This window comes from Gammaproteobacteria bacterium CG11_big_fil_rev_8_21_14_0_20_46_22 (assembly GCA_002796245.1).
In the GTDB taxonomy this organism is placed as follows: Bacteria; Pseudomonadota; Gammaproteobacteria; order UBA12402; family UBA12402; genus 1-14-0-20-46-22.
Window position 1 is genome coordinate 8,723 of record PCWT01000016.1, and the last position, 56,253, is coordinate 64,975.

General features: G+C 40.7%; 63 protein-coding genes and 1 pseudogene (1 of these 64 running past the window's edge). 45 read left to right on the forward strand and 19 right to left on the reverse strand.

Annotation, left to right across the window (positions count from 1 at the left end; all coding sequences use genetic code 11):
• Positions 1-31 precede the first annotated feature (31 nt).
• On the forward strand, positions 32-1,435 hold the full coding sequence (locus COV52_01585; GenBank protein PIR11806.1) for a hypothetical protein: 1,404 nt from the start codon (positions 32-34) through the stop codon (positions 1,433-1,435).
• 7 nt (positions 1,436-1,442) lie between these two features.
• Here the strand turns inward: COV52_01585 and COV52_01590 are convergent, their stop codons facing one another.
• The 4 genes from COV52_01590 to COV52_01605 all read right to left on the reverse strand — a co-directional run bounded on the left by COV52_01590 (position 1,443) and on the right by COV52_01605 (position 3,929).
• A complete protein-coding gene (locus COV52_01590; GenBank protein PIR11807.1) occupies positions 1,443-2,225 on the reverse strand; it encodes a hypothetical protein in 783 nt (260 codons plus the stop codon).
• Positions 2,218-3,057, reverse strand: a complete 840-nt coding sequence (locus tag COV52_01595) for a hypothetical protein (protein PIR11808.1) — start codon at positions 3,055-3,057, stop codon at positions 2,218-2,220. Before COV52_01595 ends, COV52_01590 begins: the two co-directional genes overlap by 8 nt.
• The gene (locus COV52_01600; protein ID PIR11809.1) at positions 3,057-3,329 is read right to left on the reverse strand and encodes a hypothetical protein; all 273 of its coding nucleotides are present in this window, start codon (positions 3,327-3,329) and stop codon (positions 3,057-3,059) included. Before COV52_01600 ends, COV52_01595 begins: the two co-directional genes overlap by 1 nt.
• A 117-nt stretch (positions 3,330-3,446) precedes the next feature.
• Entirely contained in the window at positions 3,447-3,929 is a 483-nt protein-coding gene (locus COV52_01605; protein ID PIR11810.1) for a hypothetical protein, read from the reverse strand.
• A gap of 90 nt (positions 3,930-4,019) precedes the next feature.
• On the opposite strand from COV52_01605, the gene COV52_01610 reads away from it, so the two are divergent.
• From COV52_01610 to COV52_01670, 13 genes and pseudogenes are all read left to right on the forward strand, one after another.
• Complete coding sequence (locus tag COV52_01610; protein PIR11811.1) at positions 4,020-4,619, forward strand: TetR family transcriptional regulator; 600 nt, start codon at positions 4,020-4,022, stop codon at positions 4,617-4,619.
• A gap of 13 nt (positions 4,620-4,632) precedes the next feature.
• Complete coding sequence (locus tag COV52_01615) at positions 4,633-5,199, forward strand: alkylhydroperoxidase (GenBank protein ID PIR11812.1); 567 nt, start codon at positions 4,633-4,635, stop codon at positions 5,197-5,199.
• 30 nt (positions 5,200-5,229) lie between these two features.
• Complete coding sequence (locus COV52_01620) at positions 5,230-6,141, forward strand: hypothetical protein (protein ID PIR11813.1); 912 nt, start codon at positions 5,230-5,232, stop codon at positions 6,139-6,141.
• A pseudogene (locus tag COV52_01625) lies at positions 6,141-8,308 on the forward strand (mercuric reductase). The gene COV52_01620 and the pseudogene COV52_01625 overlap by 1 nt, the downstream one beginning before the upstream one ends.
• Positions 8,309-8,312: 4 nt before the next feature.
• Positions 8,313-8,966, forward strand: coding sequence for a hypothetical protein (locus COV52_01630; GenBank protein PIR11814.1), 654 nt, complete (start codon positions 8,313-8,315; stop codon positions 8,964-8,966).
• Between the two features lie 16 nt (positions 8,967-8,982).
• A complete protein-coding gene (locus COV52_01635; protein PIR11815.1) occupies positions 8,983-9,801 on the forward strand; it encodes a Ser/Thr protein kinase in 819 nt (272 codons plus the stop codon).
• Positions 9,802-10,002: 201 nt separating this feature from the next.
• The gene (locus COV52_01640; protein ID PIR11816.1) at positions 10,003-10,377 is read left to right on the forward strand and encodes a hypothetical protein; all 375 of its coding nucleotides are present in this window, start codon (positions 10,003-10,005) and stop codon (positions 10,375-10,377) included.
• 21 nt (positions 10,378-10,398) lie between these two features.
• Positions 10,399-10,848, forward strand: a complete 450-nt coding sequence (locus COV52_01645; protein PIR11817.1) for a heavy metal-responsive transcriptional regulator — start codon at positions 10,399-10,401, stop codon at positions 10,846-10,848.
• Positions 10,811-11,176 carry a mercury transporter MerT gene (locus COV52_01650; GenBank protein ID PIR11818.1) on the forward strand — a complete coding sequence of 122 codons (366 nt, stop codon included), beginning with the start codon at positions 10,811-10,813 and terminating at the stop codon, positions 11,174-11,176. The genes COV52_01645 and COV52_01650 overlap by 38 nt, the downstream gene beginning before the upstream one ends.
• A 209-nt stretch (positions 11,177-11,385) precedes the next feature.
• Entirely contained in the window at positions 11,386-12,633 is a 1,248-nt protein-coding gene (locus COV52_01655) for a transporter (GenBank protein PIR11819.1), read from the forward strand.
• 1 nt (position 12,634) lies between these two features.
• Positions 12,635-13,924: an efflux transporter periplasmic adaptor subunit gene (locus COV52_01660; protein ID PIR11820.1), complete on the forward strand. Its 1,290-nt coding sequence runs from the start codon at positions 12,635-12,637 to the stop codon at positions 13,922-13,924.
• Between the two features lie 41 nt (positions 13,925-13,965).
• Positions 13,966-17,106 carry a CusA/CzcA family heavy metal efflux RND transporter gene (locus COV52_01665; protein PIR11821.1) on the forward strand — a complete coding sequence of 1,047 codons (3,141 nt, stop codon included), beginning with the start codon at positions 13,966-13,968 and terminating at the stop codon, positions 17,104-17,106.
• Between the two features lie 321 nt (positions 17,107-17,427).
• Complete coding sequence (locus COV52_01670; GenBank protein ID PIR11822.1) at positions 17,428-18,045, forward strand: SAM-dependent methyltransferase; 618 nt, start codon at positions 17,428-17,430, stop codon at positions 18,043-18,045.
• 24 nt (positions 18,046-18,069) lie between these two features.
• Here COV52_01670 and COV52_01675 read toward each other — a convergent pair whose 3' ends face one another.
• The 4 genes from COV52_01675 to COV52_01690 are packed head-to-tail and all read right to left on the reverse strand — an operon-like array spanning position 18,070 to position 23,723.
• Positions 18,070-18,582, reverse strand: coding sequence for a hypothetical protein (locus tag COV52_01675; protein ID PIR11823.1), 513 nt, complete (start codon positions 18,580-18,582; stop codon positions 18,070-18,072).
• Positions 18,579-20,861 (reverse strand): hypothetical protein, encoded by a 2,283-nt coding sequence (locus tag COV52_01680; protein PIR11824.1) that lies wholly within the window; start codon positions 20,859-20,861, stop codon positions 18,579-18,581. Before COV52_01680 ends, COV52_01675 begins: the two co-directional genes overlap by 4 nt.
• Before the next feature lie 8 nt (positions 20,862-20,869).
• Positions 20,870-22,039 (reverse strand): hypothetical protein, encoded by a 1,170-nt coding sequence (locus COV52_01685; protein PIR11825.1) that lies wholly within the window; start codon positions 22,037-22,039, stop codon positions 20,870-20,872.
• Positions 22,023-23,723 (reverse strand): hypothetical protein, encoded by a 1,701-nt coding sequence (locus tag COV52_01690; GenBank protein PIR11826.1) that lies wholly within the window; start codon positions 23,721-23,723, stop codon positions 22,023-22,025. Before COV52_01690 ends, COV52_01685 begins: the two co-directional genes overlap by 17 nt.
• A gap of 239 nt (positions 23,724-23,962) precedes the next feature.
• Here COV52_01690 and COV52_01695 point away from each other — a divergent pair, with 239 nt between their 5' ends.
• Together COV52_01695 and COV52_01700 are read left to right on the forward strand one after the other, a co-directional pair.
• On the forward strand, positions 23,963-24,220 hold the full coding sequence (locus COV52_01695) for a hypothetical protein (protein ID PIR11827.1): 258 nt from the start codon (positions 23,963-23,965) through the stop codon (positions 24,218-24,220).
• Complete coding sequence (locus COV52_01700; protein PIR11828.1) at positions 24,210-25,196, forward strand: hypothetical protein; 987 nt, start codon at positions 24,210-24,212, stop codon at positions 25,194-25,196. The genes COV52_01695 and COV52_01700 overlap by 11 nt, the downstream gene beginning before the upstream one ends.
• 1 nt (position 25,197) lies before the next feature.
• Here the strand turns inward: COV52_01700 and COV52_01705 are convergent, their stop codons facing one another.
• On the reverse strand, positions 25,198-25,878 hold the full coding sequence (locus tag COV52_01705) for a hypothetical protein (GenBank protein ID PIR11829.1): 681 nt from the start codon (positions 25,876-25,878) through the stop codon (positions 25,198-25,200).
• Positions 25,879-26,107: 229 nt separating this feature from the next.
• On the opposite strand from COV52_01705, the gene COV52_01710 reads away from it, so the two are divergent.
• Complete coding sequence (locus tag COV52_01710; protein ID PIR11830.1) at positions 26,108-26,359, forward strand: hypothetical protein; 252 nt, start codon at positions 26,108-26,110, stop codon at positions 26,357-26,359.
• A gap of 207 nt (positions 26,360-26,566) precedes the next feature.
• Here COV52_01710 and COV52_01715 read toward each other — a convergent pair whose 3' ends face one another.
• Genes COV52_01715 through COV52_01730 form a run of 4 tightly spaced genes read right to left on the reverse strand, consistent with a single transcriptional unit; the run spans position 26,567 to position 29,459 of the window.
• Positions 26,567-27,442, reverse strand: a complete 876-nt coding sequence (locus COV52_01715) for a hypothetical protein (GenBank protein ID PIR11831.1) — start codon at positions 27,440-27,442, stop codon at positions 26,567-26,569.
• On the reverse strand, positions 27,439-28,197 hold the full coding sequence (locus tag COV52_01720; GenBank protein PIR11832.1) for a hypothetical protein: 759 nt from the start codon (positions 28,195-28,197) through the stop codon (positions 27,439-27,441). Before COV52_01720 ends, COV52_01715 begins: the two co-directional genes overlap by 4 nt.
• Complete coding sequence (locus COV52_01725; protein PIR11833.1) at positions 28,178-28,765, reverse strand: hypothetical protein; 588 nt, start codon at positions 28,763-28,765, stop codon at positions 28,178-28,180. The genes COV52_01720 and COV52_01725 overlap by 20 nt, the downstream gene beginning before the upstream one ends.
• 46 nt (positions 28,766-28,811) lie before the next feature.
• On the reverse strand, positions 28,812-29,459 hold the full coding sequence (locus tag COV52_01730; GenBank protein ID PIR11834.1) for a hypothetical protein: 648 nt from the start codon (positions 29,457-29,459) through the stop codon (positions 28,812-28,814).
• Between the two features lie 192 nt (positions 29,460-29,651).
• On the opposite strand from COV52_01730, the gene COV52_01735 reads away from it, so the two are divergent.
• Entirely contained in the window at positions 29,652-30,854 is a 1,203-nt protein-coding gene (locus COV52_01735) for a hypothetical protein (GenBank protein ID PIR11835.1), read from the forward strand.
• Here the strand turns inward: COV52_01735 and COV52_01740 are convergent.
• Positions 30,844-32,124 carry a hypothetical protein gene (locus COV52_01740; protein ID PIR11836.1) on the reverse strand — a complete coding sequence of 427 codons (1,281 nt, stop codon included), beginning with the start codon at positions 32,122-32,124 and terminating at the stop codon, positions 30,844-30,846. The two genes, COV52_01735 and COV52_01740, sit on opposite strands and share 11 nt — an antisense overlap.
• On the reverse strand, positions 32,111-32,761 hold the full coding sequence (locus COV52_01745; GenBank protein ID PIR11837.1) for a hypothetical protein: 651 nt from the start codon (positions 32,759-32,761) through the stop codon (positions 32,111-32,113). Before COV52_01745 ends, COV52_01740 begins: the two co-directional genes overlap by 14 nt.
• 1,054 nt (positions 32,762-33,815) lie before the next feature.
• Between COV52_01745 and COV52_01750 the strand changes: the two genes are divergently transcribed.
• The 3 genes from COV52_01750 to COV52_01760 are packed head-to-tail and all read left to right on the forward strand — an operon-like array spanning position 33,816 to position 36,536.
• The gene (locus COV52_01750) at positions 33,816-34,925 is read left to right on the forward strand and encodes a hypothetical protein (protein ID PIR11838.1); all 1,110 of its coding nucleotides are present in this window, start codon (positions 33,816-33,818) and stop codon (positions 34,923-34,925) included.
• Positions 34,891-35,565 (forward strand): hypothetical protein, encoded by a 675-nt coding sequence (locus tag COV52_01755; GenBank protein PIR11839.1) that lies wholly within the window; start codon positions 34,891-34,893, stop codon positions 35,563-35,565. The genes COV52_01750 and COV52_01755 overlap by 35 nt, the downstream gene beginning before the upstream one ends.
• Positions 35,553-36,536, forward strand: a complete 984-nt coding sequence (locus COV52_01760; protein ID PIR11840.1) for a hypothetical protein — start codon at positions 35,553-35,555, stop codon at positions 36,534-36,536. Before COV52_01755 ends, COV52_01760 begins: the two co-directional genes overlap by 13 nt.
• Here COV52_01760 and COV52_01765 read toward each other — a convergent pair.
• Entirely contained in the window at positions 36,526-37,701 is a 1,176-nt protein-coding gene (locus COV52_01765; protein PIR11841.1) for a DNA-binding protein, read from the reverse strand. The two genes, COV52_01760 and COV52_01765, sit on opposite strands and share 11 nt — an antisense overlap.
• A 556-nt stretch (positions 37,702-38,257) precedes the next feature.
• Between COV52_01765 and csrA the strand changes: the two genes are divergently transcribed.
• The 7 genes from csrA (at position 38,258) to COV52_01800 (ending at position 42,469) form a co-directional block, all read left to right on the forward strand.
• Positions 38,258-38,440: a carbon storage regulator gene (csrA, locus tag COV52_01770; GenBank protein PIR11842.1), complete on the forward strand. Its 183-nt coding sequence runs from the start codon at positions 38,258-38,260 to the stop codon at positions 38,438-38,440.
• 93 nt (positions 38,441-38,533) lie between these two features.
• On the forward strand, positions 38,534-39,193 hold the full coding sequence (locus tag COV52_01775) for a hypothetical protein (protein ID PIR11843.1): 660 nt from the start codon (positions 38,534-38,536) through the stop codon (positions 39,191-39,193).
• 166 nt (positions 39,194-39,359) lie between these two features.
• Positions 39,360-39,803 carry a hypothetical protein gene (locus tag COV52_01780; protein ID PIR11844.1) on the forward strand — a complete coding sequence of 148 codons (444 nt, stop codon included), beginning with the start codon at positions 39,360-39,362 and terminating at the stop codon, positions 39,801-39,803.
• A gap of 96 nt (positions 39,804-39,899) precedes the next feature.
• The gene (locus tag COV52_01785; protein ID PIR11845.1) at positions 39,900-40,142 is read left to right on the forward strand and encodes a hypothetical protein; all 243 of its coding nucleotides are present in this window, start codon (positions 39,900-39,902) and stop codon (positions 40,140-40,142) included.
• Between the two features lie 10 nt (positions 40,143-40,152).
• Positions 40,153-40,527 carry a hypothetical protein gene (locus tag COV52_01790; GenBank protein ID PIR11846.1) on the forward strand — a complete coding sequence of 125 codons (375 nt, stop codon included), beginning with the start codon at positions 40,153-40,155 and terminating at the stop codon, positions 40,525-40,527.
• An 11-nt stretch (positions 40,528-40,538) separates the two neighbouring features.
• The gene (locus tag COV52_01795) at positions 40,539-42,011 is read left to right on the forward strand and encodes an MFS transporter (protein PIR11847.1); all 1,473 of its coding nucleotides are present in this window, start codon (positions 40,539-40,541) and stop codon (positions 42,009-42,011) included.
• Positions 42,012-42,250: 239 nt separating this feature from the next.
• Positions 42,251-42,469, forward strand: a complete 219-nt coding sequence (locus COV52_01800) for a hypothetical protein (GenBank protein ID PIR11848.1) — start codon at positions 42,251-42,253, stop codon at positions 42,467-42,469.
• A gap of 12 nt (positions 42,470-42,481) precedes the next feature.
• Here the strand turns inward: COV52_01800 and COV52_01805 are convergent, their stop codons facing one another.
• Positions 42,482-42,847: a hypothetical protein gene (locus COV52_01805; protein PIR11849.1), complete on the reverse strand. Its 366-nt coding sequence runs from the start codon at positions 42,845-42,847 to the stop codon at positions 42,482-42,484.
• Between the two features lie 112 nt (positions 42,848-42,959).
• Positions 42,960-43,934: a hypothetical protein gene (locus COV52_01810; GenBank protein PIR11850.1), complete on the reverse strand. Its 975-nt coding sequence runs from the start codon at positions 43,932-43,934 to the stop codon at positions 42,960-42,962.
• Between the two features lie 638 nt (positions 43,935-44,572).
• Here COV52_01810 and COV52_01815 point away from each other — a divergent pair.
• The 9 genes from COV52_01815 (at position 44,573) to COV52_01855 (ending at position 50,063) form a co-directional block, all read left to right on the forward strand.
• Positions 44,573-45,025: a hypothetical protein gene (locus COV52_01815; GenBank protein PIR11851.1), complete on the forward strand. Its 453-nt coding sequence runs from the start codon at positions 44,573-44,575 to the stop codon at positions 45,023-45,025.
• Between the two features lie 11 nt (positions 45,026-45,036).
• The gene (locus COV52_01820; protein PIR11852.1) at positions 45,037-45,414 is read left to right on the forward strand and encodes a hypothetical protein; all 378 of its coding nucleotides are present in this window, start codon (positions 45,037-45,039) and stop codon (positions 45,412-45,414) included.
• Between the two features lie 268 nt (positions 45,415-45,682).
• Positions 45,683-46,381 carry a hypothetical protein gene (locus tag COV52_01825; protein PIR11853.1) on the forward strand — a complete coding sequence of 233 codons (699 nt, stop codon included), beginning with the start codon at positions 45,683-45,685 and terminating at the stop codon, positions 46,379-46,381.
• A 3-nt stretch (positions 46,382-46,384) separates the two neighbouring features.
• A complete protein-coding gene (locus tag COV52_01830; protein ID PIR11854.1) occupies positions 46,385-46,705 on the forward strand; it encodes a hypothetical protein in 321 nt (106 codons plus the stop codon).
• 39 nt (positions 46,706-46,744) lie between these two features.
• Positions 46,745-47,521, forward strand: coding sequence for a hypothetical protein (locus COV52_01835; GenBank protein ID PIR11855.1), 777 nt, complete (start codon positions 46,745-46,747; stop codon positions 47,519-47,521).
• A gap of 13 nt (positions 47,522-47,534) precedes the next feature.
• Entirely contained in the window at positions 47,535-47,828 is a 294-nt protein-coding gene (locus COV52_01840; GenBank protein ID PIR11856.1) for a hypothetical protein, read from the forward strand.
• Complete coding sequence (locus COV52_01845) at positions 47,776-48,600, forward strand: TIGR03759 family integrating conjugative element protein (protein PIR11857.1); 825 nt, start codon at positions 47,776-47,778, stop codon at positions 48,598-48,600. The genes COV52_01840 and COV52_01845 overlap by 53 nt, the downstream gene beginning before the upstream one ends.
• Positions 48,601-48,699: 99 nt before the next feature.
• Positions 48,700-49,398, forward strand: a complete 699-nt coding sequence (locus COV52_01850; GenBank protein ID PIR11858.1) for a hypothetical protein — start codon at positions 48,700-48,702, stop codon at positions 49,396-49,398.
• 29 nt (positions 49,399-49,427) lie between these two features.
• Positions 49,428-50,063: a hypothetical protein gene (locus COV52_01855; protein ID PIR11859.1), complete on the forward strand. Its 636-nt coding sequence runs from the start codon at positions 49,428-49,430 to the stop codon at positions 50,061-50,063.
• A gap of 25 nt (positions 50,064-50,088) precedes the next feature.
• On the opposite strand, the gene COV52_01860 is transcribed toward COV52_01855, so the two are convergent.
• Positions 50,089-50,313: a hypothetical protein gene (locus COV52_01860; protein ID PIR11860.1), complete on the reverse strand. Its 225-nt coding sequence runs from the start codon at positions 50,311-50,313 to the stop codon at positions 50,089-50,091.
• Positions 50,314-50,359: 46 nt separating this feature from the next.
• Between COV52_01860 and traD the strand changes: the two genes are divergently transcribed.
• The 8 genes from traD to COV52_01900 all read left to right on the forward strand — a co-directional run.
• Entirely contained in the window at positions 50,360-52,390 is a 2,031-nt protein-coding gene (gene traD, locus COV52_01865) for a conjugative coupling factor TraD, PFGI-1 class (GenBank protein ID PIR11861.1), read from the forward strand.
• Between the two features lie 639 nt (positions 52,391-53,029).
• Entirely contained in the window at positions 53,030-53,695 is a 666-nt protein-coding gene (locus tag COV52_01870; protein ID PIR11862.1) for a hypothetical protein, read from the forward strand.
• A gap of 12 nt (positions 53,696-53,707) precedes the next feature.
• Entirely contained in the window at positions 53,708-54,382 is a 675-nt protein-coding gene (locus tag COV52_01875; protein PIR11863.1) for a hypothetical protein, read from the forward strand.
• Positions 54,369-54,734 carry a hypothetical protein gene (locus tag COV52_01880; GenBank protein PIR11864.1) on the forward strand — a complete coding sequence of 122 codons (366 nt, stop codon included), beginning with the start codon at positions 54,369-54,371 and terminating at the stop codon, positions 54,732-54,734. The genes COV52_01875 and COV52_01880 overlap by 14 nt, the downstream gene beginning before the upstream one ends.
• Positions 54,731-54,967 (forward strand): hypothetical protein, encoded by a 237-nt coding sequence (locus COV52_01885; protein ID PIR11865.1) that lies wholly within the window; start codon positions 54,731-54,733, stop codon positions 54,965-54,967. Before COV52_01880 ends, COV52_01885 begins: the two co-directional genes overlap by 4 nt.
• Before the next feature lie 109 nt (positions 54,968-55,076).
• Positions 55,077-55,469 (forward strand): hypothetical protein, encoded by a 393-nt coding sequence (locus COV52_01890; protein PIR11866.1) that lies wholly within the window; start codon positions 55,077-55,079, stop codon positions 55,467-55,469.
• A gap of 36 nt (positions 55,470-55,505) precedes the next feature.
• Positions 55,506-55,868: a hypothetical protein gene (locus tag COV52_01895; GenBank protein PIR11867.1), complete on the forward strand. Its 363-nt coding sequence runs from the start codon at positions 55,506-55,508 to the stop codon at positions 55,866-55,868.
• Positions 55,841-56,253, forward strand: partial view of a TIGR03746 family integrating conjugative element protein gene (locus COV52_01900; GenBank protein PIR11868.1) — the 5' portion only. The gene runs 241 nt beyond the window's last position; the window shows 413 of its 654 coding nt (coding positions 1-413); its start codon is at positions 55,841-55,843; its stop codon lies beyond the right edge, outside the window. The genes COV52_01895 and COV52_01900 overlap by 28 nt, the downstream gene beginning before the upstream one ends.

The window sequence follows — 56,253 nt, forward strand, 5'->3', positions numbered from 1 at the left end:
CTCAACAGTAATGCTATTGCGGTAAGGTTGAATGATGGTTATGCAAAAATTCTTTAAAAAATACAGCACGATTTTAATCGGTATTGCGTTACTTATTTGTAATCAGTCCTTATTTGCCGAAAATTCTATTGCTTGTCACAGTTCTTACAAGGGCCAATCACTTTCTCGCCAAACCTTACTTCAAGTGCTTCATCACCAAAATGGAAACATTAATTTATGCGGCACTAACTTACACGCGGCGGATTTGAGTGATTTAGATTTAAGCGGCGTGGATTTACAAGGTGCTGATTTAAGCGAAGCCAAGCTAAAAAATACTAATTTATCGGGCGCAAAACTTTATAAGACTTATTTTCGTTGGGCTGATCTAACGGGTGCTGATTTACAACGTTCAGATTTAAGGTCGGCCAGTTTAGAATCAGCGAAACTTAATCAGGCCAATTTAACGTTGGCGCGGTTAAATCAGGCCAATTTAACACAAGCTGACTTATCGTCTGCCTCTTTGCAACACGCTGACTTAACCTCGGCTAATTTAACAGATGCCACCTTAAAAAATGCCAATTTTCAATGGGCTAACTTAACCGATGCGAATTTAAGCTGGAGTAATTTAACACAGACCATTTTTAGTGAAGCGATACTTAAACGAACTGATTTAGCAAATACGTTAATGGATCAAACTAATTTCTCCGAAGCGGATTTATCAGGCGCGAACTTTCAACCAAAACTAGGCAGTTTGCCGGATTTAATTGCGCTTTCTACTGCTAAGCAGTTTCAAACGATTCAGTTCGATGAAAAACGTGGCTTGCCGCCTTTGCTAGAAATTCGAGCCGCCTACAAAAAGATTGGTCTAATTGGCATGGAAAGACAAATTACGGCAATCGTAAAGACCAAGCAAATGCAACAAGCATGGCATCAAGGTGGCTGGAGCTACGTGGAAAGCGCATTTAATTTTGTGTTTTTCTATTTGACGTGTGATTTTGGTGCAGCGCCTGGTAGAGCGCTAGTCATCTTTTTATTGTTAATGGGGTTATTTACACTGCCTTATTATTTAGCATTACTACTCCCTCGTTTGGGCGGGGGTATTTTTGTGTATTGGCAATCAAATAAAGACTCACGGCATGATGAACACACCGTTGCGAAGAAAGGATTGGAATTTAAAAAGCGGATTAAATTCGCCGATATTTTTGCTTGTAAAGGCTGGGTAAGTCGATATTGGCGTTTATTACGCATCGCATTTTACTTTAGTATCTTGAATGCGTTTAGCCTGGGGTGGCATGAGCTGAATGCACGCAGTTGGATGCGGCGTATTCAGCTACGTGACTATCAACTTAAAGGTTATGGTTGGGTGAAGGTGTTATCCGGCATTCAACCGCTATTGAGTGCTTATTTAATTGTTTTGTGGGCATTGACTTACTTTGGTCATCCCTTTGAATGGTAGTGTACCCTTACGTTCTATCTATTCGCCAACTAACTAACCAACCTTTGCTTAAAAAGGTTGGCAACTGTTTATCTAAGTTGATTCCGCGTGAAGCACAGGATGACTCTAGTTGTTCTAGTGGTAATTGCTGGGTAAGCAAATGAGCTAACGGCCACTCAGCATCATTTAGTTCATCGATCTTCACTTGATGTTGATCTCGCCAAACGAAAAGCTTTACCCCGCCAGCATTTAAATCGATTGCGTTGCCTGTTTCATTGGATTGATTAGGCTGACATAAATTCCAGATTTTTTTAAGGGGATATGGCGATTCGATGAATTGAGCACTACGTGGTAGTTGGAAGACGGCTTGCGCTTGTTGCTCTTCTAATAATTGAGCGAAGCTTTCCGTATCAAATTGCGCTTCAGCATCAGCCTGATAAGCTAAATGATAAGCCCAGCACAATCGGCAGATGTCCGCTAAATAAGGGAGCTGTTGTGCGGGTGGAAACTCACCAACAAAATCAGCAAAGCCTTCACCGTAATCGCCTAAATCTGGCGACTGTGAAGGGGTTTGTTGAATATAGGTGTAGGCGAGACCATTAAAAAAATCTTCGCCGACTAATTTTTCGCAAACCTCATAGGTTTCGCGCAGGCTTTTGGCTAAGCATTCGGTGACGCTGCTTTGATAAATGTTGAATCGCTTATCAGGTGTCAGTGCAGTTTGACTATGAATGTGTTTCGTAAAAACAGTTGCATTATTCTCATAAAACGCAGTTAAAAAATCTTGTTGCAGTTCGGCTAATTTAGACATAGCTTGCCTCAACCGTTTGCATTAATCGATCGGATTGTTTCGCTTCTTCCTGTAAGGTAGTGAATGGCGGAATGTGATCATCACGTTCAATAAGCGTGGGTAAGATTCCTACTTGTTTTAAAGCAGTTTCATACAACTGCCAAACGCCTTGATGAATCGCTTGATCGTGTTTGTCAAACAAGTAATCGCCTTCATCCGAGTAACCGGCCAAGTGGTATTGTTTTACCCGCCTGGCATCGATGTTTTCTAAAAAGGTTTCGGGTGAAAAAGGCTGATTAGCAGCGGTCACGACAATATTATTAATATCAAGTAGAACATAACAATCCGCTTTTTGGGCAATCGCATTGATAAATTCCCATTCGGGCATTTCGTTGTCTTTGTAGGCCAAATACGTGGAGGCATTTTCAATCAAAATACGCTGCCCTAAATACGCTTGTACTTGCTGAATCCGTTCACTGAGATGATCAACGGCTTCCTGTGTAAACGGTAAGGGTAATAAATCATGTAAATACTGTTGATTGACTGACACCCAACTTAAATGATCAGAGACAAATTCAGGTTGAATAATGTCGATGAGTTGTTTCAAGTCCTTTAAATAGGTCTGGTTTAGGGGATCAGTTGAACCTAACGATAATCCCACCCCATGCAAAGTCACAGGATACTGTTCGCGAATGGCTTTTAAATAATTGAGTTGTACTGGATCATGAAAATAATTATCACTCAAGGCCTCAAACCAGGGTACATCCGGTTGGTGTTGTAAAATATGTGAGTAATGACAAGAACGCAGACCTATCCCTGTACCTTGGATAGGTCTGCCGATGAATGATGACATTAGCTATTGTCACCACGGGTGGTGCTACCGCCATTGATTTTGTCGCATAAGCCCTTCGGCACAAACAACCAATCGTTTGAATCACCGCTCTTAGTGGCTTGACCTTGGCAGCTATGACCGGTGCCTTTACCGCCGCAGTCATTCTTGCCCGCTTTGGCAATCCCGTAGCATTTTTCCATGCCCTTGTGAGTAGCCGCTTGCGCTTGAACAGCAGCAAGTGATAAACCAGCCGTCACTAAGGCGGCGCAAGTGAGTTTGGTAACGTTTTTCATAAGAGTCTCCTTGTTGGTTAACGTAACGCACTATTAAAAAAACGAAGTCAGCTAAAAAAACTTAAGTTCGTCTCCTTAATTCTTCCCTGTACACCCAGGGTTATTTTTTAAACCTTTTCATGAATTTGCTTTTCTATTGAATAGCATTATCAAAAGTTGGTCAAGTGACCATTTTCCAGTGCCAAAGCACATCAGCAATAATAAGATCGCACCCCAATTCACATGCTGAATCAAGCCGTCTAAGCCATCCGGTGTCCACAAATGGGGATAAGAAATCGCGGCCACTAAATTAAATAAAAACAGTAAAGCCACCATCAATCGACTGCCTAAGCCTAAAATGACAAAAAGCGGTAAAATGATTTCAGCCGCCGTACCAATGACTGCCGCAATTTCTGCTGGAATCAAAGGCACATGAAACTCATAAGCAAAAAGCATGACTGTGGAATCCCAATGGTCTAGTTTGAGCAATCCTGATTTTAAAAACACATAGCCCACCCAGCAACGTGCTAGCAACGCTGCAAGCGGTGTGATCCAATCGAGTAATTTAAAGAAAGGACGGGTAATTACGGTTACCAATCGAAAGAATGGGTTCGTAGTCATGAGCGGGATATCCTTATCAAATTGACTTCTCTCAATAAACTCGCTAGTCTGATTAGCAGAATAAATATTCTTTTTAAGGATGTCAAGCGCATGGGGCGTGTCATTGAGCGAACCGTATCTAATGAAATACTCGATAAGACCATGCACGTCTTTTGGGAACGTGGATATTTTAATACCTCAGTGGATGACATCATTGCGGCGACAGGCTTTAATAAGGCTGCGATTTATAAGTATTTTGGCGGCAAACACGAATTATTTATCGCCATGCTCAAGCGTTATCGCGAAGTGGTAACACCCCGCCTAACCGCAGCACTCACCGAAACTCACCTCGGCTTACATGCAATTGAGAATTTTTTCAGTCAGTTTTTAAGCTTAAATAAAAGTGACACTCCGTGTGGCTGTTTTTTAATTGCCACGGCCTCAGAGCTACCGTCACATGATCAAGCGGTTAGTCAATTTATTCAGCAATTCACTCAAGCGTTAACAACCCTGTTATTAAGCTGTTTAAGGGAAGCTAAAAAAAGTCATCAGATCAAAGCAGATAATGATATTAAAGCGACCGCTGATTTCTTAGTCGTGAATATTTTTGGTTTGATGACTTTGCATCGATGCGGTGTGACGACACAAACGCTTAAACACCATATTACGACACTCAAACAGTATTTGAATGACTTAAAAAAGCGCCATTAACAGGGAGAATCTCATGACTTATCAACTTAGCTTGCCTTTATTGGATGAAAATACAGATAACCCCCAAGCTAGTCATTTACTTAAAGAAGCCAAGCACCAACTAGGCTTTATTCCTAACCTCTATGCAGTTATGGCTAATCTACCCAGTTTGCTAGAGGTTTATCGTTTGGGCGATCAACAATTTCGTCAAACCTCAGGCTTTTCAGCAATGGAACAAGAAATTATTTATTTAACCATTAGCATCGTGAATGATTGTCACTATTGTGTTGCCGCACACCGCACACTAGCAGCCAAACAAGCCCAAGTACCAGCAGACATTATTGAAGCAATTTGCACCAACCAAACATTGAAAGATAATAAATTACAAGCACTCGTCGAGCTAACACGTCATGTGGTTGAAGCACGCGGTTGGATTGAGGAAACAAAAGCCAGGCCTTTTTTTGAAGCGGGTTATACTGAGCCTCAATTACTCGCGATTATTTTAGCCGTGGGCATCAAAACACTCAGCAACTACACCAACCATGTTGCACAAACACCCATCGATGCCGCCTTTCATCATGCTGCATCGAAGCCAACTTAAACTGCAATAAAGCATGGATGAGGAATCTGCATGAAGCAAAAACAATCGCCGTTTTTACCCACCAAACCCGCGCCACAGACGTGGCGAGAAAAAACTCTCGATTGGTTGGTCTGTTATTTAACCTGCGATGTGGAACCTACGCCGTCAGTACCTTTGTCGAATTTTGATCAGGTGCAACAAAAACTTAAACCAGGGGATGTTTTATTGGTTGAAGGCCGCAGTCGTGTTAGCCGAGTAATCAGTACTATTACTAAAAGTGCTTGGACACATGCGGCACTCTATTTAGGATGTCTACGAGATTGCCCGCTTGAATTCATCACCCTAATCAAACCGTATTATGACGGTGCCGAGGATATACCGCTCGTGATTGAAAGTCGTTTAGAAGCGGGCGTTATCATTTTGCCATTGGCGCAATACCGTAATGAACACGTTCGTATTTGTCGTGCACAAAGCTTGGAACAAGGTGATATACATCAAGTGATTCATTATACACTTTCGCGGGTAGGCTTAGCGTATGATCATCAACACATTTTTGATTTGGCGCGCTTTTTATTTCCTTGGTTTCTATTGCCGAGACGGTGGCGCTCTAGCTTATTTCGTTATCAAGCAGGTGATAGCGCTAAAATCACTTGTTCCTTATTAATTGCCGAAGCCTTTATGTCGATTCGTTATCCGATTTTGCCTGTTGTACGGGAGCGATCTAATCATGAGGGCTATGAATTTATTCGGCGAAACCCGAGACTATTTACTCCGCGTGACTTTGATTATTCGCCTTACTTTTCAGTGATTAAATGTCCCGTGGTCGAGTTTTGTAAAACCACGCCTTATACGACGATTCCGTGGAATGAAGATTGGATTAGTCACGATGGTGAAGGAATTACGCCAATTAAGCAAACAAAAAAAGCAGAGAATACAGACGATATTACCAAGAGGAGCCGGTAGTGATTCATTCATTGAAGCGTTGGATACTCTTGATCGTATTACTCATTTTACTAGGCTTATTTTTTTATTTCCAATTATATCGCTATTTATCCTTTGAAAGCTTAAAAGCCAATCGTGCGTTATTGCTAGCCTGGAGTGAACAACATCTCATTTGGGTGGTGTTAGGTTTTATCGGCGTTTATACCATTTCTGTTGCTTGCTCGGTGCCAGGCGCAACGTTTTTAACGCTGGCGGGTGGTTTTTTATTTGGACCTTGGCTTGGCACCTTATGGGTCGTACTGAGTGCCACATTGGGCGCTTTTATTGTCTTTCTCGCAGTCAAATTAGCCTTGCGCGATTGGGTCGCTAAAAAAGCGGCTAAGTGGCTAAAAACGATGGAACAAGGTTTTCAACATAATGCGTTTTCGTATTTATTATTTTTACGCTTAGTACCGCTCTTTCCCTTTTGGCTTATCAATATCGTACCGGCTTTGTTAGGCGTATCGAAACGCACGTTTGTGATCGCAACGTTGGTTGGCATTATTCCAGGCTCGTTTGTCTACGTATTGGTGGGCAATGGTTTAGGTCATGTCTTTGATGCGAATGAAACCCCGAACTTAGGCATTATTTTTGATCCGAAGGTGTTGATTCCCTTGTTAGCATTGGCGTTGTTATCACTCGTGCCTGTTATTTACAAACTGATTCAACGCAAACGCCAGGTTAAACCAACACCAGCGAACCAAAACAATTCAAGGAGGAAACCATGAGTCAATCGATGCATTGTGATATTGCCATTATTGGCGGCGGCGCAGGCGGTTTAAGCCTTGCTGCAGGCGCATCGCAACTCGGCGCTAAAGTCGTCTTAATTGAATCCGGCAAAATGGGTGGCGATTGCTTGAATTACGGTTGTGTGCCGTCCAAGTCTTTACTCTCAGCCGCCAAAGCTTTTTATCATGTCAAACAATCAGATTATTTTGGCGTGCAAACCGAAAAGTTAAGCCTTGATTTCAACAAGGTCATGCAGCACGTCAAACACGTCATCACGACCATTGAAAAAAATGATTCTGTAGAGCGGTTTGAATCTTTAGGCGTTAACGTGATTCAAGCGCCAGGAAAATTTATTGATGCAAAAACCCTACAAGCAGGCGACACACTCATTAAAGCCAAACGCTTTGTGGTCGCGACGGGGTCTTCACCGTTTGTACCGCCGATTCCAGGGTTAGATCAGGTGCATTATAAAACGAATGAAACGATTTTTGATTTAACTGAACAACCGAAACATTTAATCGTGATTGGTGGTGGCCCGATTGGTTGTGAACTGGCGCAAGCCTTTGCTATGTTAGGTTCTCAGGTCACCATCTTAGAAGGTTTTAAAATTCTACCTAAGGATGATGCCGATTGTGTGGCCATTGTGCGTGAGCAATTGGAAAAAACCGGCATTACGATTCATGAAAACATCAAGGTTCATCAGGTGTCATCCTCTGAAAACAAAGTCATTGCTGTCACGATTGAAAAAGATGGCCAAACAGACACTATTAGCGGCAGTCACCTGCTGATCTCCACAGGTCGACGTGCGAATGTGCAAGGACTGGAATTAGAAAAAGCTAACGTAAAATATTCACCCAAAGGCATTGAGGTCGATGAGCGATTGCGTAGCAGCAACAAAAAAATCTATGCGATTGGGGATGTGGCGGGAAGTTTTCAATTTACCCATATTGCGAATTATCATGCCGGTATTGTGCTACGAAATATTTTATTTCGCTTGCCTGCCAAAGTGGATTATCGCGCGGTGCCTTGGGTGACTTATACGGAACCTGAAATGGCACATGTTGGATTAACGGCTGAAGCTGTAAAAGATCGATCCGATGTTCAGATTACCGAATGGCCTTATCAAGACAATGATCGCGCGCAAGCTGAATATGAGACCATTGGTAAAATTAAAATTATGACTGACAAGAAAGCACGAATCTTAGGTGTCACAATTGTCGGCGCTAAAGCGGGAGAATTAATCTTACCGTGGGTGATCGCGATTCGTGAAAAGAAAACGCTGCGTACCTTTACCGATACCATTGTACCTTACCCCACGCTCAGTGAACTGAGTAAACGTGTCTCGGGTGAATTTTATACGCCGAAACTGTTCTCAAATAAAACTCGTTGGCTGGTGCGGTTGTTATTAAAGTTAGGATAAGTAGATGATTGAACAAGGCATAAGATGTTATTATCAAAAACTATTCGTTGATCCATTAGCGATTCGACTCAAAAACCGCATTCAACCTAACACGATCACCTACTTATCTGGCTTGCTGGGCGTGTTGGTTATTCCAGCCTTATTCTTTAATCAGGTGTTTTTAGCCATTGGTTTATTATTACTCTCCGGTTATTGTGATACCTTGGATGGCACCTTGGCACGTTTTACCCATCATTCGACAGCATGGGGTTCCGTACTCGATATCATGATGGATCGTTTAGTCGAGTTTTCTGCTGTGTTTAGTTTATGGCTAGTTGACCCCAGTCATCGTGCGTTATGGTGTTTTTTAATGCTGGGTAGTATGTTGTTATGTGTCACTAGCTTTTTAGTCGTGGGGATTTTTGTCGCCAACGACTCACAAAAAAGTTTTTATTACAGTCCTGGCATCATGGAACGCGCGGAAGCCTTTATTTTCTTTACCGCGATGATGTGGTGGCCAAGCGCATTTTTACCCTTAGCACTATTGTTTAGCTTTTTAGTGGTATTGACTGCCATCATTCGTTTAGCTCAGTTTTATCAACAAACCCGTTCGACAGAACGCGCATCACACACGACTACTCAAGCAACGGACACATCACAAACCCAGGGAATCAATTAATGGAGATAACCTCACCATGAGATGTATCAAGCCACTTGGCATTTTTTTTGGATTTATGTTGCTAGCAAACTTAGGCTTTGCAGCACCCAGCAAACAGCTATGGCCGCGTTGGCAAGCTAATACACCCCATTCTACCAAAATCATTAATCATGCCAGTTTTCAACACTTTCTCAATCATTATGTATACACAACAAAAACAGGCGTTAATTTCGTGCGCTACGCCAAAGTCACTGCACAAGATAAGACGCAATTAAAAACTTACCTAAAGCAACTGAGCCAAATTCCAATAGCACAATACAATCGCTCCGTTCAATTGGCTTATTGGATAAACTTGTATAACGCACTCACGATTGAAACCGTGTTACAGCATTATCCGGTTAAAAGCATTCGTGACATTAAACTCGGCAGTTGGTTTTCAAGCGCCCCGTGGGATGCCAAGCTCATCACAGTGGAGGGTGTACCCGTATCACTGAATGATATTGAACATCGTATTATTCGCCCGATTTGGAATGATCCACGCACGCATTATGCATTGAACTGCGCTTCTTACAGTTGTCCTAACTTACAAAAGCAGGTCTACACGGGCAAAACCGTTAATACCATGCTTACCCAAGATGCCAAAGAATACATTAATAGCCCTCGTGCCGTTTCGATTAAAAATAACAAGCTGATCGTCTCCAGCATTTATGATTGGTATCAAATAGACTTTGGTGGTAACGAACAGGCGGTGATTCAACACCTGAAAAAATATGCGAGACCGGCATTAAGACAACAACTCAACCATTTTCGTTCGATTTCAGCTTATCATTATGATTGGCGTTTAAATGGGAACTAGCCGCTAAAAGGAAAGGAAAAACGTATGGAAACGTCCTGGTTATTGCATCTCATCGAGTGGTTAGCACTCATTTTCATTTTTGCGATAGGTACAGTCGCATTGATGAGGTATTTTTACTTGACCTTAGACTATGGTCCAAGGTCTATAGTAAGCATTAGGCCGATGAAATAAATTGAATGACCCGATAGGAGGTAGTCGAGTATGAGTAACGATTTAAATCACATTGATCCCGCGTTAGGGCTCATGGGTGAATTTTCTAAAGTGAGTTTAGGCACGGTACAGAAAATTCAACAAATGCGCCAAGACGTCATTTTTAAAGACGGTGTAATACCGGCGAAATTTAAAACTTTAGCCGCTATGCTTTGTGGCATTAATGCGCGTTGTGAGCCGTGTTTAAAGTTTTATGTACTAAAAGCTAAGGAACAAGGTGTTACTGAGCAAGAGCTTGGTGAGTTTCTAGCGGTGGCTTCAACGATGGGCGGTTGTGTCGGTGAGATGTGGGCTTTAAAAGCCTATAAAGCGTTTAAAGAAGAGTCGGCCTCGACCGATGCCAGTTGCTGTGAGCATCAAGGATAGCGATATCGTGGAGCGAATAGTATGAATGACTTAACCATTGGACAAGTGGCTAAACTTGCGAACGTGTCGGCAGACACTATTCGTTTGTATGAGCGTTATGGCTTGCTGGTTGAACCCAAGCGAGCCGCCAATGGTTATCGGCAATACACACAGGATACCGTGCAACGTTTAACGTTTATTCTCCGCGCAAAAACAATGGGATTTACGCTCAATGAAATTCGAGAATTACTGGCGTTACAACCTTTATCCACACAGTCGTGTAAAGAAGCAAAACGTCAGGCGAATGCAAAATTGCAATCAGTGAAAGATAAATTAACGGAGTTAAAACGATTAGAACGGGCATTATCTCAATTGATTCAAGCCTGTGATATCCATTCACCGAAAGCACCTTGTCCAATTTTGATGGCCTTTGCAAAAAACTTTGGAGGTTCACATGAAAAGCCTAAAAAACATGAAAAACAAAGCGCCTAAAAAAACCTTAATTGCCGCAGTAATTGCTGCTATTGTGGCTGCCTTGTGTTGCTTAGGCCCATTGATCGTTGTGTTATTAGGATTAGGCAGTGCTTGGATGAGTGTTTTTACCCAGATTGCTTTTTTTAGGCCAGTGGCTATCATGCTAACAGTAGTGTTTTTAGGGATTGCTTATTGGAAACTCTATATCACACCAAAACGGCGCTCTATTGATCAACCCTGTGCCAAACCAGAAACCTTGCGTATTTATCGTTTGGTTTTCTGGGTGGTTGTGGTGATTGCTTTATTACTGTTGGCTTTCCCTTGGTATGTTCACTGGTTTTGGTAGGGCTCAAACCGTTTATCATGAAGTTGAATGAACAATGAGTTCACCTTGATACATTCCCATTTGGAATGAAAATTCATATTGATACTGAGCAGGTTTTTTGGTGTTATTAGCATTTACCTTATTTGTCGTCATGTAGGCATTCCTTGATATTCGCCTTGGGGTTAAGGAGAATATTAGAATATACTACCAAGCACCAATGAAACAAAGGGATGCACATGTTTTTGAGAAAAGGGATTAGCTTATTGGTGTTCACTTTGCCGCTGAGCGTATGGGCAGCTCCTTCACTGAATTTACACCAAGCAGAACGGCTCGCTTTACACCTTGCCCCTGAGTTAAAACAATTGCAAGCCAATAGTGATGCTTTAAATCAAGATGCGGTGGCCGACGATCAATGGGATGATCCAAAATTGATGGTGGGTGCTGCCAATGTCCCCGCAGACACCTTTAGCTTTACGCAAGACAACATGACACAGATTCAAGTGGGCTTGATGCAGCAATTACCGAGAGGCCATAGTTTGGCCATCCGCTCCTTACAAGATCGATTGCGCGCTGCCTCGACAGAGAGTCAAAAAGCCTTAATGAAACTCACTATTTTGCGCTCGATTCGAGTGAGCTGGCTCAATGCTTATTATTGGCAGCAAGCGATTACAATCTACACGCAAGAAAAACGCATTTTTCAACACTTGCTGGAAGTGAACACCAAATTACTGGAGAACAATCAGGCGCAGCAAAAGGATGTGGTCAGAGCACAATTTGAATTAAGTCAACTGACCCAGCAAATCATTGATGCCAGGCAGCAACAGGCTGAGGCTAATGCGCAATTAGCACGTTGGCTGCCATTTCAAATCGATCGATTGCGATTTCAGTTACCGACTTGGCCAGCACCACCTCATTTAAAACAATTAAAAACCGTGATTAAGCAGCAGCCTTTGTTGCGTGTCGATAACCAAAATAGCGAAGTCAATCAAGCAGGCATCAAACTGGCTGAACAGCAATACGTGCCTGGGGTTAATGTGGGTGTGGTTTATGGTGTCCGCCAAGGCGATGATGCGGCGGGCAACAAACGCTCTAACTTCATTGGGGCTCAAGTGACGATGGATTTACCGTTTTTTACAAAGAATAGGCAGAGTCGACGCTTGAAAGCCAGCGAAGAACGCTATACCGCTGCACAAATGCAAACAATGTCGGATTATCGTCAATTGCGAAGCCAATTGCTCGATAATTATGCCGCTTGGCAAGAACTCTCTCTGCAATATCAGGTCTATCAGCAACAATTGATTCCTGAAGCTCAACATTATGCCGAAGCCACTCAAGTGGCCTATCAAAACAAGCAAACCGATTTTCCCACGCTAGCAAGAGCTTATGTAGCTTCTTATAACACCGAATTGGCTGCGCTTAAAACGCACGTTGGCCTGTTACAAGCGCGGGTTAATTTACTCTATTTACAAGGACGCTGAGATGAAAGCCTCAAAAAGCATTTTATGGGTTGTCGTGATTGTGCTGTGTCTAGTCATTGTCTTTGCTTTGGGTTGGTGGTTGTCACGTAGCACGTCAACTCGTGCATCAACAACTGCGTCTTCACAAACAGCCAATAAAAAGCCACTCTATTGGGTGGCTCCCATGAATCCCAGCTATCGCCGTGACAAACCGGGGAAATCGCCGATGGGAATGGATTTAGTGCCCGTCTATGAAGAACCCAGCGAGGCCGGTGTCGTTAAAATTTCTCCAACGGTTGAAAATAACTTAGGCGTTCGCACGGCAGTCGTTGAAAAACGCCATTTCAATCAACAGATTCGCACAGTAGGCTATGTACAACCCGATGAAAATACGTTGCAAACAATGAGTGTTTATACGGAAGGTTGGATTAAGGACTTACAAGTCAAAGCGGCGGGTGAGCCGGTTAAGCAAGGTCAATTGCTCTTTAAACTCTATTCGCCTGTCTTAGTAAGCGCCCAAGAAGAATATTTATTGGCAATCAAATATCATAATCCATTACTCATTCGAGCAGGCAAACAAAAACTCATCACGCTAGGCATGTCAGCAAAAGACATTGATCAATTAGCCTCAGCGCGGCAAGCCCAGCAAAACGTGCCTGTCTATGCGCCACAATCCGGTTATATCACCCAGCTCAATGTTCGAGAAGGTGCACATGTTATGCCAGCTACCCCGTTGATGAGCATTGCAAATTTATCGACTGTGTGGGTCATTGCTGAAGTCTATGAGCAACAAGCGGCTTTATTAAAAACAGGCCAGCGGGTTAGCGCGCGTTTTAATGGCTTGCCTGGAAAAATCATCAAAGGCAAAGTGGATTACATCTATCCAACGCTTAATGCGAAAACGCGTACCGTACGGGTGCGATTAGTTTTTGCTAATCCTAATACTCAACTCAAACCGGCCATGTATGCCAATATCACCATTGATGCGGGTCATTCTCTGTCAGTGGTTGCGATTCCGAAAGAAGCCTTGATCCAGTTGGGTGATACGAATCGTGTGGTATTAGCCTTAGGCGATGGAAAATTTAAACCGGTGACGGTGAAGGTGGGGCAACAAAATCAAGACTGGGTTGCGATTACCGAAGGTTTGACACCCGGCCAAAAAGTCGTGACGTCAGCGCAATTTTTATTGGACTCAGAAAGCAACTTGAAAGCGGGTTTAAAGCGATTGAGTAACGATCAAACTAACAGCCCCTCTTCATCAGGCAATAAAAAAATGAAGCCAACCACGAATCCTAATCACACAGGACATTAACGAATGAAAGGATTTCAATTAATAACGAGGCAGCGTACACGATGTTAAAGGCTATTATTCGCTGGTCGATTCACAATCGGTTTATTGTGATTGCGCTAACGCTTTTTTTAATTGCGTTGGGGGTCTATGCGTTATTTAAAACACCGGTGGATGCGATTCCTGATTTATCCGATGTGCAAGTCATTGTGAAAACGCCTTATCCTGGCCAAGCCCCTCAAGTTGTGGAAGATCAAGTCACCTATCCTTTGTCAACGGCCATGTTGGCCGTGCCAGGGGCTGTGACGGTACGCGGCTATTCCTTTTTTGGCGATTCGTATGTGTATATTTTATTTAAAGATGGCACGGACCCCTATTGGGCACGCTCACGCGTTTTGGAATACTTAAGTCAAATCGGCAGTCAATTACCCCCTAATGCTAAGCCTGAATTAGGGCCAGATGCCACCGGTGTGGGTTGGGTGTATCAATATGCGCTCGTCGATAAAACGGGGCAACGTGATTTATCCCAACTAACCAGCTTACAAAACTGGCTATTAAAATACGATCTGCAAACCGTGCCGGATGTCTCTGAAGTCGCTACCGTGGGCGGCATGGTTAAGCAATATCAAATCACCTTGCACCCCAATCAACTGCGTGCTTACGGCTTAACGCTCGCCCAAGTCAAACAAGCCGTCCAAAAAGCCAACCAAGAAGTCGGTGGTTCGGTGGCTGAAATGGGTGAAGCCGAATATATGATTCGTGCGACTGGTTATATTCAGAAAATTAAATCGATTGAAGATATCCCGCTTGGCTTAAGTAAAGAAGGGACACCGATTTTATTGTCGGATGTGGCCACAGTGAAACTTGGCCCGCAAATGCGCCGTGGTGTGGCAGAGCTTAATGGTCAAGGTGAAACCGTCGGTGGTGTGATTGTGATGCGCCAAGGTGAAAACGCGCTTGATACCATTAAACTCGTGAAAGAAAAATTAGCCCAATTGCAATCGAGTTTACCCCAAGGCGTTGAGATTGTACCCGTGTATGATCGCTCAGGCTTAATTACCCGTGCAATTCACACGCTCAGTTGGACATTACTGATTGAGTTTCTTGTCGTTGCTGCGGTGTGTTTACTCTTTTTATTGCATTTTCGCTCTTCCTTAGTCGTCATCTTGAGTTTGCCGATTGGGGTATTGGTGGCTTTTATTATCATGCGTTGGCAAGGACTCAATGCCAATATTATGTCCTTAGGGGGTATTGCGATTGCCATTGGTGTGATGGTGGATGCCGCCATCATCATGGTTGAAAACATGCACAAGCAGCTTGAAAAAGCACAAGCCAGTGAGCAACCTATTCAGCGATGGAAACTGGTGGAAGCCTCAGCGATTGAAGTCGGACCCACCTTGTTTTTCTCATTATTGATTACGACACTGAGCTTTTTGCCCGTGTTTGCTTTACAAGCACAAGAAGGCCGACTGTTTGCGCCTTTAGCCTTTACTAAAACTTATGCGATGGCGGCCGCCTCCGGATTAGCGATTACCTTAGTGCCGGTGTTAATGGGGTATTTTATTCGTGGTCGCATTGTGCCAGAACAACGCAACCCGATTAATCGGGCTTTATTGTGGTGTTATAAACCTGTTGTTACGCTAATTTTACGTTTTCCTAAGACCTTAATTTTGCTTACAGTGATTTTATTTATTGTGACCTTTTGGCCCGCTTCTCAGATTGGCTCTGAGTTTATGCCCGATTTAAACGAAGGCGATTTGATGTACATGCCAACGATGTTGCCGGGGGTTTCTATTGGCAAGGCGCGTCAAGTCTTGCAACAAACGGACAAACTAATTAAACAAATCCCCGAGGTGAAAAGTGTTTTGGGTAAAGTGGGACGAGCAGAAACCGCCACTGATCCTGCGCCCATGACCATGATTGAAAGTGTGATTCAATTAAAACCGGAGTCGCAATGGCGCAAAGGGATGACGATCGCTAAGCTCAAGCAAGTGTTGGATCGTACCGTTAGGCTACCCGGTGTCACCAATGCCTGGGTGATGCCCATTCGCACTCGAATTGATATGTTAGCAACCGGCATTAAAACGCCTGTTGGGATTAAAATCCTAGGGCCTCACTTAAAAGAAATTCAAACCATTGGTGAGGAGCTTGAAAAACTATTACCGCAAGTGAAAGGCACGACGTCAGTATATGCGGATCGTGCTGTGGGTGGTCGTTATATTCAAGTCGATATTAAGCGACAACAAGCCGCCCGTTATGGGTTGAATATCGCCGATGTGCAAACTATGGTGCAATCAGCCATTGGTGGGATAAATGTCACTGAAACCATTGAAGGCCGCGAACGTTATCCAGTCAACCTTCGCTACCCACAAGCTGAACGCCAAGATGTGGATGCACTTAAAACTCTGCCAATTGTGACGCCTACGGGCGCACATATTGCATTAAGTGATGTGGCGCACGTTTATGTGACACAAGGCCCACCCGCCATTAAAAGCGAGAATGCGCAATTAACCGGTTGGGTATTAGTGGATATTGCCGGGCGTGACTTGGGCAGTTACACGCAAGCCGCACAACAGCTTGTGAAAGAAAAATTAAAACTACCACCCGGTTATCGCTTATTATGGACAGGCCAATATGAATACATGCAACGTGCTAAAAATCGTTTGATGCTATTAGTGCCATTAACCTTAGTCTTAATTTTCTTTTTACTGTATTTGAATTCACGTAGTTTGATTGAAGTCTTGATTATTATGGGTACCTTGCCTTTATCTTTTATCGGTGGTATTTGGTTGTTGTATTGGTTGGATTACAATCTGTCAGTTGCAGTCGGTGTTGGCTTTATCGCGCTGGCTGGTGTCGCTGTTGAAACGGGGATGGTGTTGCTGAACTATTTAAACAACGCCTTAAAGGAAAAAATCCATACAGCGCAGGCTGAAAAACGTGCGCTCACCCCAGACGATATCATTGCCGTGATTAAGCAAGGAGCATTATATCGAGTACGCCCCATTATGATGGCCGTGGCTGCAACCTTTGCGGGTTTATTGCCGGTGATGTTAAGTCGAGGCACGGGTTCTGAAGTGATGCGTCGCATTGCTGCGCCGATGGTGGGCGGTTTAATAACAGCAACCCTTTTAACGTTAGTCATTATTCCTGCGATTTATTATTTGTGGAAACGGCGATTAGTTGGACGTGAACTAAAGAAGTAAAGCTGAGTATGAACTTACAAAAAACAACGTTAATGTTACTGGAGGTTTTACCAACTTCAATGGAGGATTCTCCTGTTGCTAAACATGCAACGATGACTACCAATATGGCTATTGGTATGGCTGCTGGAGAAATGGCTTATTTTTCTCATTTTAGAGGAGCGATCAATTAAGCTATTTTTCTCGGTTATCATGCTGTTATGAGAGCGTAATTAAGTATAAGGATAATAAATGCACTCTTTGAATATCGCAGGTAAAATTAGAGCTAATCGGTATGATTTGTTAAACTAAGATCGGCTATTTCTTTAAATCGAGCATAAATTTATGAGCACCTCTTTTTCAAAAAAACATTGGGAACAGGTTTATACCCAAAAACAGGCAGATGAAGTCAGTTGGTATCAAAAGAAGCCAACGGTATCACTCAGTATGATTCAAAGCATTAGTAGTCCGCGAGATCGAGTGATTGATATCGGTGGCGGCTCTTCCTCATTAGTCGATCACTTGCTAGTGTTAGGCTATGATAAGTTAGCGGTATTGGATATTGCCCAACAAGCCATACAGCAAATACAAAAACGATTAGCTGAAAAAGCAAACCACGTTGAGTGGTACATTGACGATATCACGCAGTTTGTGCCGCCTCATCCTTATGAAGTGTGGCATGATCGTGCGGTATTTCATTTTTTAATGGATCAAACCTTAAGAGCAGCCTATGTCGATGTGCTTAAGAAAACACTTACTCCTGGCGGTTATGTCGTCATGGCTACCTTTGGAAAAGGTGGGCCAAAACGTTGCAGCGGGTTGGATATCGTGCAGTATGATGAAAGGATGATGCAAAATGAACTGGGTGATGAATTTATTTTGTTAAACAGCCAATATGAATCGCATGTGACACCTGCTGGCAAAGAGCAGCGTTTTATTTATTTGACTTTCTTAAGACAATGAATCTATTTAATTATCATGTTACGCTCAACTCTTTTCCTGCATCATTGTCCACTTGATACGATTTTCTGAGCTATGTTTAAATTCATTTGTATTTAACCAGGTTTCATATTTACCTCGATTGAACAAGACCAATTTGGACTTGGCGTTAAGCTTTATTAGTTGTTGATGTGCTCGTTCTATTGCCGCAAAGTAAGCTTCAAAACAATGTAATTTCTCATAAGCTTCAGCGTCTGCAAAGTGAAGATCAGCGTCGCTGCCATAATAGAGCAATGCAATTGTTTTGTAGTTTTCAGGGCGTAAACGACTATCTTTAATATGCGAGCAAGCATCTTTTACACACAAGTTGGCAATTCTGTTGGCCGTAGAGTCAAGGTTTTTTAAAAGATCATGTATCGATTCAGGTATTTTTGTTCCACCGTTTTCAAAATGAATGATGGGCTGGCTTGAAGTAAAGCCCGCAAGCTTGGCAAGCCTCTCAGGTGATAGGTGCAAGCTTTCACGCAGCGTTATAAATTCATTGGGCGATACTAATGTCATTCGGTTTTACCTTTATCTTGGGTCAGTGTGTCGAAGTCAAACTCTTTTTGTGCCACTTTGACTCCCTCAATAGGCGTGTAGTTTTTTATATCGTGTGTCAAAACAGTGATATCGTTATACCCTAGTGCAAAAGCCTTCAAGACAATCGAATCAAATTCGCGCACGATAAAGATCGGCGTATTTAAGGGATAAAGCCGTAAATCCGTGGTGAAGTTAGAGATGCTGTTATAACATTGAATAGTTTTACCCAACCGTTTTACTCGGTATTCCCATGCTTTCCCTAACCATTGATCTTTTGTCAGTAAAACAATATCCGCTAGCTGATCTACTACATAAATCGGCATGTAAAAAACATATTGCTTCGGAATCAGTTTGACGTTTAATTGTTCGCAAGCGTTTTGTATATCAAAATTCTCACCATAGGTTGTGACCAGAAAACATTGGCTGTCTTTATTCATGTGTTCAATCAACTTTAAGCCCGTTTTTTCATTACCCGTAAATTCCTGGTCAACGAGATAAACGTTGCGATCTCGTCCGTCCTGTGGGCGGGCTTTATACCAGTTAAGAAATTCATCAGGGTTATAAAAATGCGTGATAGCCTCCTCAGCAACACCCAGCTTCAACAGGCGCTGTTTCCATTCATGATGAAACGTGTCGCTATCATCAATGACAATTATTTTACTGTCAGACAGAATTGTCATACTTTCCGCAAACCAGACTGCCGGTGGCTGAGCTTGCAAGCGAATGGTGACGGTCGTGCCTTGGTTTAATTGAGAATCAATAGTGATGTTGCCGCCCCATTGTTCAATGTTCTCTTTTGCATGAAATAAGCCTAATCCCGTTCCCTGCTTATAGGTTACCCCGTCATCAAAAACCGTGCTCAGGTGATGCTTTTTAATCCCCGCACCGTTATCGTGTATTTCAATGACGACATCAGGCCACTCGCACTGGATGCTGAGTGTAATTAAACCGCTTTTTTTGTTTTTAAGGGCATCGATTGAGTTGTTTAATACGTTAGATAATATGCGCCGAAAGGTTTCAGGCACAATTTTGACAAAGGTTTTATACGTGGATTCGTCAATCTTGGTCACTAACTGAATCGGATGATGATCACCTTCTTCCAGTTCTGAATGTTTCTCAGAGATGGCATAGCTAATGATGGGTGTTAACATGACACTTCTAAAGTTACTGGCATTGATCGCCGCATCTTTTACATTTTTTTGCACCAGGTTGTTCACAATGTCATGAATTTGCTGAACAGAATGTTTAATCACGTAAAGTTGTTCTTCATCCGGTTTGTTCGTTTTCTTTAAGACTGATTCAATGGCCAGAATCGGTGATCGCAAGTCATGCGCCGCTTGTCGGGCAATTTTTGCAATCTCAATTTTATCCATTGCTTTATACGCTTTTTTAATGCGATCTGATAAAAACTCCAATTCTTCAATGTAGTTCACCGTTCTGGGTAGCTGACCTTTTTTTAGTCGAGCAACAATATGTGCCAACGGGTTAGCAATAACTTGATTAAACACTTGGCGAATTCGCATACCATTGATGAGTGAAAGAAGAATTACGAGCAGAATGGTAAAGAACACAATGAGAAATACTAACGGCGTAATGGTTTCTTGTTTCCAGTTTAAATGCACCTTCATGGTGGAAGCCCTGAGCACAGGGAAAGACCCTAATGAGTGTTGAGGTAGCAGATTAATCGTATGGCAGTTGTCCTTACAAACGATTAAGTCTCGACTATTGGCTTTGAGTATGTTTAATAAAGCCGCTTTTGAAAAATACAATGTCCAAGTGTTTTGGCATAAACCGAGATTGGCATCCAAACGTCGATTCAAGTAACACACTTTTAACGTTACAGAGTAAGGTGTTTTTTTACCATAAGAAAAAATTAATTTGGTCTCGTCTGCTTCCATGCCACGGATATAAGGACTGGGAATGTAATAGATAGAGGTGCCAACAATCGATTGATCTTTCAATGTGACTAGTTCGTCTAAAAAACGATAATATTGATCGTTCTGCGTATTATCGCCGATTTGCAGATAATCTTGAAAAGCTTCTGAACTGGCAACAATCGAGAGTTTTTCCGATAAATACGTTTGGTAAATATTGACGATGGAATCGAGTTGGTTGTGTACCAGTTCTTCTTTATTGAGTTTGAATTCAAAAAAGACCGCTGACCAAATAGCAAAAATAATGACGATAAAGACCAGCGTCGTGATGATGATATCTTTGCTGAGCGAGGCGATGACGGAATTGAGGTTATACTTTGCCATTGATTTTACTAATCCGCCTTATTCTGCTCAGAGACTTCAAATTTAATCTTATCCCAGGTGGTGATGAGCGCATTAAAGGTGTTTTCATCGACGGATTTTATCCAGGGTAAGTTGGGTAAGTGTTGCATCCAGGTGGCAAAAATGGCTTTAAAATGTGGGTCTATTGGTTGAGGGTTTTTATTCTTTGGATCAGTCAGTTTTCCGTAAGGCGAGAAGTAATCCGTTACGTTTTGTTCGTGCGTTAAAAACCATTCGCTCGCCAATTTGTGGGCGACACACACGGTGCGAGGATTTTCATTTAAGGTCGCTATTAGATCGGTACTCACATACGATAAATTAGGATGAATGTAATATTTTAAAAGCCCAGGATTGTTTCGCAGCATGATCAGTGCATCCCCTGACCATATATAGGAAAAAGCAAAATTTTTCTTAGCAACAATGCGCTCGGGTGTATTGGTGATAATGAAGTTTGTGCCTTGATAAAGGCTTTTAAAAAAATGGGAGTCTAGTGGCGAAGCAGAGAATATTTCGTTGCCCGTCGGCGCATTGGCTTGCTTGCTCTGCGATAATGCCAATCGCAAGAAAAAGTCGGCTTCAATCGGGGCATTAATCATCGTGACATACTTGCCGGTTGCTTGAGCAAACATTTGTGAGATGGTGTCTTTAGGCAGGTTGGGAAGATTATCGGGGTTATATAGAAACCCTGTCATGGAATGAAGAAAGAACGCTACATTAGGGGCATAATGGCCTGCCAGATAGTGTTGCTTAATAATGGGGTAATAATGATTGCTAAACGTACTGAGCGTGCCCTTGGGATTTGCAATATCATCGGCAATCACGTTATAGATGGCGTCTGAAAAAATAAGGATGTCAAAATGATCTTCTGTATTTCTCAGTGTGGCTAAAAAATCCTGATTGGACTTATATTCATAGTAAGCAATGTGAACACCACAGTCTTTCTCAATTGTTTGAATGTAAGGGTCAGTGGCACTAATGGTGCCTATCCACGTCAGTACCTTCACATCGGGTTGTCGCGTGGGGTTGATGGTTAAGTCAGCATGAGATGACGTTGGTTTTGCCATGACAGGTATTGACAGAACTAACGCTGTACCTACTATTATCACCCATGCGCTTAGCTTGCGTAATAAGGCAGGTTGTTTTTTAGTTTCTTGGCGCATGAGGCTCCTCATCATTCTTAAATGACAGTTTTTCTTTATCAATGACACCGAGAATATGCTTTCCTTTCTCGGGTAGTTTGGGGTCGCGTGTAATGAGATAAATATTCCTGAAGCCTTGGTTATACGCCCATTCTGCGAGCGCTGTGCCTGTTTCGCCGCGCGTTAAATGCCAATCGAAGTATAAAATAGCTGACTTATCTATTTTGGCTGCGGCCTCACGAAATTCCTGAGCGGATTGATAAATCACTAAATTAACCTTTAACTCTCTGGCTTCTCTCGCCCACACAATATTTAAACCTTCGTCATCATCAACGATAACAATCGGTTTATCTTTAATGATTGGTAGAGCTTCATCTTGTGTGTGCGGATAGGTGCGTTCTAGTAATTGATTGGTACGCGCGTTAATTTCCGCTGTAATGTTCATAATTTCTTTTTTTTCTGCTTCGGGTACGTTTGCCCCTTTTACAATGAGTCTCAGTGCTGCCACGGGGTCACGGATTTCATTGGCATAACTTAGCACCTCTGTTGAGATCGCTTTGTCTTTCACCGCCCAACCTTCTATAGCCTCTAATCCCTGTCGCAAACAATTATCGAGTTCGTTAAATTCTTTTATGCGTGAAATATGAGTCGGCATTTCATCTGGGATAAATTCATGATGCTTATGGTGCTCAATAATTAATTTTGATACGTGTTTAAACGGCAATGAAAAGTAAGTGGAGATGAGGTTGCTAAAAAGTGTGCTTAATACCGCCAGCACAATTAACGATGCCGGAATATCAAAGCTTCTTTCGAGTTTTAAATTAGAGAACCCCAAGTTTAACAAGAAAAATACCGCCACTAAAATAAGGAGTACGACAAACTGCCAGTATGCACTTTGTGCTTTAATGCTGTTCCATGCGGTAGTGGCTCTAACAAACCGACAATGACCGCGTTCTTTGAATTCCAGTAGACCCAATACAAACATGATTAATCCTAGCACCCACAAGGATTCAAACCAGTTAACCGGGAATAAATTGTTTTCCACCTCGGCGAAGCGAATAAAAAAGTCAGCCGCAATAATTAATAAAAAGCCCGATGTTAAAAACCCCAGCTCTCGATCTTCTGAGGCAAATAAAGCAATGCCTGCAAAAATAAACGCAATGATTTCAACTAGCGTATCGGCAAGGTTGAAAATACCTTCAACGGAACTGAAATGTACGCGCCAGCCTGGTAGGACAACAAAGGTAATAAAAATGATGAGGCTTGTAATGAGTAGAGGAATATAAGCACCGATCCCCATGACTTTTCGGTTTTTGTGCTGAATCATAATCACGACGGTACACCAGGCAATGGCTTGCAAGATTAGAAAAACCAAGAATGGAATGTCAAACATGGCTTCAACACTGGGTGAAAAGCGGTTGATGTCCATGATGTTAAGAATCAGGTTGTAGCTAAAATCAGAAACGAAGGCGAAAATAAACGACAAGAAAAAAATAATAAAGATGAGCTTATCTATTCGGCGTGCTTTTAAAAAGAGCCAAAAAGCAAAGATGGCACAGATTAAATCACCGCCTGCTTCACCAATGAGCGAGAGATAACCGGCAGCAGGCTGGAGAGCGCTGCTACTTCGACATACCATATAGAAAACAAAATAAAAAATCCAAATAACAAGGGCAATCAATAGTCGGTTGGGTGTCGTTTTCATCCTGTTACCTATATCCTATTTATTCATCAACAACGCTACCGTTTGTTATTATGTCTTGTTGCTTGCTCGTGCTCAACTTGGTTACAATCAGAGCTGTTTCCATTTACTGATGGCGCTGGCATGGTGCTTTCAATAGATAGAATATTACCAATAACTGGCTGATTACGCTATTATATGGCTTGGATGGTTTATTAATTGTACAGCTTTGCGCTTGATATTAAGAGGGAGAACGGATACTAATGAATGAAAGCGAAGGGTCTTTAGAGCATAAGCTGAGAAATCGTGCCTTATCTATCTTAAAGGCGATGGACTCTGCTCATAAGGACATCAAGCGGTTGCTCGATTTTGCTGAAGACTACTGCCCTGAGTCGTTGCCCTTAGAAGATATTCAATTTTTACGGCAAGTGCTTTTAACGAATGTGCCTAAAGATGCTGAAATCATCATGGAAGTTTGTGATAAACTGAAAGCTGTTGATAATCAGGAAGATGAAACTTGAAATTGGAAGGAAACCTATGGCTGCTATTACCTGCTTAAGTCACCCTGTATCGGTTTTATTTGTTGACGATAACGAATCGTTTTTAGATACGGTGGCGCATGATCTGCGCTCTCAAGGGAAGTTAATCATCTGTACAGAGCCACAGAAGGCGCTGGAAATACTCAAGCAATCAAACGAAACGATGAGTACCGTTGTGCAAAAGCTCGATCACTCTGATCGTGCCGAGTATCCAGTTGATTTTCGCTTAAGCCAACTGCTCCAAACTCTGTATAATCCAAACCGAAATCAGTTTATTGCTGTTGCGGTCATTGATTACGACATGCCTGGTATGAACGGTGTTGAACTGGCTGAGCAACTGACTGATTCACCTGTTGGCAAAATCATTCTCACCATGAAAGGGGATGAGAAACTTGCGATGCAAACGTTTAATAAGCATTTAATCGATCAGTTTCTTTTTAAAACTGCTGATAATGCGATGTACAAAGAGCTTGTGCCTGCGATTGAGCACTTGAAACTGCGTTACTTTGATCGTTTATCACAGGGTATTGTCAGTGCTTTAGGTGAATCATTTAAAAACCTGATGAAATCAACCAGCTTTCAAAAAGTGTTTGCTCAAGCTTATCAAGAAGCAAATGCGATTGAGTATTATCTTGTTGATCAATACGGTAGCTTTCTTTTCTTAGATAAAGCAGCAAAGCCTACTTGGTTAATTATTCGTAATGAGGCGACCATGCAAGAGCAAATTGGTATTTTAGAAGATATGGATATGCCAAGTGAAACGGTTGGACAACTGACTAATCGGCAAAAGTTATTATTTATGCCTACCGATGAAGACATTAGGCAAGCGTCTAGCACATTGTCTGAGTATTTATTTGGCGCAAATAAATTGTGTGACGGTTATTACTACAGTGTTACTCAAGGGAAAATTACTCGGCTGGTTGATTGGGATAAACTAACGACCTGCCAGATAGATTGATCTAGGGGCGGCGCGACCAAATAATCGGCGCGGCTTTTTTCACAGAAACTCGTTCGACGATTTTCTCAGGTGAGCTAAGGCTTAAGCTCGATAAGTTGTATTTGCTGGGTTCATCACTATAACGCAATACTTTTATATAATAGTTATCTTGATCATCTATGATTATGCAAGGTTGTTCTACAGCTTCGCGTAAGTTTTCTATAACCTTGCCGCCGACAAAATCACCCGCATGGAATTGAGGTAACATGCTATCATCTTCAACAATGGCTACAAGCTTTTCTATTTTTGAATTTGCGCTTACCTTATGGAAAGTGATAGCTTCCTCGGTAAGCTTATCGTAAAGCTGCTCGTCTGGCTCAACAAAGCCCTCATACCGATAAGTGGGTGGATGCCCAATACCATACAATAACCAATTTGCAGAGCAGTAGATGTTAAGCTGGTCTGCATATCTCACCAATTTTGCAGCGCCGCCTTTGCTAAGGCCGTTGAGAAACCCTGCCTCCCATTGGCGTACAGTTTCAGGTCTAAGCTCGGTTGATTCTTTGCAGAAATCGGGTCGGCTTTCAAAGCCTGCAATGTTGATTCGCAAAAAAGCAATACGCCGTCCGCGCTCTTCTTTGTCGAAGAGGCTGTCCCCAAGGGTAAGTCTCGTTGACTTGTAAGGCACGGTTGCAAGAATCATATTGAGTTTCCCATATCTGCTAAATTTAATATAACACGAAATTCGTTGATTTTCATATAATAAAACAAAGGTCAATAATAGCATAATATATTTAATAATCAATAAGTTAATCTAAATATATGACTATATCGAATTATTTTTCAACGGAAATCGGTGAAAAACTATTGAAATTATCACCAAATTGCGCTATAAATATACATATAGAGAAACGGTATGAAAGGTGAATAAGATGAATACCTACACCAAACAACTCAAAGAACAAAGCCCACACATGGCCAGTGACGCTTTACAGTTATTCGCCGGATTGTGGTTTTGGTTTGCAAGCTTATTTGTCATAGCACCCGTGTTAGATGCTCATCCTGAATGGATACAGTCAGGCCACACACAAGCGACTTTTTTAGTACAGGGAACATCACAAACCAGTTTAAAAGATGAACCAAGGCTCAAAGCACAAGGCTTGAAATTTGGGCTACGAAGCTAAAAAGATAGATAGAATTTGGGCGCTGCAAGGTTGCAGCATTGAGTAACCAGAAAAGAGGAGGAAAATAACAAGTAGAAGAAGCCATTTGTTGCAAGGTATTGTTAGCAACGGTAACAGGTCAGCAAGTGGTTTACATGATCTTTGATAATGACGATGACACGGCGAGTAATGGATGCTCGTCGTTGTTTTTTTGAGTATCGAATATTTTTATAGACCAAATGTAGTAGGCCCTGAGTGTTTAGCTCCCATTGTTTCACTACGGCGACTGGCAGCTTCTCGATGAGCAGCAACAGGCACACGCTTTCTAATTTCAGACAAAGCAACCAAGTTGATCTCGCTATAAATAACAGCATTTCCAGATGCGGGCGCTTCTTCCTGGATTACTCCCCAAGGATCGACAATCATACTATGCCCATAAGTTTTTCTGCCACCGCTATGTTCACCGCCTTGGCAAGCGCCAACCACATAACAGAATGTATCAACAGCGCGAGCGCGGGTAAGTAGCGCCCAATGAGCCTCGCCTGTTTTAACAGTAAAAGCAGATGGAACTGCGATTATTTCAGCACCAGCTTTTTGAAGCGCAATAAATTGCTCTGGGAAGCGTAGATCATAACAAACAGTTAAGCCAAGCTTACCCACAGGGGTGTCAACCACGACAACATGTTCACTTCCCGGTTCGGTTGTATCAGATTCGCGATAGCTTTCTGTTTCTGACACAACAACATCAAACAAATGCACTTTATCGTATCGAGCTACAATATTGCCAGCCGCATTAAAAACGATGCTTGCTGCTCTTACACGACTATCATCCGCTTCACAACTAATAGGAATAGTGCCGCCAACAATCCATACGCTATGGTTTCTAGCTTGCTCAGCTAAAAATGTTTGTATGTGGCCACTATGATAAGGTTCTTTTAGCGCTACTTTATCAGTGGCGCTAGCACCCATAATGGCAAACATTTCAGGCAAAACAATCAGTTTTGCACCATGTTCTGCTGCCTCTGCAATGAGCATTTTTGCGGTTGCTAAATTATCACTTACATTGTGAGATGAACACATTTGTATAGCTGCGATTCGAGTCATTTTTTTCCACCTTTCGGATTTCGCTTTCTCCTTGTAGAGAAAGGGTTATAGTCAACATCATCGTCATAAGCATCGATACCTTCAGCCTGTTTGAGCCAGCCGCACACTACAACGTTTACAGGTGTAAGGATGGCTTCAAATACTATCTTATAAACATAAGAGAATAAAATGAACGGTAAAATTTCTGTTGTAAAGTGTAAATGACCAAACCAAGCAACTGTTGTGCCAGCAAGTTGTAATACCAGCTCACCGATAATCGTTGCCCCAATGAATCTGAACGGTAAATACCGGCCTTTTAACTTCTTTTTTAATGTCGATAAAATATAATCATTGACTAAATTTCCCGTAAATATAGCAGCTAACAAAGCTAGCAAATGTCGAGGCAATGTATTGAATACAGTATTATATGAGCGGTCAATGCTGACAATGTTATGAGGCTCTGGGAATAACGTTGTTAGTTTCAAATACGCTATATAAGCCACGAGGATGATCATTGTGATTTGAACTAAATATCGGCTTTGTGCGTAACCGTAAACTTCTGTCGTTATATCCTGAATAAAGAATGAAAGTGGAATTGTCCAAGTGCCTGCTGTAAGCAATATTGTAAAATTTGTCATTGGGATGTGTAGTGGAAGAAGTCTGGCAGAAACCGTCAATGAAGTCATCATGCCTGCAATGTAGATCATACTAAGGATTGGAAAGTATTTTAAGTTTTGGTTGTCTGTACTGACTTCTCTAAGTAAGCGCTGTTCCATGTGGTCTGCTCATCGTGTTGTGCCGAACAAAAGTTTCGCTTGCACCATAACCAGCAGCCATTGCTTGGAAAGTATCAAGTGCATATAGCAATGCAGGATTTTGAGAAAGCTCTATTGTAGGAATTTTAATTTCTTGGCCTAAATTAACTGCATTTAAGACTGTAATTTCATTGCCGTTTTCATCTTCATAAGTTCTGTCAATTCGCAATATGGGTTTTGATTTTATAAAACAGTTGTGGCTTTTTACACGACGCATTTTCATTCGGCTATTGCAAGACTTATCCACTATATTATTTCGCTCGTTATTAGCTAGCAAGCCAATGATAAATGTGTCAACAGGATGAAGCTGCTCTAGGTAGTGTCTATCTTTAACGAGCTGCTTAAGCGGAAAAGTCTCGGCAATTCTTTTGTTTCTTAGAATTAATACAGCCATGACACATTGTTTTTTAGAGTCATAGTAATAACCATCGAGCTTTAAATAATATTCCCAATAACCATCGGATGATTTACTAAATCGTCCATAAGTATTTTTTATATCGCCAGCAACCTTTAAAAGTCCTTTAAACATAAGCTGCAAACTCCATGAGCTTAATTTGAGCTATATTCTACCAGATTTAAGTAGAAAAGTTACTCCTTGTTTGAATAACTACACCTAAAATCTTGTCATTTTCCTGCATTTCTAAAGACGGAAAATCCGGGTTAATAGCGCTTAATATACGGCGCTTCCCTTCACATAATAACTGCCGAAACACGGTTTCATCGTTAGATTCTAAATAAGCAATAACAAAGTCTCTGTTTTTACTGGTTTTATTTGGATCAACGATCAATGTAGTACCAGGTTGAAATTGCGGCCACATTGCATCCTCAGTGATTTTTAAGGCAAATTTCCCATGCGCCGCTTCGTCTACCGTGATTGATTCTACTGTGTTTGCATCAATGCCAGAAAGCACTTGCGGCCAAACACTGGCCTTATCCCAGGCAATCACGGGGATGCTTACTAGGTTTGCTGAGTTGGTTTTTTGGTGCAGGCTGCTTATTGGCTGTTTACCTAATAACTGGTCTACAGAGACATCAAAATATTTTGCAATGACTTCTAACGTTGATGCACGAGGGTCAGTTGTTCGACCAGATACAATTCCCGAAATAGTTGCTCTAGGTATATTGATACGCTCGGCAAGTTTTGCAGCGCTAATACCGGCATCCTTCAAAAGCAGACCTAAAACGTGGTTTAATGATGGCTGTTCAAAAGTGGCGGCGGCCATGAACTCACTCCTTCTTTGATGTTGTTGTTTTTGAACGTAAAAATAAGTTTACACATGAGATAATATTGAGCATAACTGGAGCAAATTGTATATTCTTTTTTACAAAAACACAATGCGAATTGTTTACTTGGTTCGTTTAACGTACCCTTAGCACTCAAATTAACTAACAGATAATTTAAGCATAGTAGAAACATGGGTAAGGATTCAGACAAACCATCATCAGCCTTTACTCAGGAGCTTACTGTTCACCCAACGGCAAGCGGTTCTTTAGATGGACTTACATTTGCTGCCAAGGACGTATTTGACGTTGCTGGACATAGAACTGGGTTTGGCAACGCATTGTGGGATGCTACACATTCTATTGCAAGTAGCCATGCCCGTTGTATAGCTCTTTTATTAAATGCTGGAGCAAGTTGCCGAGGCAAGACTGTTCTTGGTGAGTTTTGCTGTGGTATTGAGGGTAAAAACTCTGAATATGGAATGGCTATCAACCCGGCAAATCCGGACTTGGTTCCTGGTGGTTCCTCTAGTGGTTCTGCTTCGGCTGTAGCCTCCGGGGATGTTGATTTTTCGCTTGGCACAGACACGGGTGGCTCAATCCGTGTTCCTGCAAATAACTGTGCTTTGTTTGGTATGAGGCCAACACATGGTCGTATTTCAATGAGAGGCTGTTTATCTTTATCCGAAAGCTTAGATACTGTAGGAGTTTTGAGTCGTTCACTTCGCACTCTAAAACAAGTAATGCAAGCATTACTTTCTGAAGACAAAGTTGGCGATACTACCATTAGCATGACTACCTTATTTTTGATTGATGATTTATTAGCTGAAAGTACGCCAGAAATAAGACGAGCCACGTTAGCGTTTGCTGATAAATTTGCAGCGCAGCACAACCTCGAAATTTCTCACATCTCTATGGAAAGTTTTGACGAACCTGATATGAGCATTGCTGATGTGATGCGTTTGTTAATATGCGGTGAGACTTGGAAAAACTTAGGTGAATGGGTAGAAGAGCATTCACTTGAGTATGGAAAGACAACGCATGTGGATTTTTCTTTTATGAGAACTGTTAGCAAAGCGCAATTAGAAGCTGCTCGTTTAAAGCAATTACATTATGTGGATAAGCTCACTGCACTGATTCGAAATGCGATAATTTGTATGCCAACCATGCCGTTACCACCTAGAAAACGAAGTGATGTTTTGACAAAGACAGTTAATGATTTTGATTACAAAAGAGTAAGAGCATTTATTGCTTTATCAAGCGTATGTAAACTACCTCAATTGACTATTCCTGTGGCGCAATCACCAACCCCGATAAGCGTTTCTTTGCTGGGCGCAAGAGGAACAGACCTGTTTTTACTAGAGCAAGCGGAGTCAACCTTAACAGCTAGGTTATAATCATAGGGTTATAATTGGTATCGTAATCATAAACGTCGATACCTTCTTTTTTCTTAAGAAAGCCAGTAACCAAATATATAACGGGGATAAGTGACACATTCCAAATTAGTTTATAACTATACGACAAAGCGATATTTGGTAGCATTTGCGAGAAAAAATGCATAATGTCACCGAATCCTACAATTAAGCCAACAATATTTAAAACGGCCTCGCCAATCATTGTTGAAAAAATTATCCTCGCCCAAAGATAACGACCACCATAGATAACTTTGAGCCTTGAAATTAAGAAGTCGTTTAATAGCATACCTGTCAGCATTGAGACAATAAGCGATAAAAACTGTCTTGGTATTGAGCCATAAACTGTATTAAAAGCAGCATTTTCTTGGTAAATGAGCGCATGGCCGCTTGGTAAATGAATAGCTATTTGTGTATAGAGAATATAAAAAGCCATCATACCAAGTGATAACCAGACCATGTGGCGACTTTTCGCAAATCCATATACTTCAGTTGTAATATCTTGAATAGCAAAAGTTAATGGAAAAAAAATAACACCCGCGCCAAAGGGAACAGTTAAATCAGTGAATGGCAGATGAAACGGAAACATCCTTCTTACGATACTAATGCCGGACAATCCTAAACCAACGTATAAAACACAAAGTATATGGTAATACAGTGTTGCACGTGGTTGGCTTGAAGTAACAGGCCGTTTTGCCAAGCATTTTTTATCATTTATAAAGTCTTCACCGGCAGCATAACCTACTTGCAAAGCGCGCTTTGTTCCGAGGCCGTAAAGTAAATTATGATTTTGTAATAATTCAATCGCAGGGATAGTAATGCTAAAACTAGAATGAATACCTTTTAAAGTAAAAAGTGTCTCATGATTTTTTTCATCGAAAGACTGTAAATGAATGGTTAGGGTTGGCCGCTCTCTGATAACAGGGCATTTATGTATGCCATTAATATAACCTGGGGCTTTATCTAAGTGTCCATCTTTATCTAAACGTGACAGGAAAGCAACACGGCTAGCATCAACAGGATGTAGTTCATCTAACATTGCTTTATTTGATGCTAAGTCAGAAAGAGGCAATTTTATTTTTGAACGTTTAATAGCGACCTGAATGACCGCGAATGCTTTGCCAGCTTTTGATTTTTTATAATGCACAAAACGGATTCGATATTGATTTTTCGTAACGTATAAAGCTTCTGTGTACTTGTTAAAAAAGCTTAACAACAACGCCTTAAGCTTAATGAAAAGTTTAATCATACTCATTTCGCGTTTGGACAACGACACCAACGATTGTGTCGGAATCGTTCATTGTGATAGAGGGAAAAGCTGAGTTGGCAGCTTTTAATATTTGTTTTTGACCTTCGGTATACAATTGTCTCAGTATCGTTTCATTTGTCTTATGAATATGAGCAACAACAAAGTCTCTATTTTTAGCGGGCTTTTCCGGGTCTACAATTAAGATTCCATCTTCTTGAAATTGTGGCCACATAGCATCACCTGAAACTTTAAGGGCAAACTGATTTTTCTCTAGTTCAGCATCAACAGGAATTTTTTCAGAGGTTTCCTGTAAAGTAGCATCCTCAATAATTTGTTGCCATTGAGTTGCCTTTTCCCAAGTTATCACAGGTATAAGTCGTTGAGTAACCGTGTCCGCAATATTTTGCTGACTGATGGTTTCTTTGCCTAATAGCTGATCAACAGAAATGTCAAAATAGCTGGCAATAGCTTCAAGTGTAGAAATACGTGGATCAGTTGTCCTGCCTTTTGCTATGTTAGTAATAGTTGCTCTAGGTGTGCTAATACGCTCAGCAAGTTTTGCTGACGTTATTTTATGCTCTTTAAGTAACCTCGTTAAAACGTCAGACACAGTATGAGCTTGTTGAAATGCATATTTAGTCATAATCGGCTAAGGGCTGCTCCTTTTTGTAAAAAATTTTTTACACAAATATTGATATTGTAAAATCAATACTACATAATAATGCTCTAAATGTCTCTATTTAGCGCTTATAGAGCAGAATTGTAATGAATTTTTTACAAAAAATCAAAGGCTTACAGAAACTTTTTTTTGAAGCATTTAATTAACAGGATGAAGTAAATGGACGTTTAAGAGTGAATTTCGTTACTTTTTAAGTGCCTTGGCAAGTATCAACACTACTCGCCAAGGCTGAATACATGATACTAGAGTATAGAGGTCTAACATCATGCTACGCGCAATTTTAAACTATTTGTTTAAAATTTTAAAGCCATTTTTTGGTCAATATTTTATAATTTTCAGCGATCTAATTCGAGCAGGTATTCTTCTGCTTTTCTCTTTCCCTTACCAGAAGGCGGTAAAGCTGTTAGCTCAGTGCTTTCAGTGCCACCCAGCTTGTTTGCATAGTAACCGCAATACCGCCTGCGGTTTTAATCCGGCAATTATAACCAAGAGGTTATTCGCTCGTTCGGTGTTCTGCCTGAATAACTTTAATATACGGCTATGTGAGCAAGCGCTTTTTTGTCGACTAATTATTAATCAATGAGGAACTAAAATATTCAATAAAACTTAATTTTTACATCGCTACTTTTTTCAGCCACTTTACTCAACTTCAAATGAAAATGAAATTTGTTGCGTTACTGATTTATTGCAATTTCTCTTGGATAACTGTCTTAAAGAGCTTCCTTAATCTATCTCATTAATGTATATTAATTGGTCACAGCGTGGTTGGTTTTTTTGACAATAAATAAGCACCAAAACCGATCATTGCTCTGCTTAGATAGAATAAGCTTAAGTGAAGCTGACTAAAAAACACAACTTAGAAATAGTGATTCAACCTGTCAAGCTCTCCTAACTGAATAACGTTAAGCAGATAATTCTTATAAAAGAACTTAACAAGGGTATAATTTTTTGGGATGAGCGCAAGCAACTAAAAAGCGCGCTTATTTTGGTTAAAACTTGAACGGCACGGGTGATCAAAATGAACGATTTAAGGGTATTAGAATTAACTAAGGATGCGATTGACATGCATTGTCATGGTGTTGGTCGATTTGATTTTACAGAGCTTTCCAATATAGATTTATTTGAAATTGAGGCAATTCTAGCTGCACGAAAGCATAAAGCGGTTTTGACTTTATACTTACCGGAATCAGAGTATGCACATTTTTTTCAAATACTTGATCAATTTCATACGGGGCGACAGAGCAACCTTTTTCCTCATATTATGGGCTTCGGATTAGAGGGGCCGCTTCTGGCAAGTCACGGAGGTACGCCTCATAAGGGGGTTTGGAACCCCAGTAAACGACAATGGAAACAATTGGCTGGGTGCGGCAAGCAAGGACTTATTTACATGATTTTTTCACCCGATGCTGAACTAAACGTGGATGAAAATAGCAATATAGATAATCCAGCCCCAAGTGTCACTTGGATTGCAGAAACTTTACTTGATAGTGGTGTTTTACCTGCTGCTGGACATTTTACCAAAGCGAATCCTGTGGCATCAGCTAAAGCGTTGCAGTCAATATATGACGTTGTTGCAGCATGGGGGCAAGGAGCTACAATAACCGATCATATATATAATGATATGCCACATAATTTTAAACATGCTTGGAGAACTAGAAAAGAAAGGGAAAGACGAGACATTGAGCTTCAACGCCTAGACCTAAACTCTTGGTCATTAGATAATCTTGATGAGCAGTTAGGCTTAGTTCCTGCGACTATGATTAAAAATGCCAGAAAAGGACTAGTTAAAGTGGCTCAAAATTTTGATGGTGAGCATGTAGACTTAGCAGTGATTAAAAAAACAGTTGAATTACTGGGCGCTGAAAATATGTTAATGATGACAGACTCCATCGAAAGCCGGAAGTTAGCTGGTCGCGAACTAAGAAAGCTAGATGATTCTACATTGCTCTACCAAGATGAAGGAATTGTTGCAGCAGGTAGTCAAGGTGTAGATAGGCAAATTGAAAACATGCTGAAAATTGGATTAACCGATCAGCAAATAAATACAATTACCAAAACTACGCCAGAGCAAGTTTTAACAAAACGAGAGGAATATGTGCGAGAAAAAAATCAAACTATGTGTGTGTGATTGGGATGGTACAATTGTTGACTCTGTTGAAAAAATCACAGAATGTAAACGATTTTTAGCTAAAAAATACAGCCTAGAGCCACCGAGTAAAGCGCTTGTTAAAGAAGTATTGGGTACAAAATTTGAGAAAGCACTTGCCCGGTGTTTTCCGACTGCTTCAAAAAAATTATTGAACGACATCGCAACAGATTTTCATAGTCTTATGCAGTTGCCTGAATATCAATCTATTCCATTTAATAATGCAATAGCTGTATTAAAGGATTTACAAGGCAAACAGGGAATCATCTTGGCTATTGCTACATCGAAAGCTCGTGCAGAGCTAGATAAATCGTTAGACTATATAGGTATTACAGACCTTTTTGACTATGTTTGTTGTAGTGAAGAACACCAAAGTAAGCCTGACCCAGAAATGCTTAATTATATTATGAAGCAAGCAGGCGTGACACCAAGCCAAACCATCATGATAGGTGATACAACGGTTGACATGGAGTTTGCTCTTAATGCCAAGGTTACCCCTATCGGCGTTACCTTTGGGGCGCATTCTAACGAGAAGCTTGTACAGTTTAACCCTTTAGGTATTTTAAGTTCGTGGAGTGAGCTTCCGGGAATTCTCAAACTGGAAAACAAATGTATTACTTAGGCTTAACACTTATTGTATTAGCAGGGATATTCAATGGCTCGTTTATTGTTCCTGCTAGAAACGTTAAGTCCATTTCAAATGAAATGGTATGGGTATTTCATAGTATTATCGGGTTTGTTATTGTTTCGTGGCTATTGTTAATCGTCTTTTTCCCGCATTCATTTAGACTTTATGGCTTATTACATATTCACGAGGTAATGCTTCTTATTGTAAGCGGGGTTGTATTCGGCTTAGGCCAAATATGTTTTGCTTATGCAATTGAAACAATAGGTATTGCATTAAGTTTTACAGTAAATTTAGGTTTGGGTGTAACACTTGGCACGATGTTTGTTATCCTATATAAATCTAGCCTGTGGACAGCACATGGAAAGATAGCCACGATTGCTGTGGCGCTAATTATTATTTCACTTTTTATCTACTACAAAGCAGGAAAGAATAATCAAGGAAGACTGAGTCAGCGTAAGTTAATTTCGGCCAGCCACTATAAGCTTGGCTGGTTACTTGCGGTTTTTGCAGGATTTTCAAGTGGGTTGCAAAACATTTCTTTTGTAATAGTTGCGTATCATTCTTCGGCAATGCCATATAGCGAGAACTCCTACTGGTATTGGCCAGCTTTTTTAACTTTTGCTGCAATTCCAATGTTGATTGGTTTTCTATATAGAGCTAAACAGCAAGGGTATCTTGGCCAGTACAGGCAAATTTATTCCACAAGCAATTTTGCGTTTATTACTTTGATGGGCGTATTTTTTTCTGGTTCGCTTGTTTTATATAGCCTGGGAATGAGCAGGTTTTCGAATGCTCAACAAGTTACTGGGTGGCCGACTTTAATGTCTTCAATAATACTTGCCTCTCAAGCTTGGGGGTGGTTTTTTGGCGAAGCTAAATTAGCAACACTAAAACATAAGCGTTACATGGTTGTGAGTATCTTGCTTTTATTGACTGCAATCCTTTTGATTGGACTTAGCCAATAATTATACCCAAAGCTTGCAAGTCATCTTCATTTATTCGAGCTAAAAGCTCAACCTTTTTCATATCATCGATTTGTTCTATTAACCTTGATTGCTCTATAAACGGTTTATAGACTTTAGCAAGCGATCCATTTAGCGTTATTTTAAGTTTCTTTCCAATGAGTTTATCGGCTAGTTTGATTGTTCGCTCGATTTGTTTGAATCCAGAAGCAATAATGTTCTTAGCTGCATCATCCTCAGTAAAGTAAGCGGTCAACAAAAAACTAGTAAATAGGCAATATATATCGGGGTCGCCACTTTGGATACATCGCTCTGTTATGCGCTCAATTTTTCCGTTGAATTTTGATAAGACCTGTCTTGCTAATTCAGTCATGGGAATATAACCCTCAGCAGCTTCAATAGTATGCTTTATTGTTTCAACACCCAGCCAGTTTTCGCCTCCTAAGTCGTAGACAGGATATTTCCAACCACCAATTTTTTTTAGTTGGCCGTTATGGAGGTATGAAAGCGAAACGCCTTTATCGGTAACCAAAGAGATTCCCTCGTTTCCATCAAAAGCAGCAAGCAAGGTAACGATCCAATCGGGAAGCAAGACAATTTCATGAAAATGTTTATAAGCATAGTCTTTAAACTGCTTTCGTTTATCTTCGAATTCGTAAGACTGAGTAACTAATTTTAATCGGGCGTTGGCTAATGTGTAGTTCTTCTTATTTTTAATATTCAATAATGCATCGTTTGCTGATTCATTAATTAGCTTCATTAATTCATCAGAATCATCAGCTAAATCTAGCCCGCCAGATAATAATGAAGAACCGAGAATTTTGCCTTTAGGCGAAACAATGCTAGCTACTCTACTATTACTAATCGACATAATAGCTACACTGATTTTTTCTTTTTCGTTGGGATTGGGTTGATATGTAGTAATATTTTTTAAAACATCATTTTTTAGATCAACCTCTAATGCCTCAGCCATTTTAATAAGTTCAGGGAAAGATAGTTTTGCTGTACCGTTTAAAATTCTATGCATTTGACCAGAGCTTATGCCACACTCATTGGCTAAAGCACGCATAGACATCTGCTTACTCTTCATCAATGTTTTTAAATTACTTAATACGATTTCTTCATTTGTCATAAGTTCTAAAACAATCCTGGTTTTTTTAAGATTCACACCCGTGAGCCATCTCAATGATAATAGATACGGTCATTTTACACTAATACAAAAATATAGGAATTGTTCGTTTGATTTACAAAAATCAAGAACTTGTAAATTCTTTTTTACTAATTATTATAACTTATTGATTTTAAACAACTAAAAAAGTTCAAAAAAGAGGCGGATTTTGGCTTTTGGGGTTGACAAGAAACTCGTCAAGGTATATTATGTCACGTAGATGGAACGTTCCAAATACGGAACACCAAGGGGAGATAGAGAAGTCAGTTAAGAATGACTTTAAAAAAATCCTAAAACAATAGTAACAATAAAATTGGATTTAACGACATAGCAGGAATTGCGATGGTTACTATGAATGAATACGACCAAATACAAGCCTCAAAACTAATATCATTATTAGTTCGCATATCTAATCCAAATGGGGCTAAGACACACCAAAGAATCAACGCCACCCTTCGTTGTAATAATCGTCTCAGCAGAAGTTTGTTAGTAGCAAACTCTCTGTTGAGGCGATTTTTTTTAGCTTCACAGATTATATGCATAGGAGGTGCGCATCATGTTAATTTTGACTAGACGAGTTGGTGAAAGCATTGTTATAAATGACAATATAACTATTACTGTACTTGGCGTGAAAGGAAGCCAGGTTAGACTGGGTACTCAAGCACCGCTTGATACGTCAGTGCATAGAGAAGAGATTTATCAAAAACTTCATGATGAGGCAGAGACCAAAAATGAATAGCTAACAAATTTTTATTTAAACGGTAACGAACTGTCAACACCAGTTTTTACTTAGTAAATATTTAAAAAATATAGAGTATAGAGGTCAAACATTATGTCAGAGCATATTACTGACTACTTGGGTGATTTATTCCAAGAAACATTTAAAATAAAGCAAAAGCTAAACGTTAAATATATTACATTTTTATTTAAAGCAGCCGAGTCATTTGCAAAAACAGGTTTTTATGGCACCTCTATCGATAAATTAGCTGAAGCTTCTCAGTTAAATCGAGTCTCTATTCGAATCAAAATGAACAAAGCTGAATTATTTCAGTTCATTGTACTCGCCACAGAAGAAATTTGCGCTAGAGAAATTTTCACACACCTTAAAGACAAAGCTTCGTATGTAGAAAAAAAGCGTAAGTTTATCGAAGAATTTAAAAATATTTTATTTAAGTATACTGATTTTTTTATTACCTCACTACTTGGGCATCAGTTTAACAATGAGCGCGAGCTAAACGATAGCGTTATAAATTTTCATAAGCAATGGCATGAAGCCATTTTAACTATAGCCCCGCCTTTCAATTTTGTTGAGCCAGAAGAAGTTGCAAGATCAAGTCTAGTTTATTTGGTCGGCGAACTCTCAATAGCCAATAAACGCCCAGATGGTATCAAATACATAGAAAAAGCTTTTCTTCAATTAGAAAATTATTGGAATGGAAAAACATCCATTCTTCTTCCAAGCGAGTCAAAGGACAATAGGAGAAGTGAGTAATGTTATTCAGCCTCAAACGATTTCCCGGTAGCCACGTTAAAGGCTCTTTCAGCCACAACAATAAGCTAACAAGCACACTGAAAAGCGCCTGTGCCGGACGTGCGTTATCGGGAATTTTATCAATGCTTACAAGAAGCACACAAGAAAGGTTCCTGAAAAAATTGGAATGGAGAAAATGCCGATGAAAACCTGGAAGAAAGGAAGTTCCACAATAAATGAAAAACCAACTGTATTATTGGTTGATGATAGTCCTGTAGCTTTAAAAGCAGCTATTGATATGTTTTTATTTCTAGGCTGTGAAACACAGTCAGCAAAAAATTCTAAAGAAGCAATAATATTGGTTCGACAATTAAAACTAATGCATAAAACCTTATCTTTGGCTGTATTTGACATTGAAATGAAAAATGAAGATGGCCATCAAGAGAATGGCGATCAACTCGCTAAACGTGTACATGAAATTTACCCGAGCTTACGTATATTTGCTGTTACTTCAATATCTAAGGGTTCGATGAATTTAGTTGATCAATCTGATTTAGATGGTTTATTTCAAAAACCCTTAGACATTGGTTTGTGTCAGAAGTTATTAAAGGATGTGAAAAAGGTTTGCTAATGAGCGAAAAAGTTTGTGGGAGGCACAAGCATAATAATAAAGACGGTAACAACAAAAATAAGCCGCTGTTTCCTGCTTTATATTTTCGGGGGAGCTATGAAAATTGATTTTCCTAACGAGGCATTAAAACAAATTAGCGAAAAGCTAGAAAAACGCAGAAATATGAAAAACCTAAATCCTGGTTATTTTGAATCTGGATTGCCATTGCGTGAAGAAATAGATGACTTTGAAGAAGTCGAGCGATGTATTTTTAGAGACAGAGAAAAATTTAAAATAATTATTGAACAACTTTTAAATAGTTTAAGTAACGAATTAAAAACGAAAGGCTTTAAAGCCTAGGAGGCGCGGCATGAGCACACAAAGACAAGTACATAATCACTCACTATGGGGAGCAAGTGTTCTAACTGCCGCATCAGCTAGAGCAACCATCCTTGATTTAAAGCGAGAATGTGAACGTCAGAAAGACATCAATTTTCGTTTAATGGAACGTGAACAAAAATTACGTCACTGGCTTGCGCAGGAGCAAGAAAACACGGAGCGAATGAATACCTTTGCAAGTAAATTTCAACTTCAATTCTTAGAAACGAAAGCATCACTTAAAAAAGAGAAGCAACGACGAGTAAAAGCAGAAGGCTTAGTCAAATCTCTAAGAGAAGAGCTAAGTAAATATAAAGCTGATGATGATCTCTCTGCACAAGCGAGAAAAGGGCATCGGCTATTTTAAAGGAGTTCTCAATGGAAATACCATTGGATGGCAATTTACCAGAAGTACCAAAGTCTAAATCATTTCGGGTACTTTGGTTCGTTGAGTTGTGGGAGCGATTCGGCTATTACGGTGTACAAGCGATTTTAGCGCTCTATTTTGTACAGCAGCTAGGGTACAACCAAACTCAAAGCTTTTATGTCTTTGGCTCTTTCAGTGCTTTTGTTTATGGCTTTGCTTGGATTGGCGGCAGAGTTGGTGATGATTATTTGGGAGCAAAGCGAACGCTTGTTTTAGGCGCAACAATCTTAGCCTTTTCATACCTTGGGTTGGCACTTTCAAATAAGCAAACAGTTTTTTATGCCTTAGCAGGTATTGTTGTTGGTAATGCCTTGTTTAAGGCAAACCCTAGCTCACTTATTTCTAAATTATATGGCAAAGGTAATGTCGCACTAGACAGTGCTATGACTTGGTATTACATGGCGGTAAATATTGGCTCAATGATCTCTATGGCGATGACGCCTATTGTGGCTCAAAATTATGGGTGGCCACTGGCTTTTGGAATATGTGCTATTGGTTTATTCTTGGGGGTAGCGAACTATGGTATTTACCGAGGCCGGTTAGCGCATATTGCCACAAGCGCAGGAAAGCAACCTTTTAGCATAAAACGTTTTTTAATTGTGCTTTCCGGTGGATTTGTCAGCTTCATCATCATTGCCCATTTGCTCAAACACACAACGGTTTGCAATTGGATTATTTATCTTGTTGTTGCAGGGGCATTTTTTTATTTTTTAAAAGAAAGCCGCGCGCTTTCCAGTACAGAGCGCAAGCGTATGCTTGTTGCACTTGTCCTTATAATGCAAGCCGTGCTGTTTTTTGTTTTATACAACCAGATGGCTACTTCCTTAACCTTTTTTGCATTACACAACATCAATAATCATGTTTTTGGTTTAACGGTTCCAGCCGCCGAATACCAAGTTTTAAATTCAGTGGTCATCGTGCTTATGTCGCCCCTGTTAGCAAAACTTTATATACATTGGCCTGCGACACATATTACTAAATTTTGTATTGGCATGAGTTTATGTGCTTCAGCTTTTCTAGTTTTAGCATTACCCCAATTCACAGCCAGCAATGGGTTAGCTTCACCTTGGTGGATGGTCTTGACCTATTACTTACAGTCAACAGGCGAGTTATTAGTATCAGCGCTTGGTTTGGCAATGGTCGCTGAACTATGTCCTGAATACATGAGTGGTTTTGTTATGGGGGTATGGTTTTTAACAAGCATGTTAGCAGGGCCAATTGGTGCATGGGTAGGTGCTTTAACAGTGCCTAATAATACTCTGCAACAATTAACGCCCGTTGCTAGCATGAGCCTATATTCACATGTCTTTACTGAAATAGGGTTAGTGACGGGATTGATTGCAATCTTAATGTGGTTGCTTAGACCCTTATTAAACAAAGCAATTGTACCTGTTCACCTGCTATCTCATGAGGAAGGAAAATAGTTTTGTTAATTAATCTGATTTTTACAGACAATCATAATACTAATAATTTTTTGCGGGAAGTCCTACCTTCTTGGCGCTATTTAGTGATTTTTTCTTGCGGGAATACCTACCCTCAGCGCCTAGCTACCCAGTAGCAAAATGGCCAGTGCAATGCTGGCTCCTTATTAACGTAAAACTAACGAGTCGAATAACAATAAAGACACCTCTTAATTTAAATCATCTACAGGAGTGTCAAACACATGTTAATAGTAAGCAGAAGACCCAATGAAAGGGTCGATATTTTTTTTGAGGATAAACTTATTGGTACGGTCGTTGTTAGAAGTTTGCATGAAAGCCACGTTAAATTAGGCTTAGAAGCATGCGGCAAAGTAAAGTTTATGCGCGAAGAATTGATTTTAAAGGAAGATGGGAAAGTACCCAAAATAGCAAATATCAAAACTGTCATAACAGAAGATTAAACCAAGACTAATTCATACAGTATTGTTTTTTACCCAGCTATTCACTTCGGCTTCGTTATAGCGAACTAAATATCCTAGACGGCGAAATGGTATGGGATTATCACTGGCACGATTTGCTTTGAGCCAAGCTTCTGAGCAGCCAAGCTTTTCTGCCAGTTTTTTTGTACGATAAAACTTAAGGGTTAAATCTTTTCGGCCAAACCATTCTAGCACCTCTTTTTTATCGTACACCACTGTTCTATAACCAAAACGTTTTGCAGGAATAGGATTTTTGCCTCTATTACGATTATATCGTACCCACTCAACATCAACGTCTAGTAATTCCGCTAATTGTTCAGAGGTATAAAATGTAAATTTTTCGTTGTTATTTGTTGTCATGAGAAACCTACCTTTGTTTACGATAGGTTCAGTGTATTTTGAGGGGCAAAAAGTCTTAATGGGTATCCCACTACCAAAAAACTTGTAGAAGTGGGATACAAGAAAAATAAGGCTAATTTAGAGGTTTCTTTCTCTTTTTGTTATTGACCTCAAACTCATCAGGGTAATATTTGTAAAACCAGTCATAGATAGTTTGCAGTTCACTACCCACCTTTAACCTTGATGTGCCAATTTCGTCAGAAAACTCCTGCACATCATCAACGATATGTGCAATAAGCTTTGTTTTATTTAGGCCGGGGTTAGCTTTTTTAGCCTCTTGATAAAGTTGCCAAGCCTTTTCGCGGCGCTCCCGACTTTTACTCCAACGCGCCTCATTACCTTGGAGTGAACGCTGACATTGTTGAAAAGCGTTAGCCGCTTGAAGGGTTTGCTGAAATGTCACAGAAACTAGCTGGTCGTAGAAATCAGCTAAATCAATGGCACGTTGAGCTTCAAGCGTAGCATTCGCGGCTCGCCTAAACTCCCATAAGGTTGGCCGATCAACGTCGTTTGCACCAAGTTTAGGGTCTACACGCTGTAACTTTTTAAGTGCCGTAGACGCTTTATAAAGTGCTAATACACAAAAAAACTCAGCGTTAGTGAAGTTATCAGAACACAGGTCGCAAGGTGTTTCTGATAAGAATTTTTCGGTATACGCGGCTGCTTCCTTGAGTACATCAACGTACCCCAAATAATGCATCTCTGTGGCTTCAATAGCTTTTTCACGATACTCGTCAAAGTTGGTATATGCAGCCAGCGTCGGGTCTGTTTCTTCCAGCTTAGCCTTAGACTCCTTAATCATTTGGTCAATTTCTTGCTGAAAAAACCAATCGTATATTTTAAAGATATCCTCTAAAGCCAGGTTAATGGCTTCCTCAGAACGTTGCCGGGTTGTTTTTAAGTGGTATAAGGCGCGGTAAACAATGCGCTTTAAGAGTACTGTATCGTGGCCATCTAAGACCGTTGGTAGTCTTAAACTAAAGACTGACTCTGGTGGCCAAGACAGGATGCTTTGAAAGTCCAAAGCAATGTCGTTCATATCTGACATTTTTTTCACCTCATTCCCTTTATACAACGGTTTTCCTTACTAAACAAACACTTATCACGCCCAAGATGTAGGAAAAAACTTACGCTTTTTTACCTATTTCTCTTGACTATTTGTTTCATTATTATACAATAGGTACGTTATATAAATGACGTTGCTAACAATTCTATCATATCAAAGATCAACAGAGATTCCTCTGCTTGTGTATTTTCTAAGTAAATCCTCCTCCTCTTTTTTGGTTACTTACCCAAGAACCGTCGTGGTGCATTTGTGCGCCTCGTTACGCAAAGCCTGCGTAAGCTAGCTCAGCGTAAGTAGTACGATGCTACGCGGTGCGTTGCGTTGCAACAAACGGATGTGTTTGCTACGCATATTGCCCAGCTTAATTGGGCAATTGCAGGATTAGGATGACTGCATAATAACAACAGGACTTAGTAGAAAAAAATAATGAGGTAAATAACCATGTCATCAACAGCAAATACAGCGTTCATTCAAACAGTGCAATTTCTTATTGATTGTTCATACCAACATAACAGGGCTCGTACCCATAAGAGACCGGCTACCTGCCGAGACCTTATTTTCCGAGTTTGGCGTTTTTAATAAGCCAAGCATTCAGGTAATCGAGATGTGTGAGGTATGTCATGAGTGTCAACACCACTAAGGGCATTGTTAAACAACTAGCCGTTCAAGAACAAGCAGCACAGCCTGCTGGAAAACTGCAAGAGCTATTGCGCGAACAACGCATTGCTAAACAGCGATATATGGAAAGTTTATCAGAATATCGTGAAGCAAAAGAAGAACTAGATGAAATCAACCGTGCCATTAAAGAAGAAGCAGCGCTAAATAGCGATCCGTCAATTAACTTAAAACCCGCCAAATCAAGAGTCATTATTGATTCAGCCGATAATGTACCCGGTAATTATTATCGACTCTTTACACATCGTATACCTGACGTACACAAGATTGCTCAGGCTTTAGAGGCTGGCGTTGAGATACCCGGCGCACGTTTAGAAGACAGCAATACTGTCGAATTAAATGCTAAAAAAAAGTTTGCCGATGATGAATGTTCAAAAACTTTCTCTCACAACAACTAATGGAGGTACTTATGAACTACCAAAATAAACTTAACTTAATTGAAACAAAACAGCGGTTACGGCACTGGGCAGATTGGTGCCATGACATCATAACGATGGGGCATAGTTTTCCTAGCAAGACCATCATTGCTCAGTTAATCGATGCTAAGGGCGAGCTGATAAGAAGCACAAATGCTACTCTAGCACCCGACAATGATGAAGCAGAAGAAGTTGATGAGCTTATTAACCTTTATGCGAAGGATTATCCTGAGCGAGCGAGGGTGCTTGTGCTTCATTACTTAAACCCTGAAAAAACGAAAGACAAAATTGACTTATCAAAAGTCAGTCGACCAACGTATTTTCGGTATCTTGATGATTCAGAAGAATGGATCAGCAAGCATTTACAATAACCCATCAAGCGCCAGTTATCACACTGGCGCTTTTCTTTTTATACAACCTATCAAAAAGCTTTCCAACTTAACGTTTATATATTCGCGGTAAGTAAACAATTTCTTACAAACAACTTGCGGATTAACACCATTCAACACACAGTTTTTTTATTATTTTAATTTTTTTTAAAAACTTTTACTTTAATTATCACCGTATTCCCCGAATGAATACCGTATTCCCCTTAGTCTCACAGCCGGATAAAAAAACGAAAAAAAATCATTACCCCGAATGAATACCGTATTCCCCGAACCAATACCGTATTCCCCTAATAGGTTGATTAATAAGAACTTTTTTGCAAAAAAGACTTGCAAAGTTTTTCCGAAATCGCTATACTGCCACTGTAACTTCAAAAAAGTCCAAACAAAAGCCCCAAGGCAACAAACCTTCGGGGCTTTTTTTATTGCCTTGAAAAAATCTTTTCTAGCGCACTTTTTCTTTTTTAAAAATCAAAAAATCATTCGAGGATTTACTATGAATACACAACTCAAGCGTTGCGCTTTGAGTGGTTTGCTGTGCCTGAGTCTTTTAGCTGGCGCAACAACAAGCTTTGCCAACAACGTCACTGTCGGGCGTTACTTGGCAGTTGCTGAGCAGCCACAAAGCGCGCAAACAAAATTATTACAGCAGCAAATACAAATTAAATTTCCACAGAACATTCTAACGGTAAAACAAGCCGTAGACTTTATGTTGCAGTTTAGTGGCTATCGGCTTGTTGATGTTAAACAACTGAATCAACCTGCGAGAACCATGCTAAACCAACCAATACCTGAAGTTGATCGAACACTTGATCCAATGACGTTAGAACAAGGGCTAACGACCTTAGCAGGTGATCCCTTCTATGTATTAATCGACCCCGTTCATCGATTGATTGGATTTAAAGTCAAACCCAATTACCGAAACTTATATAACAGCGATAAAGGAGAATAAGAAATGACTGGTATTACTATGAATAAAATAGAAAGAAACTCGACCATTAAAATTTCCCCTGGTTTAAAAGGTTTAGAGTCCTACACAGGGCATGACACGTTTGTTTATGTATTACGTTCTTTATATAGCCTGGTTTTCAAGTCAAAAGAACTTGGTGAAAACAAACTGCAATTACAGCGTCGAATTCGTAATTTTGAAGAAAAAAATAATCTTCCTGGATTTTTATCAGCCGCATCTATTGATGAGCTGCTAGAGGAATTAGAAGACGCTCAATATTTTTACCCAATTCGTCGGCGTGAGGTTAACTTCCCGACATTTCATTAATTCATTTTACCACTTAATTTTTAGTTATGAGGTCATATCATGAAAAAATTATTTAACCGCGATACTTTAAGAAAAATGAAGTATCAAGTTAGCACAAAAAGCAAAACAGCCTACCAATTTGGTAAAGCGCGTTATCAAAAGCTCAATAAGAAGCAACGCATTGCGCTATTCTCAGGCGTTGGTTTAATTGCTTTATTTTTAATTGTGTTGGGCGTTAGCAGTCCTGCTAATAAACCCAAACCAAAGTCAGACTATCCTGTCAACTTTGAAACTAAAGCACAAGTAAATCCACAAGCCGATCAAAAACCCGCATTGCTAAGCGTTGCTAATAGTAACCAAAGTAACAATGCTGAATTGAGGGCTGAACTGAATAGCTTGAAAGCATCCTCTAGTGAGCAATTACAAGCATTGCAATCGCAGCTTCAATCGATGCAATCTAATATGGGGTCTCTTGCGTCGCAACAAGATATACAACAGTTGCAGCAAAGTGTTTCAGCACCCAATAAAACCCTTCTCGGCAAAGTTGATAACTTGCAAGGTTCAGTACAAGAGATCATTAAGCAAACAGCCAAGAAAACATGGGTTGACCCGCAAACGGTCAATAAATATTTTCGTTTAGTAGCGGTACAAGGCTTCTCTGATGGTATGAGAGCCATTATCGACGTTGATGGCAACCAAGCAACGTTAAGTTCGAATGAAATTTGCCCAGCTTGTCGAGGCTGGACATTACAAAAAATGGATTTCGCCAATCAAAGCGCTGTCTTTAGCAAGCAAGGTAACAAGCAAACTTTATATGTGAAGTTACAAGCGAATTAATGAGGTACTCACCATGAAATTACTGACTTTTAACAGGCTCAAGGTTGCTGGCTTATTAAGTGCCTTGCTGGTTGGTAGCAGTATGCTTTCGGGTTGTGCAGGCATGATGCACCAGCTCGGCTATGAGCGAATGCAACTACCTGCAACACAAGCCTGCACCAAAACACCTGTGCTTATCACGAATTTAACAACGGATGCTCATCATCGTCGATACCAATTAGAAGATGGCCGCCAGTGTCCAGAGGTAAACTATTATGAACAAGCAAAACGACAAGCCGAACGAAACGCATCGAGAAACCGTTTGTAATGCCTTACAACTGTTCTCTGGTTTTTTATTTTGGTTTTTAAGCTTTACCGCAGTGCCAGCCTTAGCCGATGCAGCACAAGTGGTTAACCCTCATCAAACACAAAATCAGATTGTTCAGTCTTTAGAAAGCCAATACAGCTTAAAAGACCGTGCAAAAATGTGGGGGCTAACAACTGCGGACTTTAAGCGCTATTTATGGCTTATGAAAAATACGCCAAGTGGCCACTGGTATAAAAAACTTGATCCCGCAGAAGTCTTGGCGCTGAATGCAAAAGACCCAGACCAAATGATGCGCTATGCAAAAGTTCAGGCACGTAATATGCATGCTCGTGTCACGAGAGAATTGGCTTTTGATCGGATTTATTCAAAAGCGTATAAAGCACTTTATCCGAATGAAAAACCGATCATGTCGAAAGACTTGCCCGCAGGACAAGGCGCAAACTTACAATCCGGTGATAGGCTCTGGTTGTTTGTCAGTGTTAATACACCACTTGGTAGCTTTGCCTACCAGCATTTAATAAAAGCAGTACAGGCCACACCGAATACGGTGCTTGATATTTACTTTGTCGGTAAAAATCTATCACAAAAAGCGATTCAACAATGGGCTGTTTCTGCTGGTATACCGCGAGACCTTGTTAATAAGCAAGTCACACTCAACTATGGTGAGAGTCGATTTGAGTCATTAACAAAAGGTAAAAATGTGAATTTGCCTTTCGTCGGTGTTATCCATAACAACCATTTTCAGCCGATTAGCTTGTCGTCTGTTTTATAAAAACTAAAAAACTCATTTTTAACGTTAAGCCCGATTTGAGCAATCAGATCGGGCTTTTTTGTATCCCTTTTTAACAACAATAAAGCGAGGTCACTTATTATGGCAGCTAATTTGAATATAGCCGCAGCCGCAATCTTTTTGGCAGCAGGCTTTAGTGCTAACCAAGCGGTTTTTGCATCACCTGTTGCAACCAATTTATCGGCTCAGCGCCTGATCATTCAAAAGATTGAAAAGCAAAATCCGCAATTAAGCGAGAATGCATTACTGGCAGGTGTTAGAGCCTATGACCACCTACGTGCAGACGGTAAAGACAACCAACAGTTGTTAACGATTGTCAATTTTAATCGTCCTTCAAATGAGAAACGTTTATGGGTGCTGAATATGGCTAATGGCGACACTCAGTATTTTACCTATGTTGCTCAAGGTCAAAATACTGGACTTAATGTCGCTAAACATTTTTCAAATGTAGCCAATACGCATGAATCAAGCATTGGCGTTTACTTAACGGGTAAAACTTATTATGGAAAAGACGGCCATTCAATGCGATTGCATGGACTGGATAAAGGATTCAATAGCAATGTCTTTAAACGCTATATCGTGATGCATCCAGCCTGGTACGTTTCAAAGAGCTTTGCTGAAAAATACGGGCGAATTGGCCGTACATACGGCTGTTTTGGGTTAAGTGAAAGAATGGCTCCCAAAATTATTCCAACAATTAAAAACGGTACGGTGATGGTTGCTTACTATCCAAACAAGCAGTGGTTGGCAACATCACCTTACGAACAACCTTTAAGTTAATGATTTCATTTTAAATGAGGTAACGAGTTATGCGTTGCATGTGTATGAAAAAATCTAAAGATACTCCTATGTTGCGACAACGAATAATTAAAATAGCCGCTGTTTTCTTCTCCTTGGCAGCACTATTTTGTACAGCACAACTAGCCAGTGCTGCTGTTGTCGCTAATTCATCACATGCGACGCACCTTATTACACATTACTTAACATTACACCCAACAGATATCGAAGCGATTGAACAAACCCAAGATGATACCTTAGTGGAACTTGACCAATTACAGCAATTATCTGCTGAACAGATACAAACAAAAATTAATAGCGAGCAGCCACAAAAACCACTTTTACCTAAAGTATATCCTGTACGATCTGAAGCATTAACGCCCGGCAAAGTGGTATCACGGCCTATACAAGCAACCTTGCCAAACCCGATATTTATTGTCGGTGATGACGCAGCCTCAAAAGCTTGGCTTCAAAAATACCGTAGTCGTTTGGTGCAATTACATGCAACAGGCTTCGTGGTTAACGTCTCATCTCGCGATGCGATGCAGGCATTAACTAAAGCCTTTTCGCATTTATCATTGCTGGCGATACCAGCCGATTCAATTGCAAAAAATTTAAGGCTAAAGCATTACCCGGCATTAATTTCAGATCAATTAATTGAGCAATAGCTGCCGTGATTGACTAAAGAAAAAGTTAAGTAGACTTTTGGAAAGTAAGGAACCACTTTCGCAAGGCAATCAACGACCAAACGGCTTCTACCAAGCCAAATGGCCAAGCACCTTGTAGAAATCCATAAATTGATCCGAGGATGCAAGAAAAAGTAAATCCCAAAATAAACCAATGGCTTTTACTTTCTAGGGCATAAAAAACCAGCATTAAAGTAACTGATAGTAACCCAAAGGCTGATAACGCTGTCATTAAGTGAACCTCTATTTTTACGACTAAAACTCAAGAGATATTTTGCATGAAAAACTATCCTTTAGAAAGCTTACTCCGTTCACCTGTCGAATGGTGGTCAAGTTTTGCTTGCCTTGTTGTGAGCTTTTTGATTTTAGGCAATCCATCGACATGGATGATCAATGAAAGCATTAGTAAAACTATTGTAGGCGTATTATTTGTTGTAGGTGTTGCGCGATTATTTCAAGGATTAACCGTATTTCGCTATCAGCGTAATCTTAAACGATTGCCATTTTATGCCATGAGTTCAGATGAATTGCCGATTAGCCATCATAAATTATTCTTAGGAAAAGGTTTTAAATGGGAAGCAAAACACACGCAGCGCCTACGTGACTTGAAGCAAAATGGTCGTGAACAGTTTTTAAAACCTGGGAAATGGTATCAGAGAGCAAGAGACTTTGAACTGAAGCATGAGCATTCATTAAAGCTAAAACCCATTGTTGAATTTCTATCGAGCCAAAGCCGATTCAATCCTGTTCGGCCTTTACCGCCAGTCGGTGGAAATCCTGCAATTCATGGTGTGGAACCTAACGAGAAGGACGTTTTCCTTAATTTATCGGAACGGGTTGGCCACACCATGATATTAGGTACGACCCGTGTAGGTAAGACACGACTACTTGAGTTGATGATTGCAAGTGATATACGTCGCAATGATTCAGCCGTTATTGTCTTTGATCCCAAAGGTGATGCAGATTTGCTAAAGCGCGTTTGCCATGAAGCCAAACAAGTGGGTCGAGAAAATGATGTTATCGTTTTCCACTTAGGCTACCCGTCAGATTCGGCACGTTATAACCCAATTGGTAACTTTGCGCGTATTACTGAGGTAGCAAACCGTGTAGCGAACCAGTTGCCAAGCTCTGGTGAATCAGCCGCATTTAAAGAATTTGCTTGGCGATTTGTGAATATCATTGCAAATGCTTTGGTAGCGTTAGGTCGAAAGCCTAATTACCGTGACATGGATAAATATATTTTAAATATTGATCCCTTGTTAATGGAATACTGTGAACAATGGCTACCTAAAATTGCACCAGACTGGAAACAGAAAGTCGAACAACTTGCAAAAACCATTGATATTAAAAATTTGCCATTTCACTTGAAGTCACGCAATCCCTTTATGATTGCGCTGGTCAGATACGTGGACAAGTTAACCCTTGATAATGCAATTTATGATGGTTTGAAAGCGATTTTTAACTATGACCAAACTTATTTCCAAAAAATTACAGCTTCATTGTCGCCACTATTCTCAAAATTAACGAGTGGTCGCATTGCAGAATTAATCTCACCCGATTATTTAGCACTTGATGATGAGCGACCCATTTTCGATTGGATGCAGGTTATCCGTGGTAAAAAAATCGTTTATATCGGTTTAGATGCTCTATCGGATAGCACGGTGAGTTCAGCCGTGGGAAACAGTATGTTTGCCGATCTTTGTTCGACAGTCGGTCAAATATACAAATTCGGCGTGCAGGAAGGCATTACTGACACTCAGCACGGTAAAATTTTTCACAAAGTTAATGCTTATTCAGATGAGTTCAACGAGCTAGCGGGTGAAGAGTTTATACCCTTAGCCAACAAAGGTGGCGGTGCTGGCCTACAGCTAACCGTCGCTACGCAAACGGCTTCCGATGTGTTGGCAAGACTGGGTATCCAAGCGAAAGCCAACCAAGTGTTCGGCAATTTTAATAATTTATTTTGCCTGCGTGTCTTAGAAGAAAGCACGGCTCGGTTATTGACGGACAAGCTACCCCAACGGGTGCAAGTTAAAGAAAGTGTGCAAGCATCGATTGCCAATGACGCGTCAACCTTAACAGAAGGCGCACACTTTTCGAGTCATACAGAGGATCGGGTCACAACAACCGATGTGCCGCTCATTTCATCCGATGATTTAATGCAACTACCCAAAGGTCAGGCGTTTTGTCTTATGGACGGTGGGCAACTGTATAAGGTGAGATTCCCATTGCCTAAAAATGACATGAAGACTATGCCAGAAAGTGTCGAAGCGATTATTGAACAATTGCAGAGTGGATCATCAATATAGAAATAAACTTGTCGGTATACAGTCGTTTCATTTTTCAGTAAAAAAATACTATTCCTAAATAAACTATTCGTTAGCGGAAGCTTCGGGATATCCCAATATTATTGTCTGCTTAGACTAACCCCGAAGGAGGATTAAACTTAAGGGAAGGGGTTTCCTTGGCACAGATAATGGCAGCGATATATATAATCTTGGGGATTAGCATCGCTATTATAACAGAACGTATTCACTGCCGAGTTTATATCCACAATGTGCGCTGATTTACCGTTGTTCTGGCTTTCACAAATAGACTGATTTGGGATAATGTATAGAGTCGAAGAGAAGCGCGGTAAGTGTTTAGCTATTGCCCATGGTTGAGTACTCGAATAGGCTGCGAACTGTTTTGAGCACTGATCAGGATTACAAGAAGTCCCATCCTGATGAAGACACCCTTGGAATTGCCATCCTTTTTTTAAGTTACAATCTGCCGTCCAGGTTGCAGCTATTGTCAAGCTAGATGTAGACAATATCCCTATTATTAATGCTGCTGAAACAAGATTTATACCGTATTTCATGGCGTTCTCGAATTGCTAATAAGCTCAATACTGATTATAGACCATATCCCCAACATTGCTCGCGTTTCTGAGAAACGAGGATAGACTGATGCAACAAAAAATACAAAAATCACCAACACTTTTTCAATTGTGGTTCTGGTTAATCACTCGGTGTGTCGGTTGGTTATTCATGGGCGCATTAGGTTGCCTCGTAGTCGCTATAGTGATTGTAATCGTACAGGGTGAGCAAAGTGGACTCATGAGTTTGCATGCGTTAGTGCAAACAGACTACAGCTATCTACAGGCGACCTTGCGAGGAAATAAGCTGGCAATGGTAAACCATTGGCTTGCTTTTGTGCCTCAAGATATCAAGGTAAGCACACAGGCTTTACCGATGATTAGTCAAGCGTATCAAGCACACTTATGGATGATAGTTCACCCATTTGTTCAGGCGGTGCTATTGAGTACACAACTGCTGATCATTCGTTTGTACCTCTTACTGCGGTGGTGTCCATTGTTCTTGCTACTCGGCATGATCGGATTAATTGATGGACTTGCACAACGACATATACGCCGAGCGGCTGCTGGGCGAGAAAGTGCTTTGATTTATCACAATGCCAAACCTTTGGTGATGCTTAGCTTACTGCTGGGCATCTTTATTGATCTGGTACTACCCATTTCAGTCGCTAATGCTGAGTGGATACTCTTGGCTTCAGCTTTCTTATTTGGCGTCGCTATTCAAGTAACCGCTAAGACATTCAAAAAATACCTTTAGGAGTTTAAAACCATGTTGTTATTTAAAAATAATTGGCTACGTGCCAATAGTTTTGAAAAGCCTGTTGATAGCGAACTCTATCAACAGCGATTTGATCTTCACCAGCATAACGCATGCGCCAGAGTGAAAGATACTGGGTTAATTTATGATGCAATTAAACTGGCACAGTATAAAAGCCTTAATAAGTGGGCGTGGCAGAAGACCCAAGCCGAAAATCACCCAGCGCTATTAAAGCTTTGTGCCTTTTGGGAATGCTTTCAGGAAGACACCTGTGAACACGAAGCACGTATTCCGTATATACAACTCTTTTTTGGCAATGAGGTTTATACACCGCTGATACCTGACGGTGCAGTAACGCCACTCAAGCTAAATGATGACTCGCTACAGCAAAACTTAAAACATGCCAGCGTAATATTTGGTAATGAATTTCTAGTCACTTATCTTGCTGGGCGGCATGTGACAGCCCGTCAATCAGAAAAAGAGGCTTTGATTTATTACACCGTTCACGATGAACCGTTATTAAAAGAACGGTTAATCTTTAGTGAAATGAATTTGATCGCTTTTGATCAACAAAACCAATTAGCTTGGCAGGTACTTAAAGCATTACATGAATTTCCTAAACGCTTCCCCACATTATGGAAGCGACTAAAAAAACAACATGAGGTGAACTCTTATGAAATCCATTAAAAATTTAAGTCTTGTGTCGAGCTTTTTGGCGCTTTTGTTAGTTAGCAGTATGAGCTTTGCTAACACGGCGCAAATGAATGCGACACTTGCACGTATCAGCACCATTCTCAGTCAAGTGAATCCTTTAATTACGCTGGCAGAGAAGCAGCAAGACCCGAATGCCCGTGTGAAGTTTCAGTTTGATGAGCTTCGACGCGATATCGCTGATATTCAAGCAGGCATCGCACAAGCGGTTAATCGAGTGTCTATTCAGCCGCGTGTCGTACAACCTCTGTCAGGTGACTATTTGCCTGTGTCAGAGGCTGTCTTAAATAAAGAGAAAGTTTTAACAAATGAGGACACCACATCATGACTCCAGCTCAACAACAGGCTTTTTTGATGGGTAGCGGTATCCACGCTCACCATCTTAATTTCATGTTGCGACTAAGCGCTGGGTTACTGATTACCGTTGTGGGCATTTTTATTGTCATTGGCCTGATTAAATTGTTAGAAGATGGCCAAATTCAAGACCGACTGCGGTTTTTACTGTACTTATTCAGCTTGGCTACGGTGCTCATGCTGTTTTTTACCTTTGTCGTCGCTTAGACGCAATTTCTTTCATTTCAATTTTTCAACATAAACCCGTTCACAGAAGTGTTGTCTAGCACGGCTGTGGTGACATTTAACTTTTACCTTCAACTGGAGGCTTTTAGCTATGAAAACTTTACAAATGACAAAAAAAATCTTATCGAAAATCAAAGATAAGTATTACACCTGCATGGCAATGCTCATGCTATTAATGACAGGTTCCGCATTCGCGGCTAACGGTGATGACCCATTCCCTAGTATTCAAGTACAAGATGGTGACGTAGTTAAGGCCGTCGGTACACACATGGAAACCAGCATGAAATACTCAATGATTGGCGGTGGCATCATTATGATGCTTGTCGGTATTGGCGTCATCATGCACCGATTAAGAGAAGATTCTGCTAACAAAGATACAGGTAGCTTTCTTACTACGCTGATAATTTCAGGTCTAGCAATCACGGTGGGTATTATCCTCATTGCTATTGGCTGGGGTGCAGCAAGCTATCAACCACAATCGTAAATCAATTAACGCTACTTATTCAGGAGGGTCGTTGTTATGTATGACGAAACACCCGATATCCTTGCTTCTCGCCTGAATTTTGACGTGATTGCCTTTCGAGGCAATACCCGACAGGAAATGATGCTCATCGGTTTAGTGAGCTTGATTGTTACGGTACTTATTTTAGGTACATTGGCCAAGCTCCTCATTGGCATGTTTCTTGTTGGGTTGGGCGTGAGTTTTCCGGCTGCAATTCCTGTGGGCTGGGCACTCGCCACCATCATGCAAAAACTCAAAGATGGCAAACCTAAAGGTTATGTCAAACAGCAAACCTTACTCTGGCTGGAAAGCCACGGTATTAAACCCGCACCATTTATCCGTTATTCCGGTAAATGGCATGTTCGGAGGAATATCAAATGAAGTTTTTAAACGCGCTTGAACAAGCGCGGTGGCACATTCGCACGCTATGGATTGTGATTATTTTAGCATTTGTCGCTAACGGTTTTGCTATCGTAGGTTGGATGCACTCACAATCTAAAATACAAGTCGAAGTACCGCCGCAAATCCCGGAAAGTGGCTTGACCCTTACACAAGGTGAAGTGCCGAAAACAACCATTTACAGCTTTGCTTATTATGTTTGGCAGTCAGTCAACCACTGGTCAAAAGATGGCATGACCGATTACAAGCAGCAAATTACACAGTTTTCACCATTCTTAACGCCGAGTTTTAAGCTAAAACTCGTACAAGACTATAACAATTTGCTGAATCAAGGTGAGCTGCAAGACCGCATACGCTTAATGCAAGG

Excerpts from the sequence above, each read along its gene's own strand:
- COV52_01630 (PIR11814.1), top strand. The coding sequence starts at position 8,313 with ATGATTGAACAAGGCATAAGATGTTATTATCAAAAACTATTCGTTGAT.
- COV52_01815 (PIR11851.1), top strand. The coding sequence starts at position 44,573 with ATGAGTGTCAACACCACTAAGGGCATTGTTAAACAACTAGCCGTTCAA.
- COV52_01735 (PIR11835.1), top strand. The coding sequence starts at position 29,652 with ATGGGTAAGGATTCAGACAAACCATCATCAGCCTTTACTCAGGAGCTT.
- COV52_01715 (PIR11831.1), bottom strand. The coding sequence starts at position 27,442 with ATGACTCGAATCGCAGCTATACAAATGTGTTCATCTCACAATGTAAGT.
- COV52_01650 (PIR11818.1), top strand. The coding sequence starts at position 10,811 with ATGAAAAGCCTAAAAAACATGAAAAACAAAGCGCCTAAAAAAACCTTA.
- COV52_01720 (PIR11832.1), bottom strand. The coding sequence starts at position 28,197 with ATGGAACAGCGCTTACTTAGAGAAGTCAGTACAGACAACCAAAACTTA.
- COV52_01695 (PIR11827.1), top strand. The coding sequence starts at position 23,963 with ATGAATGAAAGCGAAGGGTCTTTAGAGCATAAGCTGAGAAATCGTGCC.
- COV52_01620 (PIR11813.1), top strand. The coding sequence starts at position 5,230 with ATGAAGCAAAAACAATCGCCGTTTTTACCCACCAAACCCGCGCCACAG.
- COV52_01605 (PIR11810.1), bottom strand. The coding sequence starts at position 3,929 with ATGACTACGAACCCATTCTTTCGATTGGTAACCGTAATTACCCGTCCT.
- COV52_01800 (PIR11848.1), top strand. The coding sequence starts at position 42,251 with ATGTTAATAGTAAGCAGAAGACCCAATGAAAGGGTCGATATTTTTTTT.
- COV52_01835 (PIR11855.1), top strand. The coding sequence starts at position 46,745 with ATGAAAAAATTATTTAACCGCGATACTTTAAGAAAAATGAAGTATCAA.
- COV52_01855 (PIR11859.1), top strand. The coding sequence starts at position 49,428 with ATGCGTTGCATGTGTATGAAAAAATCTAAAGATACTCCTATGTTGCGA.
- COV52_01710 (PIR11830.1), top strand. The coding sequence starts at position 26,108 with ATGAATACCTACACCAAACAACTCAAAGAACAAAGCCCACACATGGCC.
- COV52_01635 (PIR11815.1), top strand. The coding sequence starts at position 8,983 with ATGAGATGTATCAAGCCACTTGGCATTTTTTTTGGATTTATGTTGCTA.
- COV52_01845 (PIR11857.1), top strand. The coding sequence starts at position 47,776 with ATGAACAAGCAAAACGACAAGCCGAACGAAACGCATCGAGAAACCGTT.
- COV52_01850 (PIR11858.1), top strand. The coding sequence starts at position 48,700 with ATGGCAGCTAATTTGAATATAGCCGCAGCCGCAATCTTTTTGGCAGCA.
- COV52_01810 (PIR11850.1), bottom strand. The coding sequence starts at position 43,934 with ATGTCAGATATGAACGACATTGCTTTGGACTTTCAAAGCATCCTGTCT.
- COV52_01775 (PIR11843.1), top strand. The coding sequence starts at position 38,534 with ATGTCAGAGCATATTACTGACTACTTGGGTGATTTATTCCAAGAAACA.
- COV52_01645 (PIR11817.1), top strand. The coding sequence starts at position 10,399 with ATGAATGACTTAACCATTGGACAAGTGGCTAAACTTGCGAACGTGTCG.
- COV52_01840 (PIR11856.1), top strand. The coding sequence starts at position 47,535 with ATGAAATTACTGACTTTTAACAGGCTCAAGGTTGCTGGCTTATTAAGT.
- COV52_01700 (PIR11828.1), top strand. The coding sequence starts at position 24,210 with ATGAAACTTGAAATTGGAAGGAAACCTATGGCTGCTATTACCTGCTTA.
- COV52_01740 (PIR11836.1), bottom strand. The coding sequence starts at position 32,124 with ATGAGTATGATTAAACTTTTCATTAAGCTTAAGGCGTTGTTGTTAAGC.
- COV52_01685 (PIR11825.1), bottom strand. The coding sequence starts at position 22,039 with ATGCGCCAAGAAACTAAAAAACAACCTGCCTTATTACGCAAGCTAAGC.
- COV52_01680 (PIR11824.1), bottom strand. The coding sequence starts at position 20,861 with ATGGCAAAGTATAACCTCAATTCCGTCATCGCCTCGCTCAGCAAAGAT.
- COV52_01830 (PIR11854.1), top strand. The coding sequence starts at position 46,385 with ATGACTGGTATTACTATGAATAAAATAGAAAGAAACTCGACCATTAAA.
- COV52_01880 (PIR11864.1), top strand. The coding sequence starts at position 54,369 with ATGAAATCCATTAAAAATTTAAGTCTTGTGTCGAGCTTTTTGGCGCTT.
- COV52_01610 (PIR11811.1), top strand. The coding sequence starts at position 4,020 with ATGGGGCGTGTCATTGAGCGAACCGTATCTAATGAAATACTCGATAAG.
- COV52_01795 (PIR11847.1), top strand. The coding sequence starts at position 40,539 with ATGGAAATACCATTGGATGGCAATTTACCAGAAGTACCAAAGTCTAAA.
- COV52_01600 (PIR11809.1), bottom strand. The coding sequence starts at position 3,329 with ATGAAAAACGTTACCAAACTCACTTGCGCCGCCTTAGTGACGGCTGGT.
- COV52_01730 (PIR11834.1), bottom strand. The coding sequence starts at position 29,459 with ATGGCCGCCGCCACTTTTGAACAGCCATCATTAAACCACGTTTTAGGT.
- COV52_01690 (PIR11826.1), bottom strand. The coding sequence starts at position 23,723 with ATGAAAACGACACCCAACCGACTATTGATTGCCCTTGTTATTTGGATT.
- COV52_01825 (PIR11853.1), top strand. The coding sequence starts at position 45,683 with ATGAATACCGTATTCCCCGAACCAATACCGTATTCCCCTAATAGGTTG.
- COV52_01870 (PIR11862.1), top strand. The coding sequence starts at position 53,030 with ATGCAACAAAAAATACAAAAATCACCAACACTTTTTCAATTGTGGTTC.
- COV52_01820 (PIR11852.1), top strand. The coding sequence starts at position 45,037 with ATGAACTACCAAAATAAACTTAACTTAATTGAAACAAAACAGCGGTTA.
- COV52_01745 (PIR11837.1), bottom strand. The coding sequence starts at position 32,761 with ATGACTAAATATGCATTTCAACAAGCTCATACTGTGTCTGACGTTTTA.
- COV52_01640 (PIR11816.1), top strand. The coding sequence starts at position 10,003 with ATGAGTAACGATTTAAATCACATTGATCCCGCGTTAGGGCTCATGGGT.
- COV52_01790 (PIR11846.1), top strand. The coding sequence starts at position 40,153 with ATGAGCACACAAAGACAAGTACATAATCACTCACTATGGGGAGCAAGT.
- COV52_01675 (PIR11823.1), bottom strand. The coding sequence starts at position 18,582 with ATGACATTAGTATCGCCCAATGAATTTATAACGCTGCGTGAAAGCTTG.
- COV52_01665 (PIR11821.1), top strand. The coding sequence starts at position 13,966 with ATGTTAAAGGCTATTATTCGCTGGTCGATTCACAATCGGTTTATTGTG.
- COV52_01780 (PIR11844.1), top strand. The coding sequence starts at position 39,360 with ATGGAGAAAATGCCGATGAAAACCTGGAAGAAAGGAAGTTCCACAATA.
- COV52_01660 (PIR11820.1), top strand. The coding sequence starts at position 12,635 with ATGAAAGCCTCAAAAAGCATTTTATGGGTTGTCGTGATTGTGCTGTGT.
- COV52_01655 (PIR11819.1), top strand. The coding sequence starts at position 11,386 with ATGCACATGTTTTTGAGAAAAGGGATTAGCTTATTGGTGTTCACTTTG.
- COV52_01760 (PIR11840.1), top strand. The coding sequence starts at position 35,553 with ATGTATTACTTAGGCTTAACACTTATTGTATTAGCAGGGATATTCAAT.
- COV52_01590 (PIR11807.1), bottom strand. The coding sequence starts at position 2,225 with ATGTCTAAATTAGCCGAACTGCAACAAGATTTTTTAACTGCGTTTTAT.
- COV52_01705 (PIR11829.1), bottom strand. The coding sequence starts at position 25,878 with ATGATTCTTGCAACCGTGCCTTACAAGTCAACGAGACTTACCCTTGGG.
- traD (PIR11861.1), top strand. The coding sequence starts at position 50,360 with ATGAAAAACTATCCTTTAGAAAGCTTACTCCGTTCACCTGTCGAATGG.
- COV52_01785 (PIR11845.1), top strand. The coding sequence starts at position 39,900 with ATGAAAATTGATTTTCCTAACGAGGCATTAAAACAAATTAGCGAAAAG.
- COV52_01615 (PIR11812.1), top strand. The coding sequence starts at position 4,633 with ATGACTTATCAACTTAGCTTGCCTTTATTGGATGAAAATACAGATAAC.
- COV52_01860 (PIR11860.1), bottom strand. The coding sequence starts at position 50,313 with ATGACAGCGTTATCAGCCTTTGGGTTACTATCAGTTACTTTAATGCTG.
- COV52_01595 (PIR11808.1), bottom strand. The coding sequence starts at position 3,057 with ATGTCATCATTCATCGGCAGACCTATCCAAGGTACAGGGATAGGTCTG.
- COV52_01890 (PIR11866.1), top strand. The coding sequence starts at position 55,077 with ATGAAAACTTTACAAATGACAAAAAAAATCTTATCGAAAATCAAAGAT.
- COV52_01895 (PIR11867.1), top strand. The coding sequence starts at position 55,506 with ATGTATGACGAAACACCCGATATCCTTGCTTCTCGCCTGAATTTTGAC.
- COV52_01725 (PIR11833.1), bottom strand. The coding sequence starts at position 28,765 with ATGTTTAAAGGACTTTTAAAGGTTGCTGGCGATATAAAAAATACTTAT.
- COV52_01670 (PIR11822.1), top strand. The coding sequence starts at position 17,428 with ATGAGCACCTCTTTTTCAAAAAAACATTGGGAACAGGTTTATACCCAA.
- csrA (PIR11842.1), top strand. The coding sequence starts at position 38,258 with ATGTTAATTTTGACTAGACGAGTTGGTGAAAGCATTGTTATAAATGAC.
- COV52_01875 (PIR11863.1), top strand. The coding sequence starts at position 53,708 with ATGTTGTTATTTAAAAATAATTGGCTACGTGCCAATAGTTTTGAAAAG.
- COV52_01885 (PIR11865.1), top strand. The coding sequence starts at position 54,731 with ATGACTCCAGCTCAACAACAGGCTTTTTTGATGGGTAGCGGTATCCAC.
- COV52_01755 (PIR11839.1), top strand. The coding sequence starts at position 34,891 with ATGTGCGAGAAAAAAATCAAACTATGTGTGTGTGATTGGGATGGTACA.
- COV52_01585 (PIR11806.1), top strand. The coding sequence starts at position 32 with ATGATGGTTATGCAAAAATTCTTTAAAAAATACAGCACGATTTTAATC.
- COV52_01750 (PIR11838.1), top strand. The coding sequence starts at position 33,816 with ATGAACGATTTAAGGGTATTAGAATTAACTAAGGATGCGATTGACATG.
- COV52_01805 (PIR11849.1), bottom strand. The coding sequence starts at position 42,847 with ATGACAACAAATAACAACGAAAAATTTACATTTTATACCTCTGAACAA.